The organism is Flavobacterium geliluteum, from assembly GCF_017948595.1.
Classification (GTDB): Bacteria; Bacteroidota; Bacteroidia; order Flavobacteriales; family Flavobacteriaceae; genus Flavobacterium; species Flavobacterium flavipigmentatum.
Genome location: NZ_JAGFBV010000001.1, coordinates 115,343 through 173,013, shown reverse-complemented (window position 1 = coordinate 173,013; position 57,671 = coordinate 115,343). Strand labels below are relative to the sequence as shown.

Sequence of the window (57,671 nt, the reverse complement as noted above, 5' to 3'; positions counted from 1 at the left end):
AAATCAATACAGCACTATTGAAAAACTAGAGGAAATCACCAAAGACATTCCCGCCAGTACCCGAAACATGACCCGACGATTTAAGCAAGTTACCGGAATTCCTCCTATTGAATATTTACAAAATATACGCGTAGAAAGTTCTAAAAAATATCTCGAACAAACCCAACTTTCGATTTCTGAGATCATCGAAAAAATAGGTTACACTGACCCAAAAGCATTCCGAAAGGTTTTTTATAAAATGGTCGGAATGAAACCCATTGAATATCGGGAGAAGTTTAGGGTGCAGTAGTTTTTTTCAGAAGCAGGAAATCTGGTTTCAACAACACGACTCCTCCTGCTCTTCACTATATCTATTGTTGCGAACCCCGCAACAATAGGATGCCGTTACGATCAGGGCTAAAGAGAACGTTTAGTTTTCATCATTTTTAAAACTAGAAGAAAGGTCGAAAGCCATTTAAAAAAATGCAAAAAAAACCTACTCCAGTAAAGAAGCAGGTTTTTAGAATTATATCGAAATCAATTGCTAATTACGAAGCAATTTCCATTCTTTTTAGTAAATTTTTACTCAAAGTATGTTCAGCATATTCTCTGTCAATTGTTAGTATTTTATCATCTGAACTTGGCAATTCGTACATGGCGTCTGTCAAAATCGCTTCGCATAACGAACGCAATCCACGAGCTCCTAATTTGTATTCTAACGCTTTGTCTACAATAAAATCTAATGCTTCATCGGTAATGCTAAATTCTACTTCATCCATCAAAAATAACTTTTGATATTGTTTGATCAGAGCATTTTTAGGCTGTGTCAGGATGGCACGCAATGTTTCTCTGTCTAAAGGATCCATGTGTGTCAAAACTGGTAAACGACCAATAATTTCCGGAATTAATCCGAAATCTTTAATGTCCTTCGGAATAATATATTGCAATAAATTGTCTTTGTCGATATTGTCTACATTTTTAGAGGTAGAATATCCAACAGCCTGACGGTTTAAACGTTTCGAAATAATACGTTCTACTCCATCAAAAGCACCACCTGCAATAAACAAAATGTTTTGGGTGTTAACCTCAACAAACTTTTGGTCTGGATGTTTACGACCTCCTTTTGGCGGTACATTTACAACTGTCCCTTCTAATAATTTCAATAATGCTTGTTGCACACCTTCTCCCGAAACATCACGTGTTATCGATGGATTATCACTCTTACGGGCGATTTTATCAATTTCATCAATAAAAACGATTCCTCTTTCGGCTTTGGTTACATCATAATCAGCAGCCTGCAGCAAACGTGTCAAAATACTTTCGACATCTTCGCCCACATAACCTGCTTCTGTAAGTACCGTTGCATCAACAATAGCCAAAGGAACATCTAACATTTTTGCGATCGTTTTAGCGACCAATGTTTTTCCGGTTCCGGTTTGTCCCACCATGATGATGTTACTTTTTTCAATCTCTACTTCGTCGTCTAATTGCTGCTGCATTAAACGTTTGTAGTGATTGTAAACCGCAACCGACATTACTTTTTTGGTCTGATCCTGACCAATAACGTATTGATCTAAGAAAGCTCTAATTTCTTTTGGTTTCTTTAATATTAAGTCTCCAACTAATTTTGCGCTTCCGCTTGATTTTAATTCTTCTAATACAATTCCGTGTGCTTGCTCAATACACTTATCACAAATATGTGCATTAATCCCTGCAATTAATAAATTGGTTTCTGGCTTCTTTCTTCCACAAAACGAACATTCTAATACTACTTTAGCCATTCTTTTTTAGTTACTAAGTTGCTAAGCTACTAAGTTTCTAAGATTTTTTTCTAATCCCAGAAACTTAGCCTCTTTACACTTTTTATTTTTATATTCTTTTTTAATCTCAAAGAAGAAGCACTCAGAACCTCAGTGCCTTTGTAACTTTGAACCTTAAAAAATTATCCTCTTCTCAACACTTCGTCAATCATTCCGTATTCTTTTGCTTCGTCAGCTTTCATCCAGTAATCACGTTCACTGTCTTTATGCACTCTGTCAAAAGTTTGTCCTGAATGATGCGAAATAATATTGTACAACTCATCTTTCAGTTTCAACATTTCGCGTAAATTGATTTCCATGTCAGTCGCAACTCCTTGTGCTCCTCCTGATGGTTGGTGAATCATTACTCTCGAGTGCGGCAAAGCCGAACGTTTTCCTGCTGCTCCTGCACACAATAAAACAGCTCCCATTGAGGCTGCCATACCTGTACAAATTGTAGCCACATCTGGCTTGATGTATTGCATCGTGTCATAAATTCCTAATCCTGCGTAAACGCTTCCTCCCGGAGAATTTAGGTATATTTGAATGTCTTTTGAAGCATCGGCACTTTCTAAAAATAATAATTGCGCCTGAACGATATTGGCGATTTGATCGTCGATACCAGTCCCTAAAAAGATAATTCTGTCCATCATTAATCTTGAAAAAACATCCAATTGAGAAATATTCAACTGACGCTCTTCGATAATGTAAGGAGTCATATTGGTAGGATTCATCGCTGCTACGATCTTATCGTAGTACATAGCGTTTACTCCTTGGTGCTTTGTAGCAAATTTTTTAAATTCTTTACCGTAGTTCATATTTTTAGTTTAAAAGTTTGAAAGTCCAAAGTCTCAAAAGAGACTTAAACCTATCAAACAAAGTTCATACCTTTTTACACGAGGATGTCAATTTGTCTTCTTTTTGTTTCAATTTTAAAGTTGCTTTGCTTTTCCAAATAAAACAAAAACTATAAAAGCCTGAAACAAAAAAATGAGCGTCAAAGGAAAATTTCTCTTGACGCTCAAATATAACTATTTTTTATCTTTCAGTATCTGTAATAAAATCTTAAAATTTCAAATAAAAACAACTAAAGTTTTCGTCTGTATTTTTTGACTTTACTACTTTCTTCTGACCTTTATTCAAAATTATTCTCCGTAAGAAGCGGCAATAAATTCTTCGTAAGTAACTTCTTTTGTTGTTGGGTTTGCTTTTTCTTTAAAAACTTCCAACAATTTCTCAGCTACAACTTGCTCAGAAAGTCTTTTTACTTCTTCTTGGTTAGACAAAACTCTAGCCACGATTCCTTGTACTTCTTCGTCAGTTGGGTTTGTTTGACCAAATTGAGCCATTTGTTGTTTGATTGCGTTTGTTGTAAATGCTTTCAAATCTTCAAATGTAATTTGGATATTGCTTTGAGCCATTGCTTTCCCTTCAATCAATTGAAAACGCAATCCTTTTTCAGATCTTGCGTATTCTACTTCAGCTTCTTCAGCAGAAAGTTTTTTCTCTCCAACTGTTTGTAACCATTTTTTAAGGAATTCTGCCGGTAAATCAAATTTTGTGCTTTCAATCAGAAAATCCTGAACGTCTAACAATAATTTTTGATCTGCTTGTTGTGCAAATTGCGCTTCAGCATCTTCTTTAATTTTTGCTTTCAAATCTTCTAATGAAGCTACTTTTCCTTCGCCAAAAAGTTTATCAAACAACTCTTGGTTCAATTCAGCCAATTCAGCTCCGTTGATAGCCTCGATAGTAAAGTTTACTTCAACATCTAAACCATGAACATCATCATGAGCTACTTTTAAGTAATCCATTAATTGGTGATCGTCTTCAAATAAACCTTTTGTGCTTACAGCAATTACATCCCCAACTTTTTTACCTATAAATTGATCTCCGGCAGCTTTGTTGAAAGTTGAAACTGAAATTGTAGTTGTATTATTGATGCCTTTTTCTTCGTTTGAGAAAGTGCCTGTCAAATCTGAATCTGCAGCTACCACTTCTTGTGGAATTGCTTTTCCAAATTGTTTTTGGATGCGCTCTACCTGTCCGTCAATTAATTTATCATCAGCAGTAACGATATATTTTACGATATTATTCTCTGCTTCCAAATTGATTTCGAAGTTAGGAACCAAACCAATTTCGTACTCAAAAGTTAGCTCTTCAGCATCCCAATCAAAGTTTTCGTTTTCTTTAGGAAGAGGAGTTCCTAAAAGATTTAGTCTTTCAGATTGAATAAAACGCTCCAAAGCCAAATCAACTACTTTCTTAACTTCTTCTTGTTTAATGGCCTTTCCGTATTGTTTTTCAACAAGATCTTTTGGCACTTGTCCTTTTCTAAAACCTTTAACAGTAGCCAAAGGCATTTTTTCGTTTATTCTTTTTGCTACTTGACCTTTATAATCCATGTGAACAACTGTCATTACAATCGTTTCAGTCACAGCGTCTGTTGCTACTCTTTTAATATCCATCTTCTTCTTTAATTTACATAATAAAATTGGGTTGCAAAATTATAAAATTTTTGCAACCCAACCAAGTTTTTAACCTATTGTATTTGAAGACGTTTAAAAGGTGCTTTCTATTTTTAAATTCTTAATCTTCTCCGATAATTGCATTTGCAATCGACTGAAGTACAGACAACAGCACACTAAAGATCAATGCCGTCAGGAATGTATCGACATGAAATCCTCCTACGATATGTGTACAAAGCAAAATTATAATAGCATTAATCACCAGTAAAAACAAACCTAAAGTAATGACCGTTACCGGCAAAGTCAAAATAACTAATATTGGTTTTATAAAAAGATTTAGTAATCCTAAAACAATTGCCACAATGATCGCCGTAGTAAAACTAACGACATGAACACCCGGCAAAAAATGACCTATAAGCAAAACCAAAAGCGCCGTAACAACAAGTCTAATCAATAATTTCATATTTTTTATTTTAAATTTTTAATAAATATAAGCAATTTTAGATGTACCAACTATTCAATTTCTGTTTTTTACCGCAGATTAAAAAACTATACTATTCAGAATTTTCTAAAAAATCTAATGCTTTAATTTGTGTTGAGAGAAATTTACTCTTTTAGAAACTCCGTTGTCAATTCAAAAAACATTTTAGGATTTTCGGCATGAAGCCAATGACCCGCATTTGGAATCGTTTCGAATTTTGCTTTTGGAAAATGTTGACGAATCGCATCAAAATCAGAATCCGCAATGTAGCCTGATGCTCCGCCTCTGATAAACAATGTCTCTTTTTCGAATACCAAACCTTCTGCCAATGCTTTTCCGATAGCCTCTAAATTATTATTAAAAACAGGCAAATTAAATCTAAAAGCCAATTGCCCAGGTTCTTTCCAATATAAATTTTTCATCAAAAACTGACGCGTTCCAAAATCAGGAACATATTGAGTCAAAATAGCTTCAACATCATTGCGGCTAGGTTGTACAGAAAAATCAACAGCATTCAATCCCGCCAAAATATCCTGATGATGTGGTTTATAAAATCTCGGACCAATATCAGCCACAATCAATTTATCTACAATATCTGAATGTGTCGTTGCAAAAAGCATCGCCACTTTACCGCCCATAGAATGACCAAGAATATCAATTTTTGTTAGTTGATGAGCCTGACAATACTCGAATACATCCTGCACCATCGCCTCATACGACCATTCATCCGAATGAAAACTGCGTCCATGATTGCGTAAATCTAACAAATGAACCTGAAATCCTGCCTCAACATATTGTCCTGCAAGGGTTTTCCAATTATCAGACATTCCCAGAAACCCATGCATGATTATAAATGGCTTTCCTTCGCCTTCTATTTTTGAGTAGAGCATAATTACTTTAATTTATTTTAAACTTATCACAAAGGTAAAAAACTTATCCTTGAATATAAGTACGATAATTTTCATCAAATGATTTTATTAAAAAAAAGTCTACATTATTATGGTTTTCCGTAAATAAAATACAATTGTAAATTGTACATTCGCGTTTTGAAACAAAAAATTCATTTATTTAAAAACCAACCCATGATTAAAAAATTATTTTTATTCTCATTAATTATTTCTCAACTAGCAATTTCATGCTCAAGTGAAGACAGTCCAGAAACTACTCCTACTGACGAAACTTTAGCAGAACAAATTGCTACTATTATGAAACAACCTTACTCAAAATTAACTCCTGCTGAGCAAAAAGTAAAATTAGAAGCAGAAGCTAATGAAATGTTAGTTCAATTAGACAAAACAAAAAGCTCTAGTGCCATTGAAGCAATAGAAAATTTAAACACATTATTGGATATTAGTTCTGTTGATATTTTTAACGGAAAAAATGACAATGAAGTTGAAGACATCATCAATGTATCAGGTGTTTATGGTGTTTACACGTGGAATAACGCAGGACAAAAATGGGACAAAACAGCTTCAACTACAGAATTGAAATTTGTTTTCCCTGCTAAAGAATCTCAAACTTCAAATAACGCTACATTTTCAACAAATAGTGTTTCTTCTGACATAAAAGTTGATCTTCAAGATAGCTACAATTGGGAAACAAATGTTGAAACAAATGATCATTTCTTTTTACCAACATCAGCTGATGCTGTTTTGACGATTGATAGTAAAGAAGCTGCAACTTTTAAACAAACTGCAAAATACGCTAACGGAAAAGAAGTTCCGAATGAGTTTACATACAAGATGACCTTAAACGACGGTTATACCTGGGAAATGAGTGGTTCAAAAGCTACAGAAAACATTTCAAAAGCTTCTCTTACTTTCAATGGAAAAAATTTAATTTCTTTTAATTCAGGAAGCACTGCAAACATTGATGGTTTAATAGACAACGATGAACTTGTTCAATACAGAGGTAAGGCTAATGGATTGATCCAATTAATGGACAATTTTGTTATCGTTGCAGACATGGATTTAGCTACTGAAGCAAGTGAAGAAGCTGCATTAGAAAAAAGCTTACCTAAAGTTGACTATCAAACAAAAACTTATTTTACAGATATTAATGCTTACCAAGTTAAACTTGCACAAGGAAATGTAGCTAATTTCAATAAAAACTTTAAGTTAATTTTAGTTTCTAAAAAAGATGGCACAAAAATAGCAGATTTAGTTAAAAGAGCAGAAAAAGGATATTCTTATAAATTAATGAGTGATATATGGACAGTAGATCCATCTTCTACATATGGTGGATATTGGAGTTATAACCAAAACGGAGGTACTCTAATTCAATATTATGACGAAAATTTATATTTAAAATTCAGTGATAACACAGAAGTAGAAATGAGTGCTTATTTCTCAGAAGGATTCAGCAACTTTGAAACTAAATTTGAGGATTTCATAAAAGCTTTTGAAAAATAAAAACTTTTAAAAACAACTGTAAAGCCGATTTGACAATTCAAATCGGCTTTATTTTTTTGGAGGTGTTGTTACTTTCAAAGTGCTTTGTCCATAACCAGCCCAAATTCCAATACCTCCTTTTATATTAGACTTTAAACTTGTATTGGATGGATAAATCGGATTTCTACTATTTACAATTTCGTTTTGCCAACTGTTCCAAAAATCTAGAGCATCTTTATTTTGGGTCCTTAATTTTACAAAAATCAAATCTCCATCTGCAAAATAGGGCGTAAATTTAGTTTTAGGAAAAAGCAAGATACCTCTATTTATTTGTGCGGAAACAAAAGCTGTCTGAAAGTTTTTATCATCTAAATTACCATAAAATGAAGGAACAAAAATCGGCTCTTCAACATCAATTTTTGTGGCAATCTGATAATAGTTTTTTTCGTTCATCGGGTCATCAAATTTTACAAAAATATAACCTGTTGTGTCTGTCGGATTTCTTTTAATATACTCGGCACTTTTAAGCTCGACGCTTTTAGGTATAGTGGTAATGGCTTGAATCACTCGATTTAAATATTCTATTTTTAATGAATATTCTTTTCCTGCCTCGCCTTTTAAACTTGTACCAAAATAAACAAACGGCGGCACTCTGTTTTTATCGTTCTTGACCCTCAAAACTTCTGAAGTTTCTCCGTCAGAAATAGTGATTTTTGCAGATCGAATAACATGATCCAAAACATTTGTAGAATCAACTACATCCGTAATAGGAATACTACTTGACAACAAGACTTGAGCGAAATCGCCTTCCTCAATCCATCCTTCTACCACAATTTTTGATTCATGGCTTAACTGTTGACTAAAATCATCTTTAGAACAACTTATTACTAAAACAAAAAGAAATAATAAATATTTTTTCATCTTTAAAATTTAAATCTCCAACTTATCGAAGGTAATATTCTGTACAAAACCTTCTTTTCTTGTTTTACTATTACACTGTTTTTATCCTCATTTACCTGAATATTCAAAACAACATAAATCGGATTATCAATATTAAAAGTATTGTAAATCGAAAAATTTAAAGCACTTTCTTTTTTATTTGTTTTGAGAAAAAAGTAATTGACCGAAAGATCTGTTCGGATATAATTTGGCATCTGTGCATTATTATATTCTGAATATTCTTTGACAGGATTATTATTAACAAAATACCAAGAAGTGGGCATTGTAAAACGATTTCCAGAACTAAATATTTGAGTAACACCAAAATTCCATTTTGCGTTAAAATCATACATACCAACCAATGAAATATTATGACGCCTGTCGTATTTAGCAAAATAAGTCTTTCCATTATTGAGTTCCTCAAAATTTCGATCAGACCAACTTAAAGTATAACTAAGCCAGCCTGTAAATTTTTTACTGCTTTTTCGAAGCATCATTTCGATACCGTATGCTTTTCCTTTTCCAACAAGTAAATCATTTTTTAGCGTCGTAGTCTCGTTAAACTGTGTTATTCCATAGGGATATTCTAGTAAATCTTTCATAGAACGATAAAAACCTCCCAAAGAAGAAACTAAACTTTTTGAAATATTCTGACTAGAACCAATGGAAAATTCATGAGACGATTGTGGTTTTATTCCGTTTGAACTCGCAATCCAAAAATCAGTTGGAATTCCTACACTCGAAGTTGTTATTAAACTCAAATATTGATATTGTTTATTGTAAGATGCATAAAAAGAATAATCATCATTTGCCGCATAATTTAGTACGATACGAGGCTGAAAGTGCAAATAAGAATCTTTAGATCCTGAAGTATAATAATTAATTCTCAATCCTAATTCTGCAGATAAATTATCCGTTAACTTTGGCTTAATAGTTGAAAAAACAGCCGCTTCATTAGCCTTAATTTTGCTACTCTGAAAAGTATTATTAACATCGGTTAAATTCTCAACATTTATTTTTTGAGGTTGTAAATCATGATGTACATATTGCAATCCAGATTCAGCTGGCATTCCTGCAATTAAATATTGAATTGCATTTTTAAATCCAAAATCTTTAACATAAGAAGCAACTCCAAACTGAATTGTAGCCTGTTCCATACTTAATTCATTTGAATATTGACTGAAATAAAACGAATTCGACATAGTGGCTTTAGACGACAAAGTAGTCTCTAAAGCTGGAGAAATTGTAAAATTACTCCACTTTAATTGAGTATCTAGAGCGAGGTTAGGATCTTTTATTTTTAAAACGTCAGCACTTACAAACGATTCTATTGAGAGTAAATTGTTTTTAGAAATTTGCGACATAAAAGATATATTTCCGTCTGAAAAACCATATTTCATATCCTGAACATCATTGTTTTTAGCCCCCGAATTCAAAAAGGGGGCAACAATTTCATCGATATACGTTTTTCTTCCTGAAAGATACAGTCCTGTTTTTTTAGAAATTGGCACCGCCAAAGTTAATTGAGAAGCTAAAATACCCAAGTTGCCTTGGATCATGAATTCTGAAGGTATTTTTTTATTTGGAATCAGCAAGGTTGTAGAACTTAAGCGACCACCATACTTGGCATTTGAACTCGATTTATCAAATTCTACCTTATTAATATGATCCGCATTATAAAAAGGAAAAAAACCTAACAAATGCGACATTCCATAGATCGGAGTTCCATCATAAAGTATGGCATTATGTCCAGGATCTCCTCCTCTAACATATAAATAACCATTTGCGTCACCAGAATTTTGAACACCAGGTGTTAGTTGCAAAAGTTTGATAATATCGGTTGTCCCTAACACTGTAGGCACAGATGTCAAGTCTTTTAAATTGAAAGATAATTTGCCTCCAGATAAAGCTGTTATTCCTTTCTTCTTATCGCTAGAAATAACAACTTCTTTTAAAACTGAAACATCATTTTCTAATACAATTGAAATTACGGTATCTTTTTTACAATTAAAATAAATGGTCTTTTGATAATAATCTAAATAGTTTACTATCATTTTAGTATCTCCAAACGGAATGCTTGTTGAAAAATTACCTAAAGTATCTGTAGAGACTGCATAATGTTGATGATGGATATCGAAAGAAATACTTACTCCGACCAGATTTTCGTTTTCATTCGAACGTACATTCCCAATAATACTGGCCTTAGATTGTGAAAACAAACTGGAAGTGCACAGCAAAAAAAAAAGTATAATAGACTTCGACACTTATATTTAAATAATAAAAGTGCGAAAGTAAACAATTATAACCCAAATACATTAGGTTATAATTGTTTTAATTTTACTTCAATTTATTTAAATACATATTCACTACATTATCCAAACCGAGATAAAGAGCCTCTGAAATAAGAGCATGACCAATAGAAACCTCCAATAAACCCGGAATATTTTGTTTAAAAAACTGAATATTATCTAAGCTCAAGTCATGACCTGCGTTGATTCCTAAACCTAACTCATTTGCCAATTGGGCTGCAGCTACATAAGGATAAATTCCGGCTTTGTTTCCTAAAGCATATTCGTGTGCAAAAGATTCTGTGTACAATTCTATTCTTTCTGTACCTGTTTTTTTAGCTCCTTCAATCATATTCTGAATCGGATCGACAAAAATTGACGTTCTAATACCGTTTCGTTGAAATTCCTGAATAACCTCAGTCAGATAGGATTGATTTTTTATAGTATCCCAACCCGCAGAAGAAGTAATAGCTCCAATAGCATCAGGAACCAATGTCACCTGTGTTGGCTTGCATTCTAAAACCAAATCAATAAAATTATGCTGTGGATTCCCTTCTATATTATATTCTGTATGAACGATCGCTTTTAAATCTCGCGCATCCTGATAGCGAATATGACGCTCATCCGGACGTGGATGAATCGTGATTCCCTGACCTCCAAAATTCTGAATGTCAATCGCAACTTTTAATAAATCTGGCACATTTCCGCCACGAGCATTTCGTAAAGTTGCAATTTTATTGATATTTACACTTAACTTTGTCATATAAGTAGATAATTAATTCTAGTAACATTATATTTGTAACCACAAAAATACAAAGTAAAACGTAGCAGTTTTTGCTATTTTTTGATTATTTTGCATGAAATATCTTCAACCGCTTTATGACAGAAATTACCAATTATATTACCACCGATCTAAGAGCCATTGACAGCCAGGAAACAATAGAGGTTATTCAGGACTTTTTTACCGACGTGAATTTTTCGCATTTTCCAGTTTTGGAGAACGGAATTTTTATTGGAAGTATCGCCGCCGATGATATTGAGACTTTTGATACCGACAAAAAAACCATTGATTACAAATATACACTTGAACGTTTTTTTGCCCGAAATTCGATGATTTGGCTGGATGTTTTAGAAGTTTTTGCAAAAAACCACACCAATATTGTTCCTGTTCTTGACGAAAACAATAATTATATAGGCTATTATGAAATGGAAGATATTATGAAATTTTTTCATGAAACCCCATTTTTAAAGGAGCAAGGCGGAATTATTATCGTTCAAAAAGGAATTTTAGACTATTCGATGAGCGAAATAACACAGATTGTAGAAAGTAATAACGGCAAGATTTTAGGTTGCTTTGTTTCTGAAGCCGATTTAGAAAAAGTACAAATTACTGTAAAAATTGGCTTAGGACCAATGAATGAAATTATTCAGACTTACAGGCGATACAATTACGAAATCATATCCGAACATCAGGAAGATTCCTATATCAACAGTCTAAAAGAACGTTCAGATTACCTAGACAAATACCTTAATATATAATGTTATTTGTTGAATCGGTTAATTGTTTAATCGTTTTGGCAAAAAAGATTACCGATTACACAATTAAACAAAAAAATCGATTAAACATCAGATGAAAGTAGCTATTTACGGACAGTATTATCAAAACAGCACCGAACCCATTATCAAAGATATTTTTCTGTTTTTTAAGACTAATAATGTCGAAATGGTAATAGAAGAAAACTTTCTAAAAATGCTTTACGAAAAAGACCTCGTACAAAAAGAATACAAAACTTTTTCAGCAAGCACTTCGTTAGATAACAGTTTCGAAATGCTGATTAGTATTGGCGGTGACGGAACTATTTTGAGAGCAGCTACTCTGGTACGGAATTCCGGGGTTCCTATTTTAGGAATTAATGCCGGAAGACTCGGTTTCTTGGCGACAGTACAAAAAGAAAACATTGACATATTTTTGCAGTTTGTCGTTGATAAAAATTACACAACTTCTGAAAGAACGTTATTAAGCCTTACTTGTGAACCCAAAAACGAAGCTATCGAAGAAGGCCTCAACTTTGCGATGAATGAGATTACAGTAAGCCGAAAAGATACCACATCGATGATTACCGTTGAAACTTATCTGAACAATGAATATTTAAACTCCTATTGGGCAGATGGCCTAATTATCTCTACACCTACTGGCTCTACCGGATATTCTTTGAGCTGCGGCGGACCATTACTAACTCCGGAAGTAAAAAGCTTAGTCATTACCCCTATTGCGCCTCATAATTTAACAGCAAGACCACTTGTTATTCCGGATGATACCGAAATAAAACTTCGTGTTTCAGGACGAGAAGATCATTATCTGGTTTCTTTAGATTCAAGGATTGCTTCTATAAAAAACGAATCTATTTTAACTATCAAAAAAACAAATTTTAAAATAAAAATGGTCGAAATTCCGGGCGAAACTTTCTTAAAAACACTAAGAAACAAATTGCTTTGGGGAGAAGACAAAAGAAATTAGCCTCTTTTCTATTTAAGCACTTATACGATAATACCCTATTTTCTCGTTCTGCATATATCGAATCAATATTAAATGCCTCAAAATCATATTATAAATTGAAAAAAAAGCACATTTAACCAAAGGAACTTTGATTCGAATCGATAATTATTATATTTGCACGCAATTTTGAATTAAATGAAGAAAATTTTTAATTTATTGTTATGTTTTTTCCCCTTTATCACACTTCAGGCTCAAATCAATGAGATCGGTGTGTTTCTTGGTGGAAGTAACTACGTTGGTGATGTGGGAAGCACCACTTATATCGCGCCGGAAAAATTAGCTTTTGGTATTTTGTATAAATGGAATAAGAGTCCACGTCACTCCTATCGTTTTTCATACACGCAATCCAAAATTTCTGCCAATGACTTAGATTCTAAAGAAACGAGCAGAAATAGAAGAGGTTTTCGATTTGATAATGACATTAAAGAATTATCAGCCGGGCTGGAATTTAATTTCTTCGATTTTAATTTACACGATGAAAAACCAAAAATTACACCTTATATATATTCAGGATTGAGTGTTTTTAGATATAATGAATTGTACATCACAAGCGGACAGACAAAAATCGATCAAAAATCGACTTCACTTGCTATTCCGATAACTTTAGGAATAAAATCAAATATTAATCGTGATTTTGTTTTAGGTTTGGAAGTCGGAGCCCGATATACCTTTACGGATAATTTAGACGGAAGCAACCCGAAGAATGATTTTATGGCAGGTAATCGTTTTGGAAACTTAAATAATAATGATTGGTATGTCTTTTCAGGACTTACCTTAACCTACACCTTTGGGGAAAAACCTTGCTACTGCGCAGAATAAAAAATGGATTTAATAGAATCAATAGATAAAACAAACTTACCTAAACACCTTGCTATTATAATGGATGGCAACGGGCGATGGGCAAAACAACAAGGCTTTTTGAGGGCGTTTGGCCATGAAAACGGAACAAAGTCTGTAAAAAAAACAATTACTACTTGTGCCAAATTGGGTATTGAGTTCTTAACACTCTACGCTTTTTCGACAGAAAACTGGAATCGGCCAAAATTGGAAGTCGAAGCTTTAATGAAGATTTTGATCAATTCATTAAAAAAAGAGCTCCCAACTTTGATAGAAAACAATATAAGACTCAATGCCATTGGAAATATTGATAAATTGCCAAAAAATGCACAAAAAGAGCTGTTGGATGTTATCGAGAAAACAAAACACAACACAAGACTTACCTTAACACTGGCTTTAAGTTACGGATCACGAGAAGAATTGGCAAATGCAGTGAGAATCATCAGTGATAAAGTTAAAAATAATATAATTTCAATAGACAGTATTGACGATTCAATTATAAATGAGCATCTTTACACGCAAAATTTACCCGACGTAGATTTATTAATACGAACAAGTGGAGAACATAGAATAAGTAACTTTTTGTTGTGGCAGATTGCCTATGCAGAATTATATTTTACTAATGTCTTGTGGCCAGACTTTAAAGATCAAGATTTATATGAGGCTATTATTAGTTATCAAAAAAGAGAACGTAGATTTGGAAAAACCAGTGAACAAATTAAATAATTTTTTAGTGTTACAAAAAAGAATACAAATAGTCCTTACCCTAGCTCTTTTGGGTAGTTTTTCACAAATAAAAGCACAAGATAGACTTCCTTTCGATCAAGGGAAAAAATACATTCTTGCAAAAGTTTCTGTTGTTGGTAAAATAAGCTTCAATGAACAAACTGTTGTCACGTTTTCCGGACTTCAAAAAGGACAAGAAATTGCAGTTCCCGGAGAAGAAATCAGCGGAGCCATCAAGAAATTAGGCAAACTTGGTCTCTTTGATGAAATCTCTTTTTATGTAAATAAAATTGAGAATGATAGTATTTATCTTGACCTAAACATTGTTGAGCTTCCAAAGTTGAATGAAGTAAAAATGGTTGGGGTTAAGAAAAGTAAAATTGAAGGTCTTATTAAGGACAATAATTTGACCAAAAATAGGATTGTAAACGAAAACCTGATTACTACGACAAAAAACTACATTGAAAATAAATATAAAAAAGATGGTTTTTACAACACCAAAGTTGTCATAACCACTACTCCTGATACTACTTCTGGAAACCAGGTAAACATGCTCGTACGCATTGACAAAGGCTCTAAAGTAAAAATAAAAAGCATTGATTTTGAAGGAAATACCCAACTTAGCGATAATAAATTGCGAGGTGCAATGAAAGACACGAAACAGAAAAATGTTTTCCGTGTTTTGAAAGCTTCAAAAATGATTCCTGAAAAATACAAAGCAGATTTAGAAAAAGTAATCGACACTTACAAAGAAAAAGGATATAGAGACGCTCGTATTATTTACGATTCTGTATCTTATTTGAAAGATAAAAACATGCTTGCCATAAAAATCAAAGTAGAAGAAGGTAATAAATACTACTTTGGAAACATTAAATTCTTAGGAAATACTGTTTATCCTGACCAATTATTACAACGTTATTTAGGTATAAAAAAAGGCGAGGTTTATAATGGTGTTTTGCTTCAAAAAAGAATTGCAGACAACACAAAACCTGATGCAGATGACATTACCAATTTATACCAAAACAATGGTTATTTATTTTCAAAAATCAACTCTGTAGAGGTAAAAACCGAAAATGATACCATCGATTTTGAAATTAGAGTTACAGAAGGCCCTATAGCTTATTTCAATAAAATATATGTTACAGGAAATGACAAAACAAACGATCATGTTATTTACCGTGAATTACGAACCAAACCAGGAGAGAAATACAGCAAAGAGCAATTAGTACGAACTATTCGTGAGATTGGCCAGTTAGGTTTCTTTGATCCTGAATCTATTAAACCAGAATTTAGAAATGTAGATGCATCTGCTGGAACAGTTGATATTGAATATCAATTGGTAGAAAAAGGTTCCAGCCAAGTTGAGCTGCAAGGTGGTTACGGTGGTGGCGGATTCATTGGTACATTAGGTTTATCTTTTAATAACTTCTCTGCGAGAAAATTATTTGACAAAGAAGCTTACAAACCATTACCAATGGGAGATGGACAAAAAGTATCTTTACGTTTACAAGGAAGCACTTATTTCCAGACCTATAGTGTGTCGTTTTCAGAGCCATGGTTTGGAGGAAAAAAACCAGTACAGTTTAGTTCTTCTATCTCATACAGTAAACAGTTTCTAAATAATTTTGTTACAAGAGATGTAGACAAAAGTAAAAGTTTTAATATTTTCACTATACAAGTTGGTCTTGCTAAAAGACTTACAGTGCCGGATGATTTCTTTGTCCTTTCTCAATCAATCAGTTACCAGCACTATGATTTAAATAATTACAACACAGGATTGTTTACTTTTGGAAATGGAGCTTCCAGAAACTTAGCTTATACTATTGGATTATCAAGAAGTAATAAAGGTATAAACCCGATTTTCCCGACTTATGGTTCAGAATTTAGTATTTCGGCAAAACTAACACCTCCTTATTCATTATTAAATGGTGTTGATTACGGAAGTTTGGGAGACAAACAAGAATACAAAGCAAAAGCAACCAGTTCTTATGAAGATAATAATGGTGTAGTTGTAAATTCTGGCGATTATATTGACACTAATGGGAACAAAGTAAGTACTTTTCAAGAAGCTGCAGCAGATCCTGCAAAGGTCGATCAGAAGAAATATAACTGGTTAGAATATTATAAAGTAAAATTTAAAGCTGATTGGTATACTAAAGTGTATGGAAAATTAGTTTTAAGAACATTAACCGAATTTGGTTTCTTAGGAGCATACAATCAAGAACGTGGTGTTGTACCTTTTGAACGTTTTTATTTGGGTGGAGATGGAATGGCAAACTTTTCAATGGATGGTAGAGAAACTATTCAGTTGAGAGGATACCCTAACAACTCGTTAACACCTATCAATACTAATGGTGAGCAAATTGGAGCAACAATTTATAACAAGTTCTCTATGGAATTACGTTATCCGATTACATTAAAACCTTCTGCATCCATCTATGCATTGACATTTGTAGAAGCAGGATCATCGTACCCAGATTTTAAATCTTACAATCCGTTTGATTTGAATCGTTCAGCAGGGGCAGGTTTACGTGTATTTATGCCGGCATTTGGTTTATTAGGAATTGATTTCGGATATGGTTTTGACGCCCTTCCAGGATCTGTAACGAATAAAGCTAATGGTTGGGAAACACACTTTATTATTGGGCAACAATTCTAATAATATATTTGGTTAAAAATCATCAAATAAAGTAATGTTATGATAAGACAGTTTTTATTTATATTTTTAGCCTTGATTGTAGCAAATACAAGTCAGGCTCAAACAAGAACGACTAGAATCGGCTACATCGATATGGAATATATCTTGGAAAATGTTTCTGATTACAAAGAAGCAAAAGCACAATTGGAGCTAAAAGCCCAAAAGTGGAAACAAGATGTAGAATCCAAAAAGATTGACATCAATAAGCTGAAAGAAAATTTAAAAGCTGAAAGAGCTTTATTGACAAAAGAGCTTATTGAAGAAAAAGAAACAGAAATTAAATTTCTGGAAACAGAGATGTTAGACTATCAGCAAAAACAATTTGGAGCTGATGGGAATTTAATGAGACAAAAAGCAGCGCTATCAAAACCAATACAAGATCAGGTTTTTACAGCTGTGCAAGATATTGCAGAGGCCAAAAATTATGATTTTATTTTTGATAAGTCATCAGATCTTACAATGCTTTTTAGCAATAAAAGATTCGACATTAGTGATCAGGTAATTCGTTCTTTAAACCGAACTGAGAAAAGAGAGCAACTTTCGAAAAAAGAATTGAAAGAGCAGGAGAAAAAAGAAAATCTGGAGAATGAGTTGGATGAAAATCCAGCAATGGCAGACAGACAAAAAGCACTAGATCAAAAAAGAGCCGCAAGAGAAAAATTGATTCTGGATCGCAAACTGGAACAAGAAGCGAAGAAGAAAGAATACGAAGACAGAAGAAATGCAATAGCAGCAGAAAGAGAAGCGAAGAAAAATGGCACGGTTTCTGAAACAACTAAACCAGAAACAACAAAAACGGATGCGATCGCAAATCCAGATGCAAAAACAACAAATACGGAACCAGTAGTAAACAAAGCCGAAGAAAGACAAAGACTTTATGAGCAGCGTAAAAAAGAACTGGAAGAACGTAAAAAGAAAATAATAGAAGAAAGAGAAGCGGCCAAAAAAGCAAAAGAGGCCGAAACACAAAAACCTAATACGACCAATAATTAATTAATATTTTAAATGATGATGAAACAAATCAAAACTTTACTAATTGCTGCAGTACTTATTTTATCTGCAAACAATACAATGAATGCTCAGGCTAAAATAGCCCATGTTGATGTAAGCGAGATCATGTCGAAAATGCCTGCAATGCTAGATGCTCAAAACCAATTACAAAAATTAAGCGGTACATACGATGCAGAATACAAAAAAATGGTGGAAGAATACCAAGTAAAAATTAAAAAATACGAAGCTGAAGCTGCAACTGTAACTGAAGCTGTAAATGGAGAGCGTTCTAAAGAAGTGCAAGACATGCAAAAAAGAATTGTTGATTACAGAGACAATGCTCAAAAAGAATTACAACAAAAAGAAAATGATATCGTAAAACCTTTAATGGAAAAAGTTAGAGCTTCTATTCAAAAAGTTGGAAAAGCAAAAGGTTTCCAATACGTAGTAGACGGTTCTTCTCTTTTATTAGCTGATGGTCCAAACCTTACTGCTGATGTAAAAAAAGATTTAGGATTTTAATAAAAGCTTCTTAAATACTAAAAATGGCTCAATACTGATATAGTTTTGAGCCATTTTTTATTTCTATAATTTGATTATTTACTATGCTAAAAAAATCGTTTTAAACGAATGCAAACAGCATTAGGTATTTAATTAAATCATGTTTTGTTTATTTTTTCTAAGTACAGTCTTTGAACGAATATAAAATAGTCAAAACAAATATTTTACACATTATATTTTCCTTTTAAAAAAATCAAAATATTGCAATAGAAAAATTAGGATATTTTATAAAATAATCAATGATTACAATAACTGTAGATTCTTAAAAAGATGTAAATTTGTTCTATGACAAACAACAATCCTATAGGCGTTTTTGATTCCGGGATAGGCGGAACTTCGATCTGGAGCGCCATACATGAGTTACTTCCTAACGAAAAAACAATTTATTTAGCCGATAGCAAAAATGCACCCTACGGTCAAAAAACCAAAAAGGAAATTGTTGCACTCAGCAAAAAAAATGTTGATTTTCTAATCGGTATGAATTGCAAATTAATTGTGGTGGCGTGCAATACTGCTACCACAAATGCGATTAGAGAACTTCGTGCCGATTATGACATTCCGTTTGTAGGTATTGAGCCAGCCATAAAACCAGCAGCAACTAAATCTAAAACACAAGTAATTGGAATTTTAGCCACTAAAGGAACACTAAACAGTGAGTTGTTTAACAAAACTGCCGAAATGTTTCAGGAAACCAAAATTATCGAACAGGTAGGTCACGGTTTGGTTCAGCTAATAGAAGACGGGAATCTGTACTCGCCAGAGATGACTCAATTACTAGAATCGTATTTGCAACCCATGATTGATGCTAATATTGATTATCTGGTTTTGGGCTGCAGTCACTATCCGTATTTGATTCCGCAGATAAAAAAAATACTACCAGAACATATTCAAATAATAGATTCAGGAGAAGCAGTAGCACGCCAGACTCAAACTCTTTTGCGCGAAAAAGTTGGTTTTTCTGCTAAAGCAAAAAATGAACCCGTTTTTTACACGAATTCAAATCCTACTGTTTTAAGCGCTATTTTAGACCACAAGTATCAGGTAACGGAAAAAGATTTTTAAACGATTATTCTATTTTTCGCTTGACGAACCAAATTCCGTCTAAAGATAAATTAAGAGATAGTTTATGATAATTTTCTTTGATCAGATTATCCGAAACCGCTCCTTTTTGTCCGTAAGAATACGAAATATTCAAGGCCGAATATGTGTTTTCTATTGGTAAAGTTATTCCAAAAGAAATCGCTGCATTGTTAACTCTTTTCCCATCAACTTCGAGGTAACCCGTATCAAAACTTACACCTGTTCCATATCGAATTCTGTCCCAATAGCTTCTGACATTTTTCTTAGATTTATAACTCAATCCTAAAGCAAACCGGTCTTGATTTACAAAATTACCATATAATTCAGATTGTCTGGTATCATTCCACAAGCTTTTTTCATAATCGAAAGTTAGATTCAAATTATTTTTGAACCTTTTACTAATACCCACTCCTATTTCTAAGGGCAGATAATAATTGTCGGTATCAGAAACCAAGTCAGATTCTATAACGGTCTCCACTTCATTTGCAATTGTTTGCACATCTTGCACTTTTGACGCATTAATTCGGGCAGGCAACTTAAAAGTAGAGGCAATCGTAAAGGTCGAATCAATTTTGTACTGAGAACCAATAGTAGCCCTTAAACCGTTATAATTTGTTTCCTTACTAATGGTTGTTATCGAATTGGATATTAGATAACTTCTGTCATCAGTTGTATTTCCAAAAAGTAATGAAGCTGATAAACCAACCGCTAATTTTTTATTTAAACGATATCCATACGAAAAATCAAAATTGTTCAATCCGCCGGAACCTGCAGCAGTCAGATAGTAAAATTCCTCACTATTTTGTATGGGCAATTTTAAATTTGAAATTTTAAATGCTGAACTCGAATAAGGCCGCAAAGCCGCACTAAAGCCAGAGTTTTTGGTAACTGGAAATGCAAATGCAATATGAGAAAACTGAAAATTATTACGTTTTTCGCTCCTAGAACCGCTTTCGTATGTGGTAGCAATTGCTTTTCCTCCAACATCAAACATAAAATGATTGAGCGGCAAATAGGCCAGAGATGCAGGATTTAAATTATTTAAAGAAACATCAGAAGGCAAAGCGATTCCGGAAGATCCAATGGCGGGAATTGAGCCATAATCAGCATCGTATAACCCCCCCACACCGTATAATGAATAAGGTGAACTTGAAATACTTTGTGAAAATGAGTTTGTAAACATCAAAATGAGACCACTCACGAATGCTATTTTATTTTTCATTTAATAAGAGATGTAATAAATTTTCAATTGAATTTTGTTATTAAGATGTTTCTGATCACCCAAAACAAGTCGATTTACGCCTTTTGATATCGTTGGCAATGTTAGAATAAGTGAAGCTCTGGAATCTGACTTTTTTAGCATTTCTTTTTGTAGAAAGCTTCCAATACTTATAGAATACTTTACATTTTCATTAAACTCATCCGTCTTTTTGTTTAATACTCCAAAAACTGATTTACCCGCAGAATTAAGTAAATTACCTCCAATTCTATTTAAATTATCAGCGGTGTAAACCCGCAAAGAATCTGATAGCGGATATTGATCTGAATATGAGTTATTAACAGGTTTCAAAATTAATTCGGCATCAACAATAGCACCGTTTTCAGCAATTTGCTTAAGTTGTTTGATGTTTGGAAAATCAATTCGACAAGCTACTCCACTACCCGACTGAATAAATCCCTGATTGCTCGTAAGAATACTCGATAATTTACTACTGGAAACCGGTAAATTCTGTATTAAAGTTCCCGTTTTATCTAAGGAGATAGAGTTGAATTGTCTCGCCGGAACCAAAATCTCAAAATCTTTGATCAATGATTCTTCTGCGCCACTCTGATATTTAGAATAATACATTCTGAGTCTACTGGTTAGATTAAAACCTATAACACTCGAAGAATTTGCCGTAGCAGGCACGATAACAAGCCCTTTGAGGTATTCTGCAAAACTATCAAAATCGGTTATTTCTCTTTTTTTGAATTTTTGAAAAAGTGCTTCACCAAAATCACGATTCATTTTTATATTGATAGAATCTTTTTCTGTTGGGCGTGGTTTATACGAAATTGTTCCTAAACTTTCAGTATCATAAGTGAGCGTCGAATTATTATAGAATTGATCATCATCTATATTGGGTTTTACTTTTTGAGTCAATCGATGAATATCAAAAGTTTGCACTTTGGTTGTATCTCCGTAATAATAATTATCGTATCTGAGAATCATCGAAATAGAATCTAAAACATAATTGGTAGCCTCCGTATCAGAACCGCTTCCAATATTCAAATTATAAGTATCTGTCGACAACTGAAAATAACTCAATGACTTTACCTTTCCGAAAATAGGGTCATCATAATTTCCAACGAGAATTCGGCTTTGATTTGATGTAACCAGCGAATCAAAATTAATGGTAGACATCTCAACCGTCATGGTATCTATTAAAACCACTTTGTTATTAATCGCCAAATAATCAGATCCCACAACAAACTCTCCAGCATCAGTATCTGTGCCACATGACACTATTGTAAATGCAAAAAACAACATCCATAAAAACTTGTGCATAATCTCCTTTTTTAAACAAATATAAAAGGCACAATTTCGGGCAACACTATAACATATACAGCTACGCCTATTTTGACTATTAACAGACAAAACTCATCTACAACGAGGCTTTGGGACCAAATAATAGACTCAACGCCAAAAAGAGCCATTCTGTCTATCAAATAGCGTCATACATATATCTTCTTTTTTTAAAGAAGACAACCCCACTACTTTTGAAACAATAAAAAATTCGTTTCAGAAATAAATCTAATACACTTATGAATAATTTAAAAAAAGGAATATTATTTGCCTCACTATTTTCCAGTCTGTTTTTTATAGGCTGTAGCAATGATGATGACGATGATTTAGTAGGAAACTGGATTAAAAAATCGGCATTTGATGGCCCTGCACGATCTAGTGCTACCAGCTTTGTTATCGGAGATTACGCTTACATAACAACCGGTTATACAGGTGATGTTTATTTAAAAGATTTATGGGCGTACAATTCAAACGGTGATTATTGGGAACAAAAAGCTGATTTTACAGGTATTGGAAGAAGCGCAGCCTCAAGTTTTGAACTCAATGGAAAAGGGTATGTAGGCCTTGGTTATGACGGAACAAACAAGCTGAAAGATTTTTATCAGTATGATCCGGTTGCCAATTCTTGGTCACAAAAAACAGATTTTGGAGGAACAGCACGTTATTCTGCAGTTGGTTTTCAAGTAGGCGGAAAAGCTTTTTTTGGTACGGGTTATGATGGAAATTACTTAAAAGATTTTTATCAATATGATGACAATGCCAACACATGGACATTGGTAAGTGGTTTCAGCGGAAACAAAAGACGTAACGCAACCGTATTTGTCATTAACAACAAAGCATATTTAGGAACTGGTGCCAACAACGGAATCAATCAGGAAGATTTTTGGGAATTTGATCCCTCGACAGATGTTTGGACAAGAAAGCGAGACATTGACCAAGATGACGATGACGATTACAGCTACAATGATGATTATGCTATTACGCGCTCGAATGCATCTAGTTTTACAATGAGCGGTTTAGGATATATAGTAGGTGGTGAAGGTCTAAAAACCGTTTGGGAGTACAATCCTACGACCGATTTATGGGAGGAAAGAACAGCTATGGAAGGTGCTGCCAGAACAGATGCTGTTGGATTTAGCATCAACAATAGAGGTTTTTACATGTTGGGCAGAACCGGAACGACTTATTTTGATGATGCATGGGAATTTAAACCACAGGAAGAGCAAAATGACGATGATAATTAATTTAAAAAAACAATTCTTCTGGACAAAAATCCAGAAGAATTTATTCGTTTTATTGGCTGTTTTAGCTTTCGCAGCTTGCTCAAAAAAAGAACCACTACAAATTGCATCTTTTCAAACTCTAACCGGTTGGGGTTATACTATTTCAAATGATAATAAAATTTTAATCAAACAATCTATCATTCCTGTTATTAGTGAGGTTAAGAGTTTTGAATCTGAAGAAGACGCACTCAAAGTTGCCAATCTTGTTGCCGAAAAACTCTCTCAAAACATATCGCCATCGGTAACAAAAAATGATTTAATTTTATTAAAAATAAAATTATAAAATGAACATCGGCACTATTAAAAATACCAGTTCTCATAAAATTCTTTTTCATAGCATTATCTGGGCTTTTTTCATACTGACTTCGTTGATTCAGTTTTACGAAAGTCCCTTTAGAATCAATACTGATTTTTATGCACAATGGATCACCGGAATTTTACTGTTTTATCTGAATTATTTTTATTTGGTACCCGCTTTACTTTTAGAAAAAAAATACTTTCTATATTTTGCTTTTGCATTCTCTTTAATCATGCTTTTTATGATTATCAGGATTAATTATTTTTTTCCTGAATTTAGGCCTGTCAGACCTCCAAATGCATTGCCTCCCGCAGACATCCAGCGTGTTTTAAAAAAGGCCGGAGTAAGAGCCGTAATGTCGACACAGCCAGTTTTTATTAAGATTGCGCCATCTTTTTTCTATATTTTGATTTTGACGATAAGTGCAATTATCAGAACATTAACCGAGTTTTACAACAATCAACAAAACAAACTGATTGCAGAAACACACAGAACCAATACCGAATTGATTTATTTAAGAAAACAAACCAACCCGCATTTTTTGTTCAATTCTTTGAATAGTATCTATTCTCTGGCACATAAAAAATCAGACTTGGTTCCTGATGCTATCGTCACTTTGTCTGAACTGATGCGTTATATGCTGTACGAAACCGATAATAAAACGGTTGATTTAGAGAAAGAAATCAATTATATACAGAATTATATTGAGTTGCAAAAACTCAGACTTAATAATATTGAAGATATTGTAATTAATGTTCACGGCGATACCCGAAATAAATTTATAGAACCTCTGTTATTGATTTCGTTTGTAGAGAACGCTTTCAAATACGGAACGGATTATAAAGGAGCCGCTCACGTAAAAATTAAGATTTTTATTCTCGATAATACACTCGATTTTTGGATAGAAAATTCAATTGAAAGTTACGTGAAAGATCCCGAAAACTCAGGAATAGGATTGGCCAACATTCAGAGCAGACTGGATTTGCTTTATCCTAATGCACACGAACTTACCATTACACAAGATAACCATTATTACAGGGTGCATTTAAACTTAAAATTAGATAAAATTAAAACTTCAATAGATTAAATTACGGAGAGAAATAAAATCTTTGGAACAGTATTTTATGAAAATTTTAGAACTTAATTTACTGATTTCAAACTACTTTTGACCGCGAAAACAAATTTTAACACTTTAATCCAAAACACATGAAGTGCGTAATTATAGACGATGAACCTTTAGCAGTTGAGTTACTGGAAGATTTTGTTGGAAAAGTTGATTCACTAGAGTTGATTCGCACTTTCAATAATGCTATTGATGCAGTCTCATTTATCAATCAAACCAATATCGATTTGATTTTCTTAGACATTCAAATGCCACATTTCTCCGGAATCGAATTTTTAAATACCGTCGAAAAAAAGCCTTTAATCATCTTTACAACTGCTTATTCTGATTATGCTGTTGAAGGGTTTAATTTAGGGGCCGTTGACTATTTGGTAAAACCAATTCCGTTTCATCGTTTTTTAAAATCGGTTGTGAGAGCACAACAAACCTTCAATCCAGCGAATGTTCAGGCTATTTCAGAAAGCACTACTGCTCCCGAAATTGACCAGGATTTTATGTTTGTGAGAGCAGAATACGAAAACGTAAAAATGAATTTTTCGGATATTTTATTTATCGAAGGTCTGAAAGACTACGTAAAAATTTATACCACAGATAACAAATTTACACTTACGCTAATCAGTTTGATAAAATTAGAAAATTTGCTTTCCTGCAAAGGATTTTCGAGAATTCACAGATCGTATATTATCAACATCAAACATGTAAAATCCATTCAAAAAAATAAAGTTTTAATTAGCGATAAACGGATTCCAATAAGTGAAAGTTATAAAAATGCTTTTTTCGAAAGAATCAATTTATAGTAATTTAAACTCCAAAATAAAAATTCCAAATTCCAATAAAAATTAAACATTATTTGGGATTTGGAATTTTTATTATTTGGGATTCCTTGACTTTATTCTTTAAACCAGCCCGAATACATTACATAATTGTTAGAAATACGCTCGATCTCCCCTGCAAAATCAGATTGATCAATGTCTTTTACTTTTTTGGCCGGAACACCTGCGTAAATGCTGCCCGAAGTTACAATCGTATTCTGTGTTACAACAGCTCCCGCAGCCACAATAGCATTGCTTTCTACTACACAATTATCCATGACGATGGCGCCCATTCCGATCAATACATTGTCATGAATGGTACAGCCGTGTACGATTGCATTATGACCAATTGAAACATTATTTCCAATAACAGTCGGATGCTTTTGATACGTACAATGTATGATCGCTCCGTCCTGAATATTTACTTTGTTTCCTATCTTAATAAAATTTACATCGCCGCGAATTACGGCGTTAAACCAAACACTACAAGAATCTCCAAAAGTCACATCGCCCACAATTGTAGCATTTTCGGCAACATAACAGTCCTCTGGAATAAGAGGTGATTTTCCGTTTACAGATTTAATTAGCATATTCTAAAAAATTAATTAATGGCGGGACAATTACAATCGTAACGCTCTTTGGTACAAAATAAATTGATTCCTAAAGTTAATTGATGGTAACCTCCCGTATCAAATTTAACATCTCCCGTAACACTTGAATACGTGTAAGCAAACATAAAATTTTTATAATTTACACCCACTAAAGGGGTAATATATTGCAATTTTTGAGCCGCAACACCACTTCCGGATCTATATTGTGCACCATCAAAACTTCGTCTGTAAGACAATCCGACCCAAAGGCTTCCAAAGTTCATGTTTTTGTATGCCTTTAAATTTACATCAAGTGACTTCTCCTTGGTTGTATCAAACAACTGAAATAAAACAGAAGGTTCCCAAGTAATATTTTCTCTTTTACCAAAAACATAACCTGCACTTACTAAAAACTTGCGCACATTATCACTTTCATAATCTGTATATAATTCTCTTCTGGTCTCTACAAGTCCCTGAATGGTGGCATGGGCATAAAAATCTAGATAATTATAAGAAGCTCCAAAATCTACATTAAAATAAGAATCTTTTTGGATTGATCCATAAACAATCGGGTCAAAAGTTCCTCCAAAACTGGTTTCATCCAATTGACTCTGGATGATGCCACCACTAATACCAAACGACAGTTGATTTAAATCTATTTCATCACGAGAGAACATAATATGATGTGCGTACGTAACTTTAAATCCTTTTTGCGAATGATACCCGTTTTTATCATTAAAAACAATAATTCCAGCACCCGATCTTTCTCCTAATCTTCCATTAAAACTTAATGTTTGTAAACTGGGTGCATCATCCTGACCAAACCATTGTTTCCTGGCTGTCAATCGAATTTTTGCACAATTTGCTGCTCCTGCCATCGAAGGATGAATCAAATAATAGTTGTCTGACAAATAATCTGAATATACCGGAATTCCTTCTTGAGAAAAAGAATAATATGATGTAATTAAAAAAATTACGCTGAGATTGATTCTAAATTTCATAAAAGAACTTTGTTTGATTGTATTTTTAAACGCTACGAATTAATTTGTCTCAATTAAAGACAAAATCTTAAATATTTTATTAAAAAATCAAATATAGCTATTAGTAGAAAATAACTTTAGTAAATTTGTAAAAAATTACATATCATGACAAAAATCACTATAAAAGAAACTCAAAATCCAACAATACTAAAGTTTGAATTTGAGGATTTTATCACTCAAAATCAGAATTTTGAATTCAAAAATATTGATGAAGCACAAGCATCTCCATTGGCACAACAATTATTCTACCTTCCTTTTGTAAAAACGGTTTATATCTCAGGAAATTTTATTGCCATCGAAAGATTTAGCATTGTAGAATGGGACGATGTAAAAGATGCCGTTGCTGAGCAAATTGAAGCTTTTGTAGACAAAGGCGGTGTTATTATAAAATTGGACGAAACCAAAGCCAAAAAACAACCTATTACGGTTTATGGTGAGACCACTCCAAATCCTTCTGCTTTAAAATTTGTGGTAAGCAGAATGCTCACAAAAAACGCCATCGAATACAAAAATATCGATCAGACAGCTTCTTCGCCTTTGGCAAAAGAATTATTTAAATTTCCTTATGTAAAAGAAGTTTTTATTGATGAAAATTATATTTCGGTAACCAAATACGATGTAAACGAGTGGCAGGAAATAACCCTTGAATTGCGAACTTTCATCAAACAGTTTATCGAAAATGGTGGAACCGTTCTGGATGAAACTTTGATTGAGGTGGCTACGAAAAACGATATTACCAAAGACGAAGCTTTTGATAAACTGGATGTAACCTCGCAACAAATCATCAACATCTTAGAAGAATACGTAAAACCGGCAGTGGCAGCAGACGGAGGAAATATTGCCTTTGATTCATTTAATGAAGAAAACAAAGTGGTAAAAGTAATTTTGCAGGGAGCTTGTAGTGGTTGTCCGTCTTCTACTTTTACTTTAAAAAGCGGAATTGAAAATATGCTGAAAAGCATGTTGAATGACGAAAAAATCACCGTAGAAGCTTTAAATGCTTAAAAAATTTCAAAATAAATAGTAAAAAGCGTCTTTATAAGGCGCTTTTTACATTTATTCATATCTTGCTAATTTTCAATAATTTATTACTCTCATAGTGTCGCAATTTTATAAAAAAATAGCTAATATTGTATTCAAAACCAAAATACTAAAACCATGGGATTATCATCATTTTTTAAAAATTTATTTGGCACAGCCAAAGAAACTGCTACAGATGTAGCACATCAGGCCGAAACTACCTTTGAAGAAGCAAAAGAGGCAGCTGCACCTTATATTGACAAAGCTGAAGCTTTTGCCGAAGAAACTTTTGCTAAAGCCAAAGAAGCCTCAGAACCCTTATTAGACAGCGCGGTAGAATATGCAAGTCATGCCAAAGATGTCGTAAGCGAATACGTTGAAAAAGCGACAGACTCTATAAGTGATGTTATTGATTCTTTTAAAGATAAAACGACAGAGATTGCCACTGAAACTGCAACAGTTACCAAAGAAACAGTTGCTGACGCAGCAGAAAAAACCGATGAAGCTGCGGACAAAGTTATTGACGAAACAACCGATAAAGAATAAACGCATTATTGTTCCTTATAAAAGAATTGTTTTTATATTTGCAAAACAAATCCAGACCTTCTCTTTTGAGAAGGTTTTTTTATTCTAAATATGTTAAACATCAATCCTAGCCAACTCACTAATTACGCTGATAAATTTATCAATGTGTTAATTGATTATTCTCCTAAATTAATTTCTGCTTTTCTAATATTATTTGTGGGTCTCTATGCCATCAGATTAATAAACAGAATTATCAGGAAGCTAATGATCAAAAGGAATTTAGACCCTACCCTAACCAAATTCCTGGCCGACATACTGCTTTGGGCACTGCGTATTTTATTATTTGTCACTTTTATTTCGAAACTTGGAATTGAGACTTCTTCGTTTGTGGCGATTTTGGGAGCAATGGGACTTGCAGTTGGCTTGTCTTTGCAAGGATCACTATCTAATTTTGCGGGAGGAATGCTAATTATTCTTTTCAAGCCATTTAAAGTGGGAGATACCATCGAGGCACAGGGCGTTATAGCAACCGTAAGCGAAATTCAGATTTTTGTAACCAAAATGCTAACAGCCAACAACCAGACGGTTTTTGTACCCAATGGTGCTTTATCAAACGGCAATATCATCAATTATTCTATGCAAGGCGAGAGAAGAGCCGACCTGACTTTTTCTATCTCTTACGATTCTGATATCAAAAAGGCAAAGGACATTTTACTCGAGGTTTTACTTCAAAATCCTAAAGTCTTAAAAGTACCGGCTCCGGAAGTTTTTGTAAAAAACCTTTCTGCCAGTTCTGTCGATTTTGCTGTTAGGCCTTGGGCCAAAAACGAGAATTTTGCAGCTGTGTTTTCACTAACTTTAGAAAATTGCAAAAAAGCCTTAGACGAAGCAGGAATTGAGGTACAGCCTTTTACTGTGGGAATGAATAAAACGGTATAAATTATTTTTTTGATGAAGTAGTCATCATAAAATCTTTTAAATAATAAGGCTCAAAATAAGCGACATCTACAGTGTCGCTTATTTTGTATTTTTCGTAACTGATTTTACTCATTTCTCTTGCAGATGGATACTTAATATCTTCCAGAAAAATAAAATTATCTTTTACTAAAAAAGGTTTGCATTTTTCGGCACAATCACCAACAAAATAAAGTGTTTCTTCAAAATCACTAAAAGAATTTTCTGTGATAATTTCAGCCTGAACTGCTCTTTCTTTCTCTAAATTCGAATTAAAAATGGCACTGTAAACTTCCATTCGGCGTGCATCCAGCATCGGGATAATTTTTCCATCCTTACTATTTACTTTGGAAGCTAAAGTTTGCAAAGTATCTATTGCAATTAGCGGAATATCTAGTGCAAAACACAATCCTTTTGCAGCCGAAACTCCAATTCTGAGACCTGTGTAAGAACCAGGACCCTGACTTACCGCAATGGCAACTAAATCTTGCATAGAAATGGCTGCTTCTTTGACTATATCTTCAATAAAAACATGTAATTTTTCATCATGCGAATAACCTTCTTCTGCAATTTCTTTACATAAAATAGTCTCGCCATTTTTGGCAATAGACACAGAACAGTTTTTAGTGGCAGTTTCGATGTTGAGAATAAATGACAATGTATTTATTTTTAGAATTATTGATTTAAAAGCAAACTACTTCTTAGGCGTTTCTGCTTTTTTAAGTTTTACTTTATCTCCTGAGTTAAGATCTTTAGAAACTGTGGTATAAGGCCCAGTAATCACTACATCTCCTGGTTGTAATCCTGACATGACCTCAATATTGGTATCGTCCTGAATTCCGGTTTTGATAATTCTGATTTTGGCTTTATCTCCTACTTTTACAAAAACACATTCGAACTTTTTATCACTTTTCGGAGCTGTCTTTTTATCTTCATCAAGATTTTCAACTTTAAAATCTTTTACCGACGCTGTATCAGCTTTTACAACAACAGAACTAATTGGCACAGCCAAAACATTTGCTCTAGTTTTGGTTATAATATCAACTGTAGCGGTCATTCCAGGTCTAAAAGGAGAATATGTAGACGGTTTTCCTTCTAATAAATCTAAGTAAGATTCTTTTAAAATCCTCACTTTTACCTTAAAATTAGTCACCTGATCAGATGTCAATGTACTGCTTGCCGAATTTGAAATACTGGTAACAATTCCTTTAAATTGTTTTTTCAGATAAGCATCTACTTCAACATTGGCTTCGTCACCGATTTTTATCTTTACAATATCATTTTCGTTTACATCAACCTCAACCTCCATATTGTTTAGGTTGGCCACTCTCAAAAGCTCTGTTCCTGCCATTTGCTGCGTTCCTAAAACTCGTTCTCCTAGTTCTACATTCAGCACCGAAATAGTACCATCTGCAGGAGCATAAATAGTTGTACGTCCCAAATTGTCTTTTGCCTCTTTTACCGAAGCCGAAGCACTTTGTACTGTGTAATACGCATTTTGCTGGGTTGCTTTTGCTACTTCAAAAGAAGCAATTGCTTTGTCCCAATCTGCTTTTGATATTACACCTTTATCATACAACGTTTTATTTCGTTCGTAGTTGGCTTTTGCTTCTTTAAAACTTGCCTGAGATTGGGTAAGTCCGGCTCTTGTTCCTGACAAATTCGAAACAGAACGATTGTAACTTGAGGTATATAAATCAGGGTTTATTTTTACTAATAAATCTCCTTTTTTTACAACTTGCCCTTCTTTTACATTTAATAAAGTGATCTCGCCCGAAACTTCCGGCGAAATTTTTACTTCAATTTCCGGCTGAATTTTACCTGTTGCTGAAACCGTTTCAACAATAGTTGAAGCTATTACCTTAGAAACCTCTACTTCTTTTCCTTCATCCTTATTTCCTATCACTCCGGCTTTTGACAAACCAATTAAAGCTACAATAAGAACTACTGCACCCCCGACTAAGAAATAAATTGTTTTTTTTGACATAATAAATTATTTTGTGATAATAGGTACAATTGGAATTCCGAAGTAGAATTCGAGTATTTTAATTTTAAAAATATAATCGTATTTGGTTCTTATAACATCTGATTGCGCATTTGTCAGCAATGTTTGTGCTTGTGTAAAATCAAACGAATTCATCAAACCTACATCGTATTTTTCTTTAGCATAATTGTAGGCCTGTTGCCTTGCTTCTAGAGTTACAACTGATGATTCGTAAGTATTTAACGCTCCTTTTGCATCTGTAAAAGCCGTGTATACATTACGTTGCAAATCTAAACTTTTTTGTTCTAATTCTATTTTAGATTTCTCTAAACTTACTTTAGAACGCTCTACATTATTTCGAACTGAAAATCCATTAAAAATTGGCACAGAAAGCTGAAAACCAAATGATTGCCCTTTGTTATTACTAAATTGGTCTAAAATTCCGTCAGGACTTCCTAAAACCGGAGAAAAATTATTCGTTAAAACTGTCTGATTGGTACCGTCTACAAAACCAATTTGTGACGTTGGATTTTGTGTGTTAATCGTCGTACCCGTTACTATATCAGAGTAACTTGCTCTGGTGTTAAAATTATAAAAAGCACTCAAAGTAGGCTGATAAGCTCCTCGGGCAATAACAACATTTTTTTGCGCAATTTCGAGATTCGTTTGTGCTATTTTTAAGTCGGTTCTGATTTCTTTGGCCTTGTTGTAAATGTCTACCGGATTTTGCGCCAAAATATTATTTTCGTCTTTTGCATTGGTATCATCAATTACATCAAAATCCAAAAAATCCTTAAGTTGCAGCAACTGTGCCAAACTTAACTTAGAGATCAGCAGACTATTTTCTGCAACTATAATATTTTGCTTGTCTGTTGCAACTGTTGCTTTTAAATCGAATAAATCGCCACGCGGAATAGTTCCGGCATTTACCATTTCTTCCGAACGGGCAAATCTTTTTTCATCAATAGAAAGTTGTTCTTTTCTTACTTTTAAATTTTCTTTATTGAAAAGAATTTCCAAAAAAGCATTCGCCACATTCAAAGCAATATCTTCCTGCATTTTTACTAATTGGTATTGCGAAGCTATAATAGAAAGTTTTGCTCTTCGATAAGTGTTCTGAATTTGCAAACCTTTGTAAATATCAACATTAGCACTAAGACCTACCGAAGAATACTGTGTAGTTTGATTTTCAAGTAAACCTGTTGTAATATTCTGGTTCAAACCAACATTCCAGGAGTGAGAAGCGTTACCATTAACAGATGGCAAATAATTACCAAAAGCATCTTTTTTATCAATTGTCGAATTTTTAATATCCAATTCCGATTGTTTAATCGTGATATTATTATCCATCGCATATCGTACACATTCCTCTAAAGTCCACTGTTTTGTTTGTGCCTGACTCGATAATCCAAACCCAAATAACAGGGCAAAAACAAGACTATTATATTTATTTATTTTCATATATTTTGAATGAAAGCGCAGTAAAAGATACCACACAAATTTAACATTTTTTAAACCAAAAACTCTTTTACAAACCAATTATTTCTTCTCTTCGCCTTCGTTTATCAATCCCTGATTCCAGATTTTAATTTTATCCGAAGCCTTGATTCCGCTTTTAACCTGAACGTAAATTCCATCGCTAACTCCCAGCACTAAATCTTTTCTCTGAAATTTCTGTGGAGCCGTTTCAACTTCTACATAAGGTTTTTGAGTTTTTTTATCAAACTGTACCAATGATTCTTTTATTGCTAAAACTTTGTCTGCTCTTTCTAAAATAATAGAAGCATTTGCACTTAATCCCGCCCTGATAAAAGTGGCATCTCTATTCTCTAAAGAAGCTTTAATTTCAAATTGAATGGCTCCGTTTTCTGTAACGCCTTTTGGAGCAATATATGTCAAAACAGCAACAAATTTTTTGTTTTCGATAGCACCAACGGTAATTTCGATAGGCATTTTTTCCTTGATTTTCCCGACTTCAGATTCATCAATTTTTCCAACAAAAATCATTCGACCTACATCTGCAACACTAGCAATGGTAGTACCTTCATTAAAATTATTACTTTCGATCACCTGATTACCAACCTTTACAGGAACATCCAGAACCATCCCGTTTACAGTAGAACGAATCAAAGTATTGGCATAACTTCCTAAAGAAGAGGTTGTACCAGTTTTTACGATATCTAAACTTTGTTTGGCTGCTAAATAATTTTGTTTGGCTTGTGTGTAAGCCAATTGTGCCGCATCAAAATCATTGGCAGAAATAACATCTTTATCAAACAATGTTTTTTGTCTTTTATAAATTTTTTCCTGATTGTCTAAAGCAATTTTTGCGGTTTGTACTTGATTTTGTGTAGTACTTACATTGGATACATTGGCAACGACTCTAATTTTTGCTATCATATCGCCAGCCTTGATTTTCTCGCCCGCTTTAATGTATACTTGCTCAATAATTCCTGAAATATTTGGTTTGATTAGGACTTCTTCATCAGGTTGAATATTACCAGTAGCAATAGTATTTTTTACAATCGTTTTAATTTCTGCTTTTTCAGTTTTATATACAATTGGTGACTCTTGATTTTTGGCGTACAAATAATATAGTGCGCCAATAAAAACTATAGCGATAAAAATTAAAATGGTTACAGTTATTCCTTTTTTCATTTTGTTTTTGGTTTAATCGATTATTTTTGATTGATAATTTATTCTGTACGTAAAGCGTCAACGGGCTTCACATTGATGGCCGTTTGCGCAGGAATGAATCCTGCCAGCAAACCCGAACCCACTAAAATAAGTAATGCCACAAATACAACTCCCAAATCTACACTTGGGTTGGCAAACATGGTATTGCTATTGGGGGGCATCGAATCCAGAACCATATTTAAAATAGCAATAATTCCCGTGGCAACGGCAATACCCAACATGCCCGAAATAATGGTTAAAAATATAGATTCTGATAATATTTGCCCTCTAATTGCTCCCGGTGTAGCTCCTAAAGCTCTTCGTATTCCTATTTCTTTAGTACGTTCTTTGACTACAATAAGCATAATATTAGAAATTCCGATTACTCCCGAAATCAATACTAATGTTCCTACAAAGTAAGCAATGATTTTTAGAATATTAAACAAACTTTGCACTTTATTAAACTGTTCGTACAAATCAAAGTTCCCTACCGCTCTATCATCTTTTGGATTGATCGAATGAAGCGCTTTTATTAATTCTAAAATTTTAGGTTTTAATTCGGTTATGGATTTTTCGTCTTTTGCAGTCAGCGCCATCCAACCCACTTTATCTCCAAAATTAAAAGCTTGCTGAAAAGTGGTAAACGGAATAAAGATATTTTTTTGTTCTTGCTCTGCATTTCCGCCTTGTTGCTTAGAATTGTAAACACCAACCACCATAAAATTGATTCCGTTGATTTTTACATAAGTCCCTACCGCTTCTTCTTCTTTTCCATAAAGCTCTGCGATCACTCCTTTTCCTATCACAGCAACTTTTCTCCTGTCAAGAATATCTTGCTGATTAACAAAACGTCCTTTTATAATATCCATTGGTTGCTGCTTTATCAGCTCAGGATAATCACCATATACCGTAAATGCGGCTGTTTTTGTGCCACGAACCACATTGTTAGTACCATTAAAATCTCCTAATTGATTTCGTGGCGAAACATATAATAAATCCGGCAAAGCTGCTTTTAATGCTGCTACATCACTGTTTCTAAACTCATAACGACGGGTTTTTGGCAAACCTTTATAGGCTTTTGAGGTAGTTTGGCTCCACATAAACATGGTATTGGTTGCGATGCCATCAAAACCTTTTTTTACACCATTTTCAAGACCTTTTCCTGCAGCGAGCAAAATCACCAGAATAAATATGCCCCAAAACACACCAAATGCAGTTAATACAGTTCTAAAAACATTGGCCGTTAAAGCCTGTAAAATCTCATCCCAATTATCTTTTTTAAACATAATTATTCGTCTCTAAGTGCTACAATAGGTTTTATTTTGGCTGCTCTGTAGGCAGGGAAAAATCCCGCCATAGCTCCTGCAAAAACGAGTAAAACCAGCGTTGTAAGTGCTACGCTAAAATCGACTTCAGGATTTCTAAAAAATTCGCTCTGCACCATAGGACCTACGAATTCTAATAACAATAAACTGGCCAGAAGACCCACAAAACCAGCAATGGTAGTGATAAAAATTGACTCATGCAATATCATTCCGATGATAGAAACGGGAGATGCTCCCAATGCTTTTCTAATGCCAATTTCTTTAGTTCTTTCTTTTACAATAATGAGCATAATGTTACTCACACCAACCACTCCGGCAATGATGGTACAAATCCCTACCCACCAGAAAAACAATCTAATGTAAAGATTCAAATCATAAAATTGTTTGGCATCTTCTACAGAATTATAAACTCCAATCGCACTATCATCATTAGGTGCAATAATATTTTTACTTTTTAGAAGCTCTTTTACATTATTTGTAAAATTCTTAGATTGCGCCAAAGCTTCGTCATAATTTGCTTTTTTATTCAGAACGAACATCATTCCGTTTATCTTATCACCTGCCCCAAAAGCACGCTGAATGGTCGTTACGGGCATATACAATCGGGTTTCTTCTCTTTCTCCCGAAGGATCTGTAAAAACACCGACTACTTTAAAATTAATACCATTTACCAAAAGTTCTTTTCCAATAGCTTTTCCGTCTTTAAATAAATCCTGCTTCACTTTTAAGCCAATTGCGACAACCTTTTCATTATTTTTTAAGTCATTATCGTTAATAAATCTGCCCTCGATAATGGTTCCGTTTTCTATAGACAAATAATCAGGACTTATACCGCGATATTGATAACTTCCCGCTTCTTTTCCGTAGGTAACACTGGCTCCCCAAGTAATATTAGTAGACGATTTTCTGTCAATCTGTTCATCGAATTTCTTTACAGGAAGTTCATAATCACTATTTCTAAACTGAATTATCCTCCCGGGATTTAGTCCTTTATATTCTTTTGTAGTAGTGTTTGACCAAATTTCGATAATTCCTTCGGCGTCATTTTCAAATTGTTTTTCAATTCCGTTCTGAAGTCCTTTTCCTGCTCCCAGTAAAATCACCAAAATAAAAATTCCGGAAGCTACAGAAATCCCTGTCAAGAAAGTTCTCAACTTATTTTTGGCAATTGCCTCAAAGATTTCATGCCATCGCTCGATATTAAACATAAGCTGAAGCTCTAACTTGTTCTACCTTTTTATCATCAATGATTAGTCCGTCTTTTAAGACTACGTTTCTTTTGCACATTGCAGCAATATCAGGCTCGTGTGTTACAATCAAAATAGTTTTTCCTTCGTCATTAATTCCTTGTATAAGCTCCATAACTTCGTACGAAGTTTTAGTATCCAAAGCTCCTGTAGGTTCATCGGCCAATAAAACTTTCGGATTAGAAGCCAAAGCTCTGGCAATGGCTACACGCTGTTTTTGTCCCCCGGAAAGCTCGTTTGGCAAATGGTGCGAATGCGAACCTAAACCTACTTTTTCAAGATATCTCATCGCAATCTCATAACGCTCTTTTCTTTTTACACCTTGATAATACAAAGGCATGGCAACGTTATCGAGTGCGGTTTTATAATTTATTAAATTGAAAGATTGAAAAACAAATCCTAAAAACTTATTTCTGTATTTTGAAGCGATAGTTTCGTTTAATTTTTTAATGGGAGTATTATCCAAAATATAACTACCGGAATCAGCTTCGTCCAAAATTCCTAAAATATTAAGAAGCGTAGACTTACCAGATCCTGATGATCCCATGATAGCTACTAATTCGCCTTCTTCGATATTAAAATTAATGCCTTTTAACACATGTAATTCTGAACTACCCATTTTATAGGATTTGTGCAAGTCTTTGATTTCGATCATGGTATTGTTAAATTTTGGAACAATAATAACATTTTAATTAAGAAAAATATGATAACAAAACGTTAATAGTTTTGAAACCTTTAACAATAAGACTACTACTTTGCCAAAATGTTACACTTTATGTAGAAGATCTATTAATTTTATTAATTTTGGCTGATCTAAAAAAAATAAAATGCTAAAATATTTTTCATTTTTATCTATCTCACTAGCCTTTGTAATACTTACAGGCTGTTCCGGCTCTCAAAAAATTGCAACTTTAAAACCGGAACCAGATGATGCAAGCCCTTTAATTTATGACAGTAATCCGTCTTTTATCAATTTGCCTATCACCGTAAAACTAAAAGACATTGAAAACCAAACCAATACCATCCTAAACGGATTAATTTATGAAGATAAAAATATAGAAGACGATGATATCGAAATAAAAATTTGGAAATTGGCACCCATCAAAATAGAAAATGACCCCGCTAATCCAAATAAAAAAATAAAAACTATTCTGCCGCTTAAAGCCAATATAAAATATAGAATTGGTACCAAAAAAATGGGTATAGCCCTTTATGATACTCGCGAATTTAACCTTAACGGAGTAATAACGCTTTCGAGCGAAGTAGCCCTTACCAACTGGAAACTGAACACCAAAACCGAGTTTAAATCTTTAGATTGGAATGAAAGCCCGACGATGACCATCTTTGGAAAAAACATGCCCATTACCTATTTAGTAAATCCTGCTATTTCTATTTTTAAATCGAAAATTGAAAAACAAATTGATGATGCTATTGAAAAATCAATGGATTTTAAGCCGAATGTTTTATCGGCTTTAGAAAAAATTTGTACGCCTTTTAAAATGAATGACACTTTTGAAACCTGGCTGCGAATTACACCGATCGAGGTTTACTCGACCACTGCAAAACTAAAAAACGACCTGTTTCTTCTGGATATGGGAATGAAATGTAACATGGAAACCATCGTTGGCAAACAACCCGAGTCTAAGTTTAATGCGCATAAAATAGCACTAAAACCAATTGATAAAATTCCGAATCAGATAGCAGCAAACATTGCCGCTATATCAACTTACGCAGATGCCTCAAAAATCATGACTCAAAATTTTTCGGGACAAGTATTTGGCTCCGGAAGCAAAAAAGTAACGGTACAAAACGTGGCGATCTGGCACAAAGACAGCAAAATGATTATTGCACTAGATTTGCTCGGAACGGTAAACGGCACTATTTATCTAACAGGATTTCCTCAGTACAATCCTAAAACAAAAGAAATTTATTTTGACAAATTAGATTATGTTTTAGACACTAAAAGCAAACTACAACGTACCGCAAGCTGGCTGGCTCAAGGCTACATTATTAAAAAAATGGAAGAAAGCTGTCGTTATTCTATTCAGCCGAATTTGGAAGAAGGTAAAAAAAGTATGGTAAGTTACCTCAAAAACTACTCGCCATTGCCAGGTGTTTTTGTAAATGGAAAAATGGAAGATATTGTTTTCGACAAAATTCAACTGACTAATCAGGCCATTATTGCTTTCATCAAAATAAATGGAACTGTAAATGTGTCTGTTGATGGATTGAAATAAAAATTTAAATGAAAGAAAACATACTGCTTTTGCTTCAGATAATAACGGTTGATTTTTTTACAGCGTTTGGTCTCTATACTCTGCTTTTTTTACTCTTATCCATATTTATAAAAAATGTTGTTTTATATAAAATAGATAATGAAGCGACAAAATTTATCTCTTTTGTTGGCGCTGTTTATTTTATAGTATGGATTATAGGATTATTTGTTTTTTATGCTGAAAGCAACACCGAGGAACAGAACAGTATGCTAAACAGAATGTTTGGAAAGTATTGGTTCGGAATTTGGATGCAGCCGATTTTATGGTTATTAATAACCCAATTATTAAGAATAAAAAGAATCTGCAAAAATATTTTCTTACGGATTTTATTCAGCTTTATGCTTATCATTTCAATCGAAAGATTTGTAATATTAATAACATCGCTTCATCGTGATTATCTTCCAAGCTCTTGGACTATGTATCATGATTTGGATATTTATCCATCAAATTTCGTTCTTGCTGTGTTTTGTAAAATAATAACATTCCTTTTATTTGTTGGAATATATTATTTCGTTACCGAAAAACTAAAACAATTATTTAAAAGAAAAGTCGAATAAATTTATTCGACTTTTTTCTTTTTTGATTGATACATTCTATAAATCAATACTCCAATAATTGCCACAAGCAAATACGGAATCACCATCAGATACAAAATTCCGTCATTGACTGCTTCTGCTTTCTTCACATTAGAATCACCTGCGAGTGAGGCACGACACATCGCACACTGCGCATTTGATGAAACTCCGATAAGGAAAATACAAACTCCAAAAAACAACTTTTGAAACTTGAAATTTAAACCCTGAAACCTGTTTTTATTTTTAGTTCGCATAATAAGGAGAAATCATTAAGTATACCACAACGCCCGTTACTGCTACATACAACCACAGTGGAAATGTAACTTTGGCTATTTTTTTATGTCTGTCAAATCGTTGTGCCAAGGCTCTTACATACGTTATCAAAACTAAAGGAATGATTGCAACAGACAATATGATATGGGTGATTAAAATAAAGAAATAAACGTAGCGAATGCTTCCTATTTCTCCTGTTTCCATTTGATCAAGAATTCCGTCATGATTCAAATCTCCAAACTTAGTCGAATCTGCTGTCATGTGATATGCGACATACATAACCAAAAAAGCAACCGAAAGCGCAATTGCAAAGGTCATAAGTCTCTCGTGCAATTGACGGTTTCCTCTTTTGATTACCATTACTGCCCCCACTAAAACAATGGCAGTTAAACCATTTGTAGCGGCATAGATTGGCGGCAAAAATGATAATGGCTCGACCTGAATACCAAAATCTTTTAGTTTTACCGTAAACAAAACACCTACTACAGCTGGTATCAAAATTGAAACTGCAATAATAAATGCATTAAACTTTTTTTCAAGCGAATTATCTTCCATCTTATTCTTCTAATAATATTTTTATATCCTGCTGAATATCCCTTACTCCCTTTTTGTCCAAACCGTCATAATACAAAATCGGGTTTCCAAAATCATCTTTTCTACAACGAATTTTTCCTTCTTTATCTACCAATGCAAAAAGACCAGAGTGCTCGAAACCACCATTTACTTTTGCATTTTCACCGGCGTAAAGATTAAATCCTTTGTTTGACAAATCCATAATCGCTGCTTTATCACCTGTTAAGAAATTCCAATTAGAGGATTTTACACCTAATAATTTTGCATGGCCTTTAAGAACCTGCGGCGTATCATGACCCGGATCAATTGTTATGGAAACGATTCCGAAATTTGGATTTCCAAAAAAAGTTTTTTCGATTTCCAACATGCTTAAATTCATTTTTGGGCATATTGAAGGGCAAGTCGTAAAGAAAAACTCCAAAACATATACTTTCCCTTTTAGGCTCTCACTCGAGAATTTAACATTGTTTTGATTCGTTAATTCAAATTTTGGAGCCGGACCAATTGTCAACAATTTAGCTTCTTCTTTTAAGTTTTTAGAATTAACATTATCAAGACGGCTGCCTTTTACCACTTCTCCGTCTTTTACTCTCTCGATAATTTTTGGCACCGCATAAATTCCGAAAATCAAAACGATAAACGAAATTCCGATATAGGATTTATTTTTAAACATTTAATTAAAATTTAAAGTTGCTTTGTAGCGTTATGATTCTTTTTCAGGGCTGCGCGATATTCGTAAAGGATAATTTTAAAATCATCCAGCATTTCGTTGCTCAGCTCAGACGGATGAAATGTATCATAACCTTCTTTATATTCATCTTTTTTGTCTTTATTCTCTTTGTTTGCACCTTTTCTGCCACGAACATTACGTTCTTTATCTACGATATAAACATAAGAAGTACCGAGGTTTTCGTTTAGTTTGCCTTTTAAATGCAATTGATCATAAAAAATTTTGATTTCGTCAGGCGAAGCAAAAACAAAATTCCAACCAGAAACATCTGTAAAAGGCGCCAATGCATCAATTACCTTTTGAGCTTCCGGCTCTGAACCTAAAGGAGCCACAACCACAAACTGAAGATCCTCAAAACCATGATAACGTTTGTAGATCTTTTCGTTTAAATTGAAATAATTACCTCTGTTATCCAAAACATTGGAACCTGAAAAGCCAAGAACAGTGATTTTTTTATTCAGCGAAACTGTTTTTCCATCTAATGATTTCCAGTTGCCGAAATCAGCCACTTTTGGTGTTATTACAGGAAGTTTTGTAAAACTATTGACTCCAGAAGCAAAAAACAAATAGGCTACGATAGGAAGTATAAAAAGCGAAAAAAGGACAATATTTTTTTTCATTATTTTAAGGAAAGATTTGAGATACAAAAATAAAAAAAGCTCCGTTAAACGGAGCCTCTTTTCGAATTAATATCATGTTAAAAATTCCATTTGATAGTAGAATCTTTAAAAACCCCATAAATATAATGCCCTTCTGTTAACAGAATAAACAATAAATATAAAACTAGGAAGATAACTGGTGACACAACAGACCATCTAAGACTGCTTGTTTCACCTTCCATGTGCATAAATGCCCATACAATATAATATGCTTTAAAAATAGTCAGGATGTAAAAAATCCAGTTTAGTAAATTCAAACCAACAAAATGATTAAAAACCAATGATTCAGGCTTATAAATACCCAAAAAAACTTCTACTACAGTTACTGCTGAAAGTAATGCAAAAACAAACCAGATTCTTTTTGTATTTGATACGTGCTCGTGTGACATAATAAATAAATAAAAATTAAACTAAGTAGAAAACTGTAAATACAAATACCCAAACTAAGTCGACAAAGTGCCAGTATAAACCAACTTTCTCCACCATCTCGTAACTTTTTCTTTTCTCGTAAGTTCCTAATAATACATTAAAGAAAATAATGATATTGATGATCACTCCTGAAAACACGTGGAATCCGTGGAAACCTGTAATGAAGAAAAAGAAATCAGCAAACAACTTACTTCCGTATTCATTTCTAGTTAGGTTTGCTCCTTCTACTACATATTTTGCCTGACTTAAACGAGCTTCAGAATCAGCTCTATTTAAGATCGTTTTTTGTTTCTTTGCAGTAAGAACTTCTGTTCGTATTAGTAATTCTGGATGTGCTTTAAAGCCTGCCTGAACTTCTGCAACAGAATATGTCGGCTGCGTTTCGGCATCTTCCATAAACCAAGTACCATGACTTCTTGTCAAAGCTTCTCTTTGCTCTGGTAATTTTACTGCAAATTTCTCAATAGCAACTCTATTTCCTGATGCATCAACAAATTGCAACAAACTTCCTCCTGCTGTTTCAACTGCTCCATATTCTCCTTTTATGAAGTTTTTCCACTCCCAAGCTTGTGAGCCAACGAAGATTAAACCTCCAATAATAGTAAGAAACATATAGATGGCTACTTTTGTTTTTTTCATGTGATGTCCTGCATCAACCGCCAAAACCATTGTTACAGATGAAAAAATCAAAATAAAAGTCATCAAGGCCACATAAAGCATTGGTTGCGGACTTCCGTGCATAAACGGAAAGTGTGTAAACACCTCATCAGCAATTGGCCAAGTTTCGATAAATTTAAATCTAGAAAAACCATAAGCAGCCAAGAATCCAGAGAATGTCAAGGCATCAGACACGATAAAAAACCACATCATCATTTTACCATAACTTGCTCTTAATGGCTCATTGCCGCCTCCCCAAGTTTTTTCTTCGTTATTTGCAGTAGTAACTGTCGCTTCCATAAAAGATATTCGTTAAAAAGTTCCCAAATTTACGTTTTTTTCTTATTTAAAGAAATATAAAAATAAAAATAAATAAACCCACAATAAATCTAGAAAGTGCCAATACATTGCACCTAGTTCTATACCAAGAGTTTGAGTTGAATTGTATTTTTGTTTAAAATGATTATAAATTACAATTAAAAGAGAAATTAATCCTCCAGCTAAGTGTAATAAGTGCGTAACCGTCACTACATAAAGAAAAGTTGTAGTAATCGAACTACCCTGACCGGTAAAATAATAACCGCTTTTTACAATTTGTCCAAAACCTACAAATTGTAAAATCACAAATAAAATCCCTAAAGCCAAAGTTCCCAAAAGAAATCCTGTTGTAGCACTCCTCTGGTCTTTTTGGATTGCTTTTTTGGCCAAATAAAATGTAACACTACATCCTATAATAACCAATGTACTCCAGTAAAAAGCAGTTGGCAATTCGAAATTTTTCAACCAATCTGCTCGTGACTTACTTACTACAAATGCGCTTGTAAGCCCAGCAAACATCATGGTCATACTTACCATTGCGAATAACAAAATCAGTTTTGCTGACTTTGCTTTTCTCACTTGTTCCTCACCTGTTGTCATTGTCATTTCCATAACTATCTTAAAAATTTATCTACTATATATACTATTTGCAATAGCGAAATATACGAAACACTCACCAGCATCAATGTTCTTGCCGCTTTTGCCGTTTTTAACTGATACAAACGAACGGCGTAAAACAACATCCATAAGCCCAATAAAAAAACCAAAACAGCTGCAACTGGCGAAATAAATAATTGCCCTGTATAACCTAAAACCGGCAATAAAGAAGCGATTATCAACCAAACCGTATATAAAATAATCTGCAAAGCGGTTCCTTTATCTTTTTTTCCTGTGGGAAGCATAAAAATATTAGCTTTTTCATAATCTTCAAACAAAAACCAGCCGATAGCCCAAAAATGAGGAAACTGCCAGAAAAACTGAATCAGAAATAAAGTTCCTGCTTCAATACCAAATTCCCCCGTAGCTGCAACCCATCCTAACATAAATGGAATGGCCCCAGGAAAAGCACCTACAAAAACCGACAACGAAGTTACTGTTTTTAATGGTGTATAAATGCTTGTGTATAAAAATATAGAAATTGCAGCAAACATTGCCGACTTTGCATTGATTGTATAAAGAAGTGAAATACCGATAATAGTAAGCAAAATTGCCACAAATAAAGCAATATTTGAAGACATTCTGCCTGAAGGAACAGGGCGATTTTTGGTTCTGTCCATCAAAATATCGATGTCTTTTTCGATCACCTGATTGAATGCATTTGAAGCACCAACCATACAATATCCACCCACCATCAAAACTACTAAAACGGTCCACTGAAACGGATTCTCTTCATTGACACCCAATAAATATCCCGCAATCGAAGAAAACAAAACACTAATAGCTAAACCTGCCTTAGTGATTTCTTTGAAATCGTTAAAAATTGATTTTATTGAAATTGTATTTTGCAAAGTATCCAATACGGTGATGATTTGTATGTTTTTTAGTGGTGCAAAGGTACAAATTAGATTAGAGAAATTCGAGCTATAACTTTAGATTTTTTCTAATAAAACCATCACAAAATAAGAACTTGCCAATCTTTAACACAATTATTTAGAAAAATCTTATTAATATAAACTAATAATCAAAATACCAATTGAAAATATCAGAACGAAACCCTAAATTAAACCATGTGGTGTTTTGTTTAAAAGTTGTAGCAGTCTGCTGCATTGGGTCGAAATTTCTGTAAATAAAACTTCCAAATAATTTTAAATTCGTTGCCGGATTGATCAAATAACCTGCCTGAACATCGGCTATAAAAATATTTGCTTTATTTCCTTGCCCAACTTTTACTCCTGTATCACGCGGACGTTTTTCATCATAATCTTTATAAATATTTCCTCCGTAATTAAAACTATCTTCTGTAGTATCAAAATCTAAACCTCTGGTTCCAACGGTTAATTTAGCATCGGCAAAATACCTGCCTTTATGATATCTAGCAATAGTTACCAGTTCTTTAAAATTACCACCCCACTGATGTCCTAAACTTTGATTATTATGTGCATAATTAGTAATTACTGCACTGTGCGAATACACATACGGGCGTACATGATTGTACTCTAGTTGTAACAAAAGGTCTTTTACATTAAAAGCATTAAAATACTTTGCTCCTAATTGATATCCGTACTTATTTTTCCAGCTGTTATCACCTGCTTTTATGTCTCCAAACGAAAATTCATCAATTAAAAGTTGCGCATAAAGATTAATATTATTATTCCATTTGTATTTTGATGAAATTCCTAAAAGCGCATTACCACTTCGTGAAGAAGATGCAAATTCAACAGAACGATAAAAAATAATGGGATTTACAAAGTTAACATCAAATCCTCTATTGTTTTGATTGGACCAAACCACCGATTCAAAAAAGCCTAAATTTAGCTTGTTCGAAACATTCCAGCTCAAATAATGATTGGCCATAAATTTTGTTGCATAAGTTCTCTCTAATGTAACATCTGGACGAACATCTTTAAGCCACATATACGTATTGGTGTATTTTATTTTCCAAAAAGTAGTATTAATTTTAAAATAAGGATAAGGACTCGCTCCGTCACTTTCCAGCAAAGATCGGTATCCGTCACCAATAAAATTCCTTCCGTAACCCAATTGCAAATCAAAAGCTTTACTCGGAGCAAAAGTAATATTGGCTTCTGCCAAAGGAAAATCGTACGAATCGGTTTTAAATTGTTTTGCAATTCCCATTCCTGGAATTATAGCCGGATTTCCTCCAGAAGGCTTAATAGATTCAGCATAATCATTAAAATATCCCGCAAATCGGCCTTGACTTTCAAAAATAGTGGTAGTAAAATTAATTTGTTTTCCAATTCCTCCTCTAAAATTAAGAGCGCGTGTATTTACATACGTCGAAGCATCAATATCAGAAGCTTTACCCATTTGCAAATCAAAAATAGGATTCAGCGTCAGCCAATAATCTTCACCCTCGATCTGCACCATATTCTCGTTCCAGAATTTTCTTCCTAACCAACCCGAAGTCTTTTTTTGAAGGGACTCATTAACCGCTTTCAAATTATAATATTTAGAAACTTCAGCATAAGTATAAGGCTTAGAAGCCGTATGATTATTGCTCCCAACCTGATTCATAGCGCCATCAAACTGGGCATAATAACTGTGCGAAAAAGGGATATTCAAATGACTTTCAAATTCCAGATTGGTATATTTCTTGTAAACCAGACTATCCAATTCTGTCATGGGTTTCTCGAGTGGTTTTTCTATCAAAGAAGCAGCCAACGCTTCTGCCGCAATTTGTTCGGCACTTTTTAGCGGCAACTCTATCGAAATAGTATATTTTGAGTATGTCGGTTTTCCGTTATAGGTAGAAGGTTTAATTTTTGGAAAATTTCCAAAAACACGTTTTCCTTCTTCGGCTAAGGCATCATTTGCGGCATTGACATAAATCACTTTAAACTCGCCATTGACATTGACCTCAAAAAGCACTTTTACTTCTCCTTTATAATCTGCTTGTTTTAAATTATCAGGTATTTGAAAATTATGATATACAAAATCCTGAACTTCTTTATAAAAGCAATTTTCCAAATTCTTAGCCTGTAAATTCTCGCAATTAGAGAAAACCGGAAATTGCTCCGAGGTAAAACCAGGCTGTATTGCAGTATTATTTTTTTCCTGCGAAAAAGTAACTGCAGCAAACAGTAGCAGAATAGAAGCAAAAAAAATCTTATTCATGTAAAAATAGGTATTTATTTAATAGGTATTTGTGGCATTGCCCCCACTGGCTATTGCTTTTGCCGCAGAAGTTCCAATTCGTTTTACTCCAAGGCGAATCATACCGATCGCTTCTTCGTATGAGCGAACTCCTCCAGCCGCTTTTACAGGCAAAGGAGAGGCATTCTCTAACATCATAATTATCGTTGGAACAGTCGCTCCATTTGGCATTCCACTTTGAGTTTCATAAAATCCAGTGGAGGATTTCACAAAAACTGAAGCATAATTTTCTTCTTTAAAATTTGAAATTACTACATTTTTGATCAACGCAGACAACTGAATAATTTCTTTATCAGTTAACGCAGCCACTTCAATAATCCATTTCACGGTCTTATTGCTGGCCAATCCAATTTGGGTACAAATTAAAATTTCTTGCTTTACTAAAGCGATATCCCCATTTTTGAAAGCCTCATAATTACAAACAAAATCCAGATCATCGGCGTCGTTTTCGATGGCTTCATTAGCTTCTTTGATCTTCGTCTGAAGATCAGATTTACCTTCTGGAAAATCAATTACAGTTCCTACCAATACAGATGAATTTGCTTTTAAAATCATTTCTTTGGCCAAAGTCACTTTGTCAGGCCGAACCATGATCAACTTAAAACCCTCGCTGATAGCCTCCTCAACAGCAGCCTTCACAACAGCGGTATTCTCTGCTTCGGTAAGACCAGCCTGAAAAGCAGTTTTTAAGTATGTTGAATCTAAATATGATTTGACATTCATGATTTTGAAATTACATGCAACTGGCACAAAAATACATTTTAAATCGTAAAAACACCGATTCTAAAACTAGAATTTACGCCAACAAAAAACCCACCGAAGTGGGTATTTGTTTTATATTTTGTTTAGTTGCTTTTTGAAAATGATCGCTACAAAAATAGCACACATTGCTCCTAAAGTATTCGCCAAAACATCTGTTACATCTGAAGCTCTTGTTGTGGTGTATACACCTTGCATGATTTCGATCGTTATCCCAAATAAAACCGAGAATATAAACGAAACCAAAAATGCTTTTGCATCGTCAGCGCCTTTTAATTCCTTTTTAAAAAACAAAATCCATGAAATTGTAAATCCAAAATGAAAACAAAAATGCACAATTTTGTCAATGCTGGGGATATTAACCGCAGGAATATTACTTGAATCTGTCAAACAAAAATAAGCGATAACTCCCGAGACAATTAATGCCCAACACAGGAGGAATAATTTATGCACCGATTAGCGTTTTGTAAGCCTCATCAGATAACAAAGAATCGATTTCAGATGCGTCTGCAATTTTTACCTTAATCATCCATCCTGCCCCGTAAGGATCAGAATTTACAGTTTCAGGCGCGCTTTCTAAACTGTCATTAAAAGCAATAATTTCTCCTGTTAAAGGTAAAAACAAATCTGAAACTGTTTTTACAGCTTCAACTGTTCCAAAAACTTCATCTTTATCAAGTTTCTGATCTAAAGTTTCTACTTCAACATATACTATATCTCCTAACTCTTTTTGAGCAAAATGAGTAATTCCTATAGTTGCAACGTCTCCTTCGATGCTAACCCATTCGTGATCTTTTGTGTACTTTAAATTTGATGGTATGCTCATAATAGTATGTTTGAAAATTGATAATTTAAATTTTAAGCCACAAATGTAATAATCTTCTAATGAAATTTACTTTAGAAAATCAAAATTAATTTCCGAAATTATATCGAAGTGTAAATCCAGATCGAATGTTGGTCAACGGAAAGGAAGTTGAGATTACAGCTTTTGAAAACGAATGATCATAATAAAAGATGGCGGTTAGATTTTTACTAAAAGAATAATCTGCCGTAAGTTTTAGTGACCAAATATTTTGCCCTGCCGCCAACTGATTGTTATTATAGTCTAAATATCGCACCAGGGTTTGATTATTTCGATAGGAAAAATCAGCTTTTATATTAATATCACTTTTTATAATTCCAGTTGGATTATCTGCCAAACGCGAAGAAAAAATCACATCTTTAAAACGATACCCAAGCCCTACGATATACTCAAGCCCTTTTACTTCGGTCAATAAATTATTATCAAAACTCATTGATAAAGCTCTGTCTTTTTTCACTTCTGTCAAAATTCTTAAAGAACCTTTTAGCTCCAAATCTACTCGAAGCAGCGGACTAAATTGTTCTACCAGATTGACATTTGACATGATTGTTTTATTATAAAAATTATAATTTACGTCCTGATTAGTTGGTTTTCCAACATTTTCATCATAGTCAAAATTAGACCTAAATTGATTAATTGTATAGGATGCTCTGTAATTGTGCTGCAATGAAAAACGCTTAAATCGATCTTTGAAAAATTTATAACGCATCAATCCGTTGTATTTTATACTCCAGTTAGGAATAGGAAAACTTTTAAAAATTCCTGTTGAAGCACTAGAAGCGCTACTTCCCGAATAAGCTGCCAAAAAAGACGGCAATAAAACGGCCTGATTGCTTTTTCCAAAACCTACTGGATATCCTTCGTTAGAAGAATAAACCTCTCTTTTCTTTTTATCTGGATCATTATTTGGATCGACAGGATCTGCTGGAATTGGGTTTGCAGCATCACCATATCTCGGAATTGGATTACCCGTACCATAATAATCTTCGGCCAAACGATTTGCAATTACTAGGCGATTTTGTCTAAAATCATCAAATGCCGCCGATTGAATTTCATCACTTTTAGAAAATGCCGTTTTGATCAATACAGTCGAGATAGAAAACATTCCGTATGTGTAAGGCGATAACGGAATATACTCGCCATTTATGACACTATATTGCTCAGATGAATTTTGAGAATACGTCCTATCCATCGTCAAATCGACTTTAAAATCCGGAAACAGATCTATGTTGGTCGTTACTTTTAACAACTTATTATTGACCTGCGTAAAATTCTGATTGAAATTTTCATAATTCGTCAGCCAGCCATTTTTGGCCGCTTCGTAACGCACATCGTCCTGACTACCAAAAACAAATCCTAAATTAGGTTTTGATGTCCCTAAAAAACCTACACCCGGGATATAACCCGGCAAAACTGTTCCGCTATTTTCGGTATAATTTACCTGAATGCTTTTTATACTGGTCAAAACACCAATCACACCATCATAAAATGGGCTCTTTTTGGCCACAGTATTATTATTTGTATTCACCACTTTTTCTCCTGGTTTTGGAGGTGCAGTAGGTTTTGGTTTTGCCGCTTTTTTCTGTCCGGGTGTCAAGCCCAAATATTTGTACAACGTATTCATACTTAAAGTAGTTGTCAATGTATTGGAATTGGCATTCTGAATCGTATTCCCTAAGTTGTAAGCTGTTCCATTTTCATCAACAAACTCTGATAAAGCTGATGATGATCGTTGCCAATTATAATCTGCCGTATATGAATAGGTTGCTTTTACAAAATTGAAAATTGGAATTTTATTAATTGGAATTTCATAATTCAGAATCAATTGTTGGGTATGCTGATTAGGAGTTCCTATATCCCAATAATCATCCCAAATATTAAAATCCTCTTTTGGAGTATTATCATCATTCAAATAATTTTTTACAATATTATTTGATGCTGCGGTATAGTTTAATTTTAAAGATTTAGTCAGATTAAAACCAAAGCCATACTGATAATTAAAAGCAAAATTTCGGCGGTAAAGCGGATCAAGACCAATTCCCTGCACGTCTTCAACCTGTCTAAATTGCTGGCGATTGCTTTGTCTTAAAATATTTGTATTGAATGATATATTTGAAGGCAAATAATTTATATTAAAATCACTCAGCATTTTCCAATACTCGCTTTTCTTCATGAATTTAGTTTCTTTAAAAGGAGCTATTTCTTTTGGCTGAAACGTATATGCATAATTTACTGCCGAATTGGATTGCTCGTCTTCGTAGTTTTCTACTTCATAGTCATGACGCTCTACCTGGTTATACGATTGCGAAAAAGTAAAATTCTCAACATCGTAAACATGTGGTTTTTGTTCCGGCGCTCTGTCTTTTCTAACCCCTATAAAATTGATACTTTTACGTTTGGTATAATCAATTGCTCTGGTTCTGATGTTGTCTTTTTCTGCCTCATCTGTAGTTTCTCTCAACAACTGCTTCAGCTTGATATCCTGATTAAAAGGATCGTATTCCGGCGTTATAATCTCTTCTCCAATAGCATAATTAAACGGCAAATTGATCCCCCATTTTTGAGGCAGCAATTTTCCTAAATTCATATTGGTTACAATGTTGTATTGTTGAATATCTTCACGATCTCTTTCATTTGCACCTTGCTCCAAAGATCCGAAACCAATAGTGCTTTTTTTCCCTGTAGCAGAAACAGTTGCAAAATCGGCCATATTGGTATCGATATTCAAAATAGCAGCCATACCGCCTTTGTTTTCCATGTCGGCCAGACGAAGTTCGTTAAACCAAACCTCCCCTTTTATATCTTTATGGTCTACATTACTTTTTATTCCGACCATTAAATTTCGAACCAGACCAAAATTTGGATTTCCTTTTATACCCAGTCTCAATTTATCATCTCCGTCAGATCCTGTGTCGTCTGGATAATAAATTCCGTCAAGCGGAAGTGTACTAGGATCAATACTCATTGCCTGAATTTTCATTTTGGTTAATAACTCTAAAAGCAAATTTATTTCGTTTTCTTCTGGCCACACCTGCTCCGCACTAATATTACATGCGCCACCTGTAGAAGTCATTTTTAATGGAATTTCGACTTGATAGAAATTCTGTGTAAAATCATTACCAAAACGAATAAAACCGACCATTTCATTATCACCAACAGCAGCTTCTCCTGCTAATGATTCTGCGTGTAAAAACATTTTTAGTTTTTTGTACTGACGCATATCAATACTTACATTTTTAAAAACTGCTCTGGAATCCTGAGGTTGCAGACCATTTCCGGCAACTCTCAAGGCCAATGACTGCTCGTTTTGATTGATTATTGTGTTATTATTATACAATTGTTCTCTTTGTACTCCCGGAGGCGTAACATAGTTTACAGGACATTTTGTATTGTTCTCCTGAATATTTACTGCTTGTACATCAAAATCGGTGTCGTGATCATCTTGATTTACATCCGAAGGATCAAGAGCAGTAGTATATCTTCTCCACTCGCCTCTTACCAGATCTAATGCTCCAAAACGGGCGGTTACCTGCTCGGTAAATCCTGTCATAAACATTCTCATGAATCGAATAGACCTAAAATCTGATATATTTCCAATGACATTCTGAGGTTGCGAAACCGGAATCTTAAATTGAATCCATCTTGCGGTAGTGGTATTTCCGTTAGGCAATTCTACGTCTGAAACTTCTCTGATATCAGTAATATAATTTTGCCCCACATTCATACCTGGTCTCAAATCAATACTATACTCATAATACGCATTGATTGTATTCATTGTATTATCGCGATTAATATCTTCAACATCAGGTAAAGTCGTTGCACCTCTGTTGGCCGCATTTATATCTACAGCAGAGTTGCCATCAAGACCATTATAATTTTTATAGCGCTCCTGAACTCCTCCGTTAGCATTCAAATAATACGTATAATCATCACCTGCGGGATCTGGATCAGAGGCATAATTACCGTAAACAGCTGCTTCTTTAGAATTAGGCAAACCATCAAGTCCGACATCCTGATTGGATCTGTTGCCCGCATTATTATCAAATGCATAAATTAAAGATTGCGAAGCAGGAACATCTCCCCAAAGTGGCCGAGGCGTTACCAATAACTGATCGGGTCCCAGACCGTTCTCATATTGCTTTCTTCCATCTTTTAAAATATCTTCGGAAACTTCACCTAAATTAAAATAAATTTTACCTGTATTGGATGGCTCAGTAGCACCGTTTCCTACATAAGGATCTAAAACCCAAAACTGAATATATTCAACATTACTTTGCTCAAAATTAGTCGAATTTAAAGCTCTCATAATACCACCATATTTTGAAGTAGCCGTTTCACTGCCAAAATTAGGATTATCATTATAAGGCCCTCTGTCTGAAGGATAATAACTCAGATCAAGGGTATTTATAACCTGTATTTGTCCTTGTGCAATGTCTGTATTTGGATATAGTTCTCTGCTGTAAACCCTTCTGGTTGTATTGAATGACAAGTCATCATTTGTAATTCCGGATGGTTTACTGGTATAAAATACAGGATCTATAGAATACCAAGCCAATTTTGCTCTTTTATACCCGTACTCTAAAGTTTCGGATTGCGCATTAAAAGTATTATCTCCAACAGAATTGATATAAGGGGTTGATGCCAGACTCCAGGCAAAAGCAGATCGCATGTCTATAGTCGATTGTGAACCTTCAAAATCATCTACATAAATAGTAGATTCTCCCTGAAAATCTGCTGCTTTTGGGGCGTCAGGTTTTAAGAATGCTATTTCTCCTCTTATCGAAAGATTAGAAGGAACATCTGTATCTATATTTGGTAATTTATTAACCAATCTTGTCAAGAACGGAACCTCTGTAGAGTAATTTCCATTAAAACCAAAAATAGTATTATTTACAGATTCCTGTCCATAACTTGATTTTTGGGTAAAAGGTTTTTCGGTCATTTTTAAATACGTACCCCCAATAACAAAATTATCAGAAATTTTATGTTCGATGTTAAAACCCATAAATCTTCGGGTTTGTTGTCCGAAGATAGAATTATTTTCTAACGAAACCTCTATAGGAGTATTAGACGCCTGAAGTGCAGGATCTAATATCTGAACTCTTCCTAATTGATAATTTACGCTATAATCAACTCCTTCAACCAAAACTCTTCCGCCGGCAGTAACTACAACAGACCCTTGTGGCACGTTGAAAGCTCCAATTGGAATCCCGTCACTACCCGTTGACTTGTATTTACCTCTTAATAAAAATTTATTTTTATCACTATCCTGCAGCGCTCCAGATTGTGTGTTTTTGTACATGTTTCTAAACACATACTTTCTTTGGTTAGCATTATAGGTTGTTGGATCGCTGTAGTTTTCCCCCATTCCGGAGTTCTGCAATTTTTCGAATAACAACTCTCCAAAAGGTTCTTTTCTGGTAAAAATAATTCGCCCATTCTGAGCGTCTACTGTGATCCCCGGAAGATAATCAAAGAAACCGTCTCCCCCAACTTGTGGATCGTTATTGAAATTTAATTTATCCAAATTAAAGACTTTCAATAAGGGCGTTTCTTCTACTTTATTATCTGGCGTTGGGTTTGCCGGAAAAGGACTTCCTGCTACCGGACTAATGTAATTGATAGGAGAGGGATCACTGTAAAGAATATTAAACCTAAAATCTTCAGGTTTGATTTGATACGCTCCCGGGATTTGATAAATATTTTTCATCATCAAATTCCAAACTGGATTTTTGACATTGGTCAAACTGCTTTTAAGCATTTTTAAAATCAAACTCTGCGTAATTACCGCTTGATTATTATTGGCCGTATTTCCTGTTACAACCGTTGCATCAACTCCATCACTACCAAACTCTCCCACTTGAAAAACTTCTCCGCCAATAGTATATTCATACGCAACTGCAAGGATTTCATCATTTGCCAAGCGTTGTTGCAGCGAAATATATCCTAACTGAGGATTAAAAGTAAATTCGTTTGAAGTTAATTTTCTGGCATTTTCTAAGATAGAATAATCGGTTCCTTCGTTAACATTACCATTTGTAAAACCGCTTTTTGCAGTCACAATTTCTCGAATGTTGGCATTCAGAAAACCTCCATTCCCTATTAAATCAGGGTCGTATTTATTATTCGAATTGTCTGTAGGAGAACTAACCGGTTTATTAAAAAACCCTGTAGACGGATTAATAACTACTACTTCTTCGTCTGGAACTCCAGTATATTGTGCCTCTCCCAAATCCTGAAGTGCAATAATATTACGTAAATTATTACTGGTTGTACTTACCCTATTTTGTTTATTGGTCACCCAAACTTCTATTCTGGTAATTTGAACGCGGCTGTCTATAAAAGGATAATTCTTGAGCGATGCATCGTACTTATTTCTAAAATATTGTGATAAGAAAAAGTGTCGGTCATTATCATAATCCAGAGCAAATAAATCAAAATTCTGAATCGTACCGCCTCCTTCTGCAACTACACTTTTGGTCTGTGATTTTTGCTCCGAAAATACTCCTGTAACGGTAGTTCGGCCAAATTGCAACTGGGTTTTTACCCCAAATAAGCTTTGTGCGCCTCGAATCAAGGTACTGTTCAAAGGCATACTTACGTTTCCAACCTCTACTTTCTGAATAATATCATCCTCAGAAGGTGTATATTCTAATTTAAAAAGGTTTTGAAAAGCAAAGGTGGATTGTGTATCATAATTAGCATTTACTGCCAATCGAGTTCCAACTTTCCCCATTAAACTCATACTGATTCTTTGATCAAAATCAAAAGTAAAACTAGAGCGATTTCTTGGAGAAAAAGCGGGATTGTCTTGCTTGGTGTAACGCATTCCTAAATCCATTTCAACAGAACCAGTAGGTTTTACATCAATAGTGTTGCTCCCAAAAATACTTTCAAAAAGGCTGGAATTGATATAATATCGTGGCAATAAATCTTTTTTCGCGTCTTTACTCGCCAATTTTTTACCATCGATTGCGTCTGCTTTTTTTCTAAAATAATCTCTTCGGGATTCTTTCAAAACCAAATCTTCATATTCTTTTGGAGTTAGAATAAGAGGGTAATCTATAGAAAAACCATCAACAGTCGTCGAGTAAATATAACGGTCTGTGATAGGGTCATATTTGTATGCCGAAAGAACACTTTCCGGATTTTTCAATTCAATCTTCCCGACAGAAAACGTTGTTTTTGTTGTATCCTGAGCTGCTTGATTTACTTGTGCCTGCGATGCAAATCCACAAAATAAAAACAACAAGCAAATACAAATTTTATTCATACAAATTTTGTTTCTAAATGATCGTTATAAACTTTTCAAGGCTTTTTTAATGATAGATTCAACCGTAGCTTCTGGATCTTCTTTTACGATTTTCTCTACCACTTTTTCAGAAGTTTTTCTAATAAATCCTAAAACTTCTAAAGCAGATAACGCTTCATCTCTATTTGTATTGTTTTGAACTACAGAAACTTCGTCTAAATCATATAATTTTAAAACTTTTTCTTTTAAATCAAGGATAACTCGCTGTGCAGTTTTGTTGCCGATGCCTTTGATAGATTGAATTACACCTACATCTCCTGATGCAATGGCGTTGATAATTTGTTTTGGCTCCAGCGATGACAACATCGTTCTGGCAATATTGGCTCCGATGCCCGAAACAGAGAGTAACATTCTAAATATCTCTCTTTCAGATTTTTCGACAAAACCAAATAAAGTATGCGCATCTTCTTTTATTAGAAGATGCGTATACAATTTTATAAAATCCGTTTTAGGGATTAAGGAAAAGGTGTGTAAAGATATATTTATGTGATATCCCACTCCTCCACAGTCTATTACAACTTCTGTGGGATTTTTTTCTACCAATTTCCCCTGCAAATGTGCTATCATAGTATAATTTATAGTACCAAATATAATAAAATTGATGTATAATACCACAATTTCATCCGATACTTCGCAGAACTATCCTATTTGGTTGCTTTAATTCTCTTGCTTTCTTTTTCCTGTGCATCAATTACAGCAATAGCAGCCATATTTACCATTTCTTCAACACTTGCGCCCAATTGAAAAACGTGAACTGGTTTGCCCATTCCCATCATGATTGGTCCGATAGAATCTACTTTATAAAGCTCTTTTAGCAATTTATAAGTAATATTTGCAGACTCTAAATTAGGAAAAATCAATGTATTTACTTTTTTTCCTGCCAATTTAGAAAAAGGGAATTTTTCTTGTAACATCTCTGGATTCAAAGCAAAATCTGCCTGAATTTCTCCATCAACAATCAGTTCGGGATGATTTTTATGTAAATAAGATACTGCTTCTCTTACTTTTGCCGCTCCTTCGTGTGTTGAAGATCCAAAATTAGAAAAAGAAACCATCGCCATTACAGGTTCAACACCAAACATTTTAGCTGTTTTAGCGGTCATCAAAGCAATATTGACCAACTCTTGTGAAGATGGATTAATATTGATTGCAGTATCTGATAAAAACATTGGTCCTCT

53 protein-coding genes (2 of these 53 running past the window's edge) are annotated in these 57,671 nt (G+C 34.0%); 19 read left to right on the top strand and 34 right to left on the bottom strand.

Annotated elements, in window-relative coordinates:
• On the top strand, positions 1-289 hold the 3' end of the coding sequence (locus tag J3495_RS00695; protein WP_210664640.1) for a GlxA family transcriptional regulator. 677 nt of this gene lie to the left of the window's left edge; 289 of the gene's 966 nt are visible here — the last part of the coding sequence; its start codon lies beyond the left edge, outside the window; the stop codon is at positions 287-289.
• Positions 290-527: 238 nt separating this feature from the next.
• Here J3495_RS00695 and clpX read toward each other — a convergent pair whose 3' ends face one another.
• The 5 genes from clpX to J3495_RS00670 form a co-directional block, all read right to left on the bottom strand.
• On the bottom strand, positions 528-1,760 hold the full coding sequence (gene clpX, locus J3495_RS00690) for an ATP-dependent Clp protease ATP-binding subunit ClpX (RefSeq protein WP_210664639.1): 1,233 nt from the start codon (positions 1,758-1,760) through the stop codon (positions 528-530).
• 161 nt (positions 1,761-1,921) lie between these two features.
• A complete protein-coding gene (gene clpP, locus J3495_RS00685; RefSeq protein ID WP_210664638.1) occupies positions 1,922-2,596 on the bottom strand; it encodes an ATP-dependent Clp endopeptidase proteolytic subunit ClpP in 675 nt (224 codons plus the stop codon).
• 327 nt (positions 2,597-2,923) lie between these two features.
• On the bottom strand, positions 2,924-4,246 hold the full coding sequence (locus J3495_RS00680) for a trigger factor (protein WP_210664637.1): 1,323 nt from the start codon (positions 4,244-4,246) through the stop codon (positions 2,924-2,926).
• 121 nt (positions 4,247-4,367) lie between these two features.
• The gene (locus J3495_RS00675; RefSeq protein WP_210664636.1) at positions 4,368-4,709 is read right to left on the bottom strand and encodes a phage holin family protein; all 342 of its coding nucleotides are present in this window, start codon (positions 4,707-4,709) and stop codon (positions 4,368-4,370) included.
• 143 nt (positions 4,710-4,852) lie between these two features.
• Entirely contained in the window at positions 4,853-5,617 is a 765-nt protein-coding gene (locus tag J3495_RS00670) for an alpha/beta fold hydrolase (RefSeq protein WP_210664635.1), read from the bottom strand.
• 192 nt (positions 5,618-5,809) lie between these two features.
• Here J3495_RS00670 and J3495_RS00665 point away from each other — a divergent pair, with 192 nt between their 5' ends.
• Positions 5,810-7,138, top strand: a complete 1,329-nt coding sequence (locus J3495_RS00665; protein ID WP_210664634.1) for a hypothetical protein — start codon at positions 5,810-5,812, stop codon at positions 7,136-7,138.
• A 48-nt stretch (positions 7,139-7,186) separates the two neighbouring features.
• Here the strand turns inward: J3495_RS00665 and J3495_RS00660 are convergent, their stop codons facing one another.
• From J3495_RS00660 to J3495_RS00650, 3 genes are all read right to left on the bottom strand, one after another.
• Entirely contained in the window at positions 7,187-8,038 is an 852-nt protein-coding gene (locus J3495_RS00660) for a DUF4249 domain-containing protein (protein ID WP_210664633.1), read from the bottom strand.
• A 2-nt stretch (positions 8,039-8,040) separates the two neighbouring features.
• Positions 8,041-10,293 (bottom strand): TonB-dependent receptor plug domain-containing protein, encoded by a 2,253-nt coding sequence (locus J3495_RS00655; protein ID WP_236025365.1) that lies wholly within the window; start codon positions 10,291-10,293, stop codon positions 8,041-8,043.
• Between the two features lie 100 nt (positions 10,294-10,393).
• Positions 10,394-11,107 (bottom strand): pyridoxine 5'-phosphate synthase, encoded by a 714-nt coding sequence (locus J3495_RS00650; protein WP_210664631.1) that lies wholly within the window; start codon positions 11,105-11,107, stop codon positions 10,394-10,396.
• Between the two features lie 116 nt (positions 11,108-11,223).
• Here J3495_RS00650 and J3495_RS00645 point away from each other — a divergent pair, with 116 nt between their 5' ends.
• From J3495_RS00645 to murI, 8 genes are all read left to right on the top strand, one after another.
• Positions 11,224-11,883: a CBS domain-containing protein gene (locus tag J3495_RS00645; protein ID WP_210664630.1), complete on the top strand. Its 660-nt coding sequence runs from the start codon at positions 11,224-11,226 to the stop codon at positions 11,881-11,883.
• Positions 11,884-11,974: 91 nt separating this feature from the next.
• Positions 11,975-12,862, top strand: coding sequence for an NAD kinase (locus J3495_RS00640; RefSeq protein ID WP_210664629.1), 888 nt, complete (start codon positions 11,975-11,977; stop codon positions 12,860-12,862).
• Between the two features lie 174 nt (positions 12,863-13,036).
• The gene (gene porG, locus J3495_RS00635; RefSeq protein WP_210664628.1) at positions 13,037-13,720 is read left to right on the top strand and encodes a type IX secretion system protein PorG; all 684 of its coding nucleotides are present in this window, start codon (positions 13,037-13,039) and stop codon (positions 13,718-13,720) included.
• A gap of 3 nt (positions 13,721-13,723) precedes the next feature.
• Complete coding sequence (locus J3495_RS00630) at positions 13,724-14,464, top strand: isoprenyl transferase (RefSeq protein ID WP_210664627.1); 741 nt, start codon at positions 13,724-13,726, stop codon at positions 14,462-14,464.
• On the top strand, positions 14,397-17,123 hold the full coding sequence (gene bamA, locus J3495_RS00625) for an outer membrane protein assembly factor BamA (RefSeq protein WP_210664626.1): 2,727 nt from the start codon (positions 14,397-14,399) through the stop codon (positions 17,121-17,123). The genes J3495_RS00630 and bamA overlap by 68 nt, the downstream gene beginning before the upstream one ends.
• A 39-nt stretch (positions 17,124-17,162) precedes the next feature.
• Positions 17,163-18,155 carry an OmpH family outer membrane protein gene (locus tag J3495_RS00620; protein ID WP_210664625.1) on the top strand — a complete coding sequence of 331 codons (993 nt, stop codon included), beginning with the start codon at positions 17,163-17,165 and terminating at the stop codon, positions 18,153-18,155.
• 15 nt (positions 18,156-18,170) lie between these two features.
• Entirely contained in the window at positions 18,171-18,674 is a 504-nt protein-coding gene (locus J3495_RS00615; protein ID WP_210664799.1) for an OmpH family outer membrane protein, read from the top strand.
• 324 nt (positions 18,675-18,998) lie between these two features.
• Positions 18,999-19,775 (top strand): glutamate racemase, encoded by a 777-nt coding sequence (murI, locus tag J3495_RS00610; RefSeq protein ID WP_210664624.1) that lies wholly within the window; start codon positions 18,999-19,001, stop codon positions 19,773-19,775.
• A gap of 4 nt (positions 19,776-19,779) precedes the next feature.
• Here the strand turns inward: murI and J3495_RS00605 are convergent, their stop codons facing one another.
• Together J3495_RS00605 and J3495_RS00600 are read right to left on the bottom strand one after the other, a co-directional pair.
• Positions 19,780-21,015 carry an aromatic hydrocarbon degradation protein gene (locus tag J3495_RS00605; protein WP_210664623.1) on the bottom strand — a complete coding sequence of 412 codons (1,236 nt, stop codon included), beginning with the start codon at positions 21,013-21,015 and terminating at the stop codon, positions 19,780-19,782.
• On the bottom strand, positions 21,016-22,341 hold the full coding sequence (locus tag J3495_RS00600) for a DUF4270 family protein (protein WP_236025364.1): 1,326 nt from the start codon (positions 22,339-22,341) through the stop codon (positions 21,016-21,018).
• A 257-nt stretch (positions 22,342-22,598) separates the two neighbouring features.
• Here J3495_RS00600 and J3495_RS00595 point away from each other — a divergent pair, with 257 nt between their 5' ends.
• The 4 genes from J3495_RS00595 (at position 22,599) to J3495_RS00580 (ending at position 25,860) form a co-directional block, all read left to right on the top strand.
• Complete coding sequence (locus tag J3495_RS00595; protein ID WP_210664622.1) at positions 22,599-23,603, top strand: Kelch repeat-containing protein; 1,005 nt, start codon at positions 22,599-22,601, stop codon at positions 23,601-23,603.
• Positions 23,593-23,925: a DUF4907 domain-containing protein gene (locus J3495_RS00590; protein ID WP_210664621.1), complete on the top strand. Its 333-nt coding sequence runs from the start codon at positions 23,593-23,595 to the stop codon at positions 23,923-23,925. The genes J3495_RS00595 and J3495_RS00590 overlap by 11 nt, the downstream gene beginning before the upstream one ends.
• Position 23,926: 1 nt before the next feature.
• Entirely contained in the window at positions 23,927-25,027 is a 1,101-nt protein-coding gene (locus tag J3495_RS00585; RefSeq protein ID WP_210664620.1) for a sensor histidine kinase, read from the top strand.
• 119 nt (positions 25,028-25,146) lie between these two features.
• The gene (locus J3495_RS00580) at positions 25,147-25,860 is read left to right on the top strand and encodes a LytR/AlgR family response regulator transcription factor (RefSeq protein WP_210664619.1); all 714 of its coding nucleotides are present in this window, start codon (positions 25,147-25,149) and stop codon (positions 25,858-25,860) included.
• A 92-nt stretch (positions 25,861-25,952) separates the two neighbouring features.
• Here the strand turns inward: J3495_RS00580 and J3495_RS00575 are convergent, their stop codons facing one another.
• Together J3495_RS00575 and J3495_RS00570 are read right to left on the bottom strand one after the other, a co-directional pair.
• Positions 25,953-26,465 (bottom strand): gamma carbonic anhydrase family protein, encoded by a 513-nt coding sequence (locus J3495_RS00575; protein ID WP_210664618.1) that lies wholly within the window; start codon positions 26,463-26,465, stop codon positions 25,953-25,955.
• An 11-nt stretch (positions 26,466-26,476) separates the two neighbouring features.
• Positions 26,477-27,466, bottom strand: coding sequence for a PorP/SprF family type IX secretion system membrane protein (locus J3495_RS00570; RefSeq protein WP_210664617.1), 990 nt, complete (start codon positions 27,464-27,466; stop codon positions 26,477-26,479).
• Between the two features lie 144 nt (positions 27,467-27,610).
• Between J3495_RS00570 and J3495_RS00565 the strand changes: the two genes are divergently transcribed.
• The 3 genes from J3495_RS00565 to J3495_RS00555 all read left to right on the top strand — a co-directional run bounded on the left by J3495_RS00565 (position 27,611) and on the right by J3495_RS00555 (position 29,989).
• Complete coding sequence (locus J3495_RS00565; RefSeq protein WP_210664616.1) at positions 27,611-28,510, top strand: NifU family protein; 900 nt, start codon at positions 27,611-27,613, stop codon at positions 28,508-28,510.
• A gap of 153 nt (positions 28,511-28,663) precedes the next feature.
• Positions 28,664-29,071: a YtxH domain-containing protein gene (locus J3495_RS00560; protein WP_210664615.1), complete on the top strand. Its 408-nt coding sequence runs from the start codon at positions 28,664-28,666 to the stop codon at positions 29,069-29,071.
• Between the two features lie 90 nt (positions 29,072-29,161).
• Entirely contained in the window at positions 29,162-29,989 is an 828-nt protein-coding gene (locus tag J3495_RS00555) for a mechanosensitive ion channel family protein (RefSeq protein ID WP_210664614.1), read from the top strand.
• Between the two features lies 1 nt (position 29,990).
• Here J3495_RS00555 and tsaB read toward each other — a convergent pair whose 3' ends face one another.
• The 7 genes from tsaB to J3495_RS00520 all read right to left on the bottom strand — a co-directional run bounded on the left by tsaB (position 29,991) and on the right by J3495_RS00520 (position 37,891).
• Positions 29,991-30,662 (bottom strand): tRNA (adenosine(37)-N6)-threonylcarbamoyltransferase complex dimerization subunit type 1 TsaB, encoded by a 672-nt coding sequence (gene tsaB, locus J3495_RS00550; protein ID WP_210664613.1) that lies wholly within the window; start codon positions 30,660-30,662, stop codon positions 29,991-29,993.
• 36 nt (positions 30,663-30,698) lie between these two features.
• A complete protein-coding gene (locus tag J3495_RS00545; RefSeq protein ID WP_210664612.1) occupies positions 30,699-31,991 on the bottom strand; it encodes an efflux RND transporter periplasmic adaptor subunit in 1,293 nt (430 codons plus the stop codon).
• A 6-nt stretch (positions 31,992-31,997) separates the two neighbouring features.
• Positions 31,998-33,449, bottom strand: coding sequence for a TolC family protein (locus J3495_RS00540; RefSeq protein ID WP_210664611.1), 1,452 nt, complete (start codon positions 33,447-33,449; stop codon positions 31,998-32,000).
• A 78-nt stretch (positions 33,450-33,527) separates the two neighbouring features.
• A complete protein-coding gene (locus J3495_RS00535; protein WP_210664610.1) occupies positions 33,528-34,646 on the bottom strand; it encodes an efflux RND transporter periplasmic adaptor subunit in 1,119 nt (372 codons plus the stop codon).
• A 38-nt stretch (positions 34,647-34,684) separates the two neighbouring features.
• Complete coding sequence (locus J3495_RS00530; RefSeq protein ID WP_210664609.1) at positions 34,685-35,950, bottom strand: ABC transporter permease; 1,266 nt, start codon at positions 35,948-35,950, stop codon at positions 34,685-34,687.
• Positions 35,951-35,952: 2 nt separating this feature from the next.
• Positions 35,953-37,197: an ABC transporter permease gene (locus tag J3495_RS00525; RefSeq protein ID WP_210664608.1), complete on the bottom strand. Its 1,245-nt coding sequence runs from the start codon at positions 37,195-37,197 to the stop codon at positions 35,953-35,955.
• Entirely contained in the window at positions 37,190-37,891 is a 702-nt protein-coding gene (locus J3495_RS00520; RefSeq protein ID WP_210664607.1) for an ABC transporter ATP-binding protein, read from the bottom strand. Before J3495_RS00520 ends, J3495_RS00525 begins: the two co-directional genes overlap by 8 nt.
• A gap of 172 nt (positions 37,892-38,063) precedes the next feature.
• On the opposite strand from J3495_RS00520, the gene J3495_RS00515 reads away from it, so the two are divergent.
• Both J3495_RS00515 and J3495_RS00510 read left to right on the top strand, forming a co-directional pair.
• Entirely contained in the window at positions 38,064-39,473 is a 1,410-nt protein-coding gene (locus J3495_RS00515) for a DUF4403 family protein (RefSeq protein WP_210664606.1), read from the top strand.
• An 8-nt stretch (positions 39,474-39,481) separates the two neighbouring features.
• Positions 39,482-40,069 carry a hypothetical protein gene (locus J3495_RS00510; protein ID WP_210664605.1) on the top strand — a complete coding sequence of 196 codons (588 nt, stop codon included), beginning with the start codon at positions 39,482-39,484 and terminating at the stop codon, positions 40,067-40,069.
• A 2-nt stretch (positions 40,070-40,071) separates the two neighbouring features.
• On the opposite strand, the gene J3495_RS00505 is transcribed toward J3495_RS00510, so the two are convergent.
• The 15 genes from J3495_RS00505 to J3495_RS00435 form a co-directional block, all read right to left on the bottom strand.
• Positions 40,072-40,341, bottom strand: a complete 270-nt coding sequence (locus J3495_RS00505) for a hypothetical protein (RefSeq protein ID WP_210664604.1) — start codon at positions 40,339-40,341, stop codon at positions 40,072-40,074.
• Entirely contained in the window at positions 40,331-40,915 is a 585-nt protein-coding gene (locus J3495_RS00500) for a DUF420 domain-containing protein (protein WP_210664603.1), read from the bottom strand. Before J3495_RS00500 ends, J3495_RS00505 begins: the two co-directional genes overlap by 11 nt.
• Position 40,916: 1 nt before the next feature.
• Positions 40,917-41,606, bottom strand: a complete 690-nt coding sequence (locus J3495_RS00495; RefSeq protein ID WP_210664602.1) for an SCO family protein — start codon at positions 41,604-41,606, stop codon at positions 40,917-40,919.
• Positions 41,607-41,617: 11 nt separating this feature from the next.
• Positions 41,618-42,283: a hypothetical protein gene (locus J3495_RS00490; RefSeq protein ID WP_210664601.1), complete on the bottom strand. Its 666-nt coding sequence runs from the start codon at positions 42,281-42,283 to the stop codon at positions 41,618-41,620.
• 77 nt (positions 42,284-42,360) lie between these two features.
• Positions 42,361-42,711: a cytochrome C oxidase subunit IV family protein gene (locus J3495_RS00485; protein ID WP_210664600.1), complete on the bottom strand. Its 351-nt coding sequence runs from the start codon at positions 42,709-42,711 to the stop codon at positions 42,361-42,363.
• Between the two features lie 16 nt (positions 42,712-42,727).
• On the bottom strand, positions 42,728-43,708 hold the full coding sequence (locus tag J3495_RS00480) for a cytochrome c oxidase subunit 3 (protein ID WP_210664599.1): 981 nt from the start codon (positions 43,706-43,708) through the stop codon (positions 42,728-42,730).
• A gap of 42 nt (positions 43,709-43,750) precedes the next feature.
• On the bottom strand, positions 43,751-44,338 hold the full coding sequence (locus tag J3495_RS00475; protein ID WP_210664598.1) for a cytochrome c oxidase subunit 3: 588 nt from the start codon (positions 44,336-44,338) through the stop codon (positions 43,751-43,753).
• Between the two features lie 2 nt (positions 44,339-44,340).
• Positions 44,341-45,243 (bottom strand): heme o synthase, encoded by a 903-nt coding sequence (gene cyoE / locus J3495_RS00470; RefSeq protein WP_210664597.1) that lies wholly within the window; start codon positions 45,241-45,243, stop codon positions 44,341-44,343.
• Positions 45,244-45,400: 157 nt separating this feature from the next.
• Positions 45,401-47,521 (bottom strand): gliding motility protein RemB, encoded by a 2,121-nt coding sequence (locus J3495_RS00465; RefSeq protein ID WP_210664596.1) that lies wholly within the window; start codon positions 47,519-47,521, stop codon positions 45,401-45,403.
• 18 nt (positions 47,522-47,539) lie between these two features.
• A complete protein-coding gene (gene deoC, locus J3495_RS00460; RefSeq protein WP_210664595.1) occupies positions 47,540-48,283 on the bottom strand; it encodes a deoxyribose-phosphate aldolase in 744 nt (247 codons plus the stop codon).
• A gap of 111 nt (positions 48,284-48,394) precedes the next feature.
• Positions 48,395-48,772 carry a VanZ family protein gene (locus J3495_RS00455; RefSeq protein ID WP_210664594.1) on the bottom strand — a complete coding sequence of 126 codons (378 nt, stop codon included), beginning with the start codon at positions 48,770-48,772 and terminating at the stop codon, positions 48,395-48,397.
• The gene (gene gcvH / locus J3495_RS00450) at positions 48,765-49,145 is read right to left on the bottom strand and encodes a glycine cleavage system protein GcvH (protein ID WP_210664593.1); all 381 of its coding nucleotides are present in this window, start codon (positions 49,143-49,145) and stop codon (positions 48,765-48,767) included. The genes J3495_RS00455 and gcvH overlap by 8 nt, the downstream gene beginning before the upstream one ends.
• An 85-nt stretch (positions 49,146-49,230) precedes the next feature.
• On the bottom strand, positions 49,231-56,454 hold the full coding sequence (gene sov, locus J3495_RS00445) for a T9SS outer membrane translocon Sov/SprA (protein ID WP_210664592.1): 7,224 nt from the start codon (positions 56,452-56,454) through the stop codon (positions 49,231-49,233).
• Positions 56,455-56,478: 24 nt separating this feature from the next.
• Positions 56,479-57,060 carry a Holliday junction branch migration protein RuvA gene (ruvA, locus tag J3495_RS00440; protein ID WP_210664591.1) on the bottom strand — a complete coding sequence of 194 codons (582 nt, stop codon included), beginning with the start codon at positions 57,058-57,060 and terminating at the stop codon, positions 56,479-56,481.
• A gap of 77 nt (positions 57,061-57,137) precedes the next feature.
• Positions 57,138-57,671, bottom strand: the 3' portion of a protein-coding gene (locus J3495_RS00435; protein WP_210664590.1) for an NADP-dependent malic enzyme. 1,758 nt of this gene lie beyond the right edge of the window; only the last 534 of its 2,292 coding nucleotides appear in the window; the start codon falls outside the window, past its right edge; its stop codon occupies positions 57,138-57,140.

What these genes read in the sequence shown, in the direction of transcription:
- clpX (WP_210664639.1), bottom strand. Translation starts at nt 1,760, where the DNA reads ATGGCTAAAGTAGTATTAGAATGTTCGTTTTGTGGAAGAAAGAAGCCA.
- clpP (WP_210664638.1), bottom strand. Translation starts at nt 2,596, where the DNA reads ATGAACTACGGTAAAGAATTTAAAAAATTTGCTACAAAGCACCAAGGA.
- J3495_RS00680 (WP_210664637.1), bottom strand. Translation starts at nt 4,246, where the DNA reads ATGGATATTAAAAGAGTAGCAACAGACGCTGTGACTGAAACGATTGTA.
- J3495_RS00675 (WP_210664636.1), bottom strand. Translation starts at nt 4,709, where the DNA reads ATGAAATTATTGATTAGACTTGTTGTTACGGCGCTTTTGGTTTTGCTT.
- J3495_RS00670 (WP_210664635.1), bottom strand. Translation starts at nt 5,617, where the DNA reads ATGCTCTACTCAAAAATAGAAGGCGAAGGAAAGCCATTTATAATCATG.
- J3495_RS00665 (WP_210664634.1), top strand. Translation starts at nt 5,810, where the DNA reads ATGATTAAAAAATTATTTTTATTCTCATTAATTATTTCTCAACTAGCA.
- J3495_RS00660 (WP_210664633.1), bottom strand. Translation starts at nt 8,038, where the DNA reads ATGAAAAAATATTTATTATTTCTTTTTGTTTTAGTAATAAGTTGTTCT.
- J3495_RS00650 (WP_210664631.1), bottom strand. Translation starts at nt 11,107, where the DNA reads ATGACAAAGTTAAGTGTAAATATCAATAAAATTGCAACTTTACGAAAT.
- J3495_RS00645 (WP_210664630.1), top strand. Translation starts at nt 11,224, where the DNA reads ATGACAGAAATTACCAATTATATTACCACCGATCTAAGAGCCATTGAC.
- J3495_RS00640 (WP_210664629.1), top strand. Translation starts at nt 11,975, where the DNA reads ATGAAAGTAGCTATTTACGGACAGTATTATCAAAACAGCACCGAACCC.
- porG (WP_210664628.1), top strand. Translation starts at nt 13,037, where the DNA reads ATGAAGAAAATTTTTAATTTATTGTTATGTTTTTTCCCCTTTATCACA.
- J3495_RS00630 (WP_210664627.1), top strand. Translation starts at nt 13,724, where the DNA reads ATGGATTTAATAGAATCAATAGATAAAACAAACTTACCTAAACACCTT.
- bamA (WP_210664626.1), top strand. Translation starts at nt 14,397, where the DNA reads ATGAGGCTATTATTAGTTATCAAAAAAGAGAACGTAGATTTGGAAAAA.
- J3495_RS00620 (WP_210664625.1), top strand. Translation starts at nt 17,163, where the DNA reads ATGATAAGACAGTTTTTATTTATATTTTTAGCCTTGATTGTAGCAAAT.
- J3495_RS00615 (WP_210664799.1), top strand. Translation starts at nt 18,171, where the DNA reads ATGATGAAACAAATCAAAACTTTACTAATTGCTGCAGTACTTATTTTA.
- murI (WP_210664624.1), top strand. Translation starts at nt 18,999, where the DNA reads ATGACAAACAACAATCCTATAGGCGTTTTTGATTCCGGGATAGGCGGA.
- J3495_RS00605 (WP_210664623.1), bottom strand. Translation starts at nt 21,015, where the DNA reads ATGAAAAATAAAATAGCATTCGTGAGTGGTCTCATTTTGATGTTTACA.
- J3495_RS00600 (WP_236025364.1), bottom strand. Translation starts at nt 22,341, where the DNA reads ATGCACAAGTTTTTATGGATGTTGTTTTTTGCATTTACAATAGTGTCA.
- J3495_RS00595 (WP_210664622.1), top strand. Translation starts at nt 22,599, where the DNA reads ATGAATAATTTAAAAAAAGGAATATTATTTGCCTCACTATTTTCCAGT.
- J3495_RS00590 (WP_210664621.1), top strand. Translation starts at nt 23,593, where the DNA reads ATGATAATTAATTTAAAAAAACAATTCTTCTGGACAAAAATCCAGAAG.
- J3495_RS00585 (WP_210664620.1), top strand. Translation starts at nt 23,927, where the DNA reads ATGAACATCGGCACTATTAAAAATACCAGTTCTCATAAAATTCTTTTT.
- J3495_RS00580 (WP_210664619.1), top strand. Translation starts at nt 25,147, where the DNA reads ATGAAGTGCGTAATTATAGACGATGAACCTTTAGCAGTTGAGTTACTG.
- J3495_RS00575 (WP_210664618.1), bottom strand. Translation starts at nt 26,465, where the DNA reads ATGCTAATTAAATCTGTAAACGGAAAATCACCTCTTATTCCAGAGGAC.
- J3495_RS00570 (WP_210664617.1), bottom strand. Translation starts at nt 27,466, where the DNA reads ATGAAATTTAGAATCAATCTCAGCGTAATTTTTTTAATTACATCATAT.
- J3495_RS00565 (WP_210664616.1), top strand. Translation starts at nt 27,611, where the DNA reads ATGACAAAAATCACTATAAAAGAAACTCAAAATCCAACAATACTAAAG.
- J3495_RS00560 (WP_210664615.1), top strand. Translation starts at nt 28,664, where the DNA reads ATGGGATTATCATCATTTTTTAAAAATTTATTTGGCACAGCCAAAGAA.
- J3495_RS00555 (WP_210664614.1), top strand. Translation starts at nt 29,162, where the DNA reads ATGTTAAACATCAATCCTAGCCAACTCACTAATTACGCTGATAAATTT.
- J3495_RS00545 (WP_210664612.1), bottom strand. Translation starts at nt 31,991, where the DNA reads ATGTCAAAAAAAACAATTTATTTCTTAGTCGGGGGTGCAGTAGTTCTT.
- J3495_RS00540 (WP_210664611.1), bottom strand. Translation starts at nt 33,449, where the DNA reads ATGAAAATAAATAAATATAATAGTCTTGTTTTTGCCCTGTTATTTGGG.
- J3495_RS00535 (WP_210664610.1), bottom strand. Translation starts at nt 34,646, where the DNA reads ATGAAAAAAGGAATAACTGTAACCATTTTAATTTTTATCGCTATAGTT.
- J3495_RS00530 (WP_210664609.1), bottom strand. Translation starts at nt 35,950, where the DNA reads ATGTTTAAAAAAGATAATTGGGATGAGATTTTACAGGCTTTAACGGCC.
- J3495_RS00525 (WP_210664608.1), bottom strand. Translation starts at nt 37,197, where the DNA reads ATGTTTAATATCGAGCGATGGCATGAAATCTTTGAGGCAATTGCCAAA.
- J3495_RS00520 (WP_210664607.1), bottom strand. Translation starts at nt 37,891, where the DNA reads ATGATCGAAATCAAAGACTTGCACAAATCCTATAAAATGGGTAGTTCA.
- J3495_RS00515 (WP_210664606.1), top strand. Translation starts at nt 38,064, where the DNA reads ATGCTAAAATATTTTTCATTTTTATCTATCTCACTAGCCTTTGTAATA.
- J3495_RS00510 (WP_210664605.1), top strand. Translation starts at nt 39,482, where the DNA reads ATGAAAGAAAACATACTGCTTTTGCTTCAGATAATAACGGTTGATTTT.
- J3495_RS00505 (WP_210664604.1), bottom strand. Translation starts at nt 40,341, where the DNA reads ATGCGAACTAAAAATAAAAACAGGTTTCAGGGTTTAAATTTCAAGTTT.
- J3495_RS00500 (WP_210664603.1), bottom strand. Translation starts at nt 40,915, where the DNA reads ATGGAAGATAATTCGCTTGAAAAAAAGTTTAATGCATTTATTATTGCA.
- J3495_RS00495 (WP_210664602.1), bottom strand. Translation starts at nt 41,606, where the DNA reads ATGTTTAAAAATAAATCCTATATCGGAATTTCGTTTATCGTTTTGATT.
- J3495_RS00490 (WP_210664601.1), bottom strand. Translation starts at nt 42,283, where the DNA reads ATGAAAAAAAATATTGTCCTTTTTTCGCTTTTTATACTTCCTATCGTA.
- J3495_RS00485 (WP_210664600.1), bottom strand. Translation starts at nt 42,711, where the DNA reads ATGTCACACGAGCACGTATCAAATACAAAAAGAATCTGGTTTGTTTTT.
- J3495_RS00480 (WP_210664599.1), bottom strand. Translation starts at nt 43,708, where the DNA reads ATGGAAGCGACAGTTACTACTGCAAATAACGAAGAAAAAACTTGGGGA.
- J3495_RS00475 (WP_210664598.1), bottom strand. Translation starts at nt 44,338, where the DNA reads ATGGAAATGACAATGACAACAGGTGAGGAACAAGTGAGAAAAGCAAAG.
- J3495_RS00465 (WP_210664596.1), bottom strand. Translation starts at nt 47,521, where the DNA reads ATGAATAAGATTTTTTTTGCTTCTATTCTGCTACTGTTTGCTGCAGTT.
- deoC (WP_210664595.1), bottom strand. Translation starts at nt 48,283, where the DNA reads ATGAATGTCAAATCATATTTAGATTCAACATACTTAAAAACTGCTTTT.
- gcvH (WP_210664593.1), bottom strand. Translation starts at nt 49,145, where the DNA reads ATGAGCATACCATCAAATTTAAAGTACACAAAAGATCACGAATGGGTT.
- sov (WP_210664592.1), bottom strand. Translation starts at nt 56,454, where the DNA reads ATGAATAAAATTTGTATTTGCTTGTTGTTTTTATTTTGTGGATTTGCA.
- ruvA (WP_210664591.1), bottom strand. Translation starts at nt 57,060, where the DNA reads ATGATAGCACATTTGCAGGGGAAATTGGTAGAAAAAAATCCCACAGAA.